Source organism: Pseudoalteromonas sp. SR43-5 (genome assembly GCF_014163835.1).
Classification (GTDB): domain Bacteria; phylum Pseudomonadota; class Gammaproteobacteria; order Enterobacterales; family Alteromonadaceae; genus Pseudoalteromonas; species Pseudoalteromonas distincta.
This window is the reverse complement of record NZ_JACJEA010000023.1, coordinates 1-57671: the sequence shown is the minus strand read 5'-3', so window position 1 is coordinate 57671 and position 57671 is coordinate 1. Positions and strand designations below refer to the sequence as shown.

Below are 57671 nucleotides of genomic sequence, written 5' to 3'. Positions count from 1 at the left end.
CCCTGCTGTGAAATTGATGGTCGACTTTGTTAAAAGCTCAGAGCGCGGCATTGTAAGATAATTCGCGCGTTTTGCTCTAAGCATAAAAAACCACCCTAGATGATAAATCGAAGGTGGTTTTTTATTGCCCACGGTTTAGACCTAATTCAGTTAATACTCAGCGAGCTCAAGTTAGTATGCATCTAATTTGTATAATAAAAGTCATCCTATGCGTTTACCTAAGTTAGTTGTCACTCTTTTTATTACTTCAGCGTTAGCCGCTTGTAGTAGCCAACCTATTGTTAAATCATCTACTGGAGAGGTTACTCAAGTTGGTAAAGCATCTTTTCATGCTGACAAATATCACGGGAGAACAACTGCCAACGGAGAGCGCTTTAGCCAACAAGCCGCCACAGCAGCCCATTTAGAGTTCGACTTTGGCACTAAGGTCGTTGTTACCAACCTCGCTAATAATAAATCAGTCACGGTAAGAATTAACGATAGAGGCCCGTATGTGCGAGGTCGTATTATTGATTTATCAAAGAGTATGTTTAAAAAGATAGCCGACCCTAAAGTCGGCGTTATTGATGTATCAGTAACGGTTTTAAAACCGGGTAGTTAGCGCAATATAGTCGGGATAAGTGCTACTGAGCTCTTTATGAGAGCCTTGTGCGACTACTTTACCGCCTTCTAACCATACAACATTATCCATTTGAGCAAGTAGAGCGGGATCGTGCGTAATTGTCAGCACGCTCGCGTTATTCATAACATGCATTATTGCTTGCATTACCCCTTGCTTAGATTGATTATCAAGACCCTCAGTTGGTTCATCAAGTACTAAAATAGCAGGGTTTTTAAGTAATGCTTGGGCAATGGCTATACGCCTAGATTGGCCTTGCGACACGTTACGCCCGCCAGTGCCTAAACGTGTTTTTAAACCTTCTTTTAGCTCATTAAACCATGGGCTCAATTGAGCTAATGCGAGCGCTTCAATCATTTGCTCTTTAGTTGCATTTGGCGCGGCATAACGTAAGTTTTCACTTAATGTGCCATCAAAAATATGGTGCTGCTGGGCGAGTATATTTATAACATTTGCGCGTATATCATTATTTAACGAATGTAAGTCAACAACGCTATTTTGATTGTTTAGCGTTATGCTGCCTTGTTGCAAAGGCCATAAACCAGTAAGTAAATTTACAAGCGTCGTTTTACCGCTGCCGCTTCTACCTACAATCGCTACTTTTTGTTGAGGCATTAGTTCAAAACTGATATTAGTTAGCGCTGTTTGTTCACCATATTGGTAGCTAATATTGTTAAGTACTAACTTGTGATTTTGCGCGCTAAAGTTTTCATCAATGTCTACATGTTTACTTTCAATTTGCGTACTAGCTGCTTTATCTTCAAGTGTAAACAATCGCTCTGCTGCTTTTAAAACATTTGGAAGCTCTATAAACGCGTTGGGTAGTAGTAATACGCTTTCAAAGCTTGCCAGTACAAATAAACTTAACATAGCAAGTTCTACATTTACCATACTGCTTGCGTAAACCAGCGGCACAATGGTTACTATGCTAGCAAGCATGGCTAATTGAACAACCAACAAGCTTAATCCATCTGAGTTTGCCAGTGCTTTGTGGCGAATAAATAATTGCTGATTGTACTGCTCGCTTAATTCGTCGCACTTATTAAGTTGCTGCGAACGGGCTTGATAAATACTAAGCTCTCTAAGGCCTGTAAGTGTATCTGAAAGCTCAGAGCGAAGTTGTGCACTAAGTTGTGTTTCTTTATGGCTGTTTTTAGTGAGCTTTATGCTGAGTAGGGCAGGTATAACCACACCAATAAGTATAATGCCAGTAAAGCAAATAAGGGCGACGTTGCCATTATAGGCCGACATAAACAGCATGATGATTGGCACACTTAAAAGAGCGACCAGCATAGGAAGTAAAACGTTTAAATAAAATTTGTCGAGTGCGTCTACATCGTTTTGTAATCGGTTAACTAGATCAGCGCTGCGGCTCATTGCTAAATCAACATTGTTAAGCTTGCTTAACGTTGCAAATACATTGGTACGTATTTCACTTAGTAATAAAAACGTGGCGTTATGAGTAACTAGGCGTTCGCCATAGCGCGATGCTGTTCGCACAATAGCTAAAAAACGAATCGTGCCGGCAGGAGTAAAATAATTCATTTGTACGCCCGCAATACCAGCAGCGGCCATTGATGCTAAAAACCAGCCAGATATAGCCAACAGGCCCACATTAGCTAATACCGTAATCGTCGCTAAAAATGTACCCAATAGCATAGCTTTGTAATGAGGAGCACAAAGCTTTAATAAACGAATAAAATTACGCATGCACCACCCCTTGTTCAGCCGTTTTTAGTAAGTCAGCAAATGCACTATTTTGCGCTGCAAGTGTTTCAAAGTGACCTTGCTCAGCTATTTTTCCATCGTGCATCACAATGATATTGCTGGCATGTTTAACGGTATTTAATCTATGGGCAATAACTAATACTAAGTTGTTTTTAGCATATTCATTAATAGCATCTTGAATAAGCAGCTCTGTTTGACTATCAAGGTGCGCAGTGGGCTCATCAAGCACTAAGACTGGTGCTTGTTTTATAAATGCGCGAGCCAGTGCAATACGTTGTTTTTGACCGCCAGAAAGCCCTTCACCTTGCTCACCTATCTGGGTGTTAAAACCATCGGGTAGGGTATTAATAAATTCAAGCACACCAGCTTGTTTTGCCGCGTGTTCAAGCTCTTGCTGTGTGGCAGTGGGTTTGGCCAATTTAATGTTGGCAGCAATGGTGTCGTAAAATAGCGTCGCTTGTTGTGGTATCCATGCAATATTATTTTGCAAGTAAGTAATATCGGTTGTACTTAAACTCTGATCATTAATAGATAGGTTGTTAATCACCTCAGGGTGAAACCCTAATAGACAATCAAACAACGTACTTTTACCTGAGCCACTACTGCCCACAACTGCAATTAAGCCTTTATTTGGCAATGTTAAATTTATATTTTTAACCCCTTCGTTACTACCAGGGTATATAAAATTAAGGTCGGTAATACTTATTGAATTAATTGTATTTAAAGTTAAATTGTTTTCAGGTGTGCTTGTAGTTACTGACGCATTTTCGTCACTTGGCAGTGGGGCATTTAAAATCGCAACCATATCGGCCGCCGCACTAATACCTTGTAAACGTGCATGGTAATGACTACCTAGTTGGCGCAGTGGTAAATAAAATTCAGGCGCTAAAAGTAGCACCACAAAGCCAGTGGCAAAATCAAGAGTGCCAAAAAATAGTCTAAAACCAATAATTACGGCAACGAGTGCCACGCTAATAGTGGCTAAAAACTCAAGTGCAAATGATGATAAAAACGCGATTTTTAAAACATCGAGTGTCGCGTGTCTAAAATCATCTGAAATTTTAGCTATTTGTTTAAGCTCGGTACATGTTGCATTAAATAGTTTTAGCTGAGTTAAACCTTGCACGCGGTCAAAAAAGTAATTGCCCAGTACAGCAAGTTGCTTCCAGCGTTTTTGGTTTAAAGCTTCGGCTTTAGTGCCTACTAAAATCATAAAAAAAGGAATGAGCGGGGCGGTTAATAAAAATATCAGCCCAGCTTTATAATCTGTCGGAAAAATAACTACCAATATTGCCAGCGGAATAAGCGCGCTGTAAGCAACACCTGGCAAGTATTTAGCATAATAGTCGTGAAGTGCTTCAACGCCATTATGCAGGGTATTTAATGTAGCGCCTTGACCGTGTTGTTCTATATAACTAGGCCCAAGTAAGCTGAGCTTATGGAGAAGTGTTTGGCGCATAGCTGATTTTATTTTAAGCGCAGCAAATGCACTTAAGCGCTCACTTAACGCTAAAAACACCGCGCGCAATAAAATAATGCCTGCTAAGGGCCATAATAAATGAGTGACTTGGGCTAAATTATTACCTTCAAACATTACATTATGAATAGCTTGAGCCAGTAAATAAGCACCTGCAATCATCAGTAATGCGTTAAAAGTACCCAGTGCAATGCTTAACTTCAACCACACTGCAGCGGGTTTACTTTGACGCTTTAAAAAAGCGCGCAGTGATTGCTGCTGCGCGCGATCTGGTCGGGGGTTAGTCGTCATCTTTTGTGTTGTTAGCATCATTTAATAAATCGTGCATGGCTTGTTCATCATCAGCAATGCTGTTTTTATTTTGATGAAATTCGTACCACATTACATTTATTACACCTAAGGTACAGGCCAAAAGTACACCTAAAATCCAAGCGAAATACCACATTGTTTAGTCTCCTTAGTAGCTACCATGAGTGTTGTTTTCAATTTCTTCTACCGTTACTCTGCGCCACATTTTTACGTAACACCAAGTGGTGTAGGACAATATTAGTGGTACAAAAATACACACTGCAACAAACATTATATTGAGCGTTTTATGGCTCGATACCGCATCCCAAATTGTTAAGCTAATATTAGGGTTGTTACTCGATGGCATAATAAATGGGAACAGAGAAACACCGGCCGTCATAATTACGCCAATTAACATTAAGCTTGTTGAAATAAGTCCAAGTGCAGGTTTATTTAATTTTGAAAACACAAGTGCACTTAATGCCATTGCAAAGGCTAAAATAGGGAAGGTCATTGTCCACGGACGAGTGCTGTAATTACTTAACCAAGCACCTTGCGCTGTAGTGACTACTTTAGCTAAAGGGTCTGCATGACTTTGTGTATCAGCCATAGATACAACTTGGTAACCCGTTAAGTTAGCCACCCAAAAACCAGCTGCAGCAAATAACACGATAAACACAATAAGAGAATAGCGACCATATTGACCCGAACGCTCTGCGACTACACTTGCTGTTCTAAGTTGTAACCACATACCCGCATGCGCAACTAACATGGTAATACTCACTAAACCTGCAAGTAATCCAAATGGGTTAAGCAAGCCAACAAATGATCCTTGGTAGCTTACACGCATAAGGTTATCAATATTAAACGGTACGCCTAAAAATAAATTACCAAACGCAACACCAAATACTAATGCTGGAATCGCGCTGCCTGCAAGCAAGCCCCAATCCCAGTTATTGCGCCAGCGTTTTGAGTCTACTTTACTGCGGTAATCAAATCCAAGTGGTCTAAAAAACAAAGCAAAGAGTACTAGCATCATGGCAAAGTAAAAGCCCGAAAATGCAGCTGCATAAACCATAGGCCACGCCGCAAATAACGCGCCGCCTGCAGTTATAAACCATACTTGGTTACCATCCCAATGCGGGCCAATTGTGTTTATTACTGTGCGGCGCTCTGAATCTGTTTTACCAACGAGGCGGAGCAACATAGCAACGCCCATATCCATACCATCGGTAATAGCAAAACCAATAAGCAGCACACCAATGATCAACCACCAAAGCATTTTTAATGTTTCATAATCAAAAATCATGATTGCTCTCCTTCAGTTTTATCAGCTTTGCTTGGTAATTCAAAATGATACTTACCAGTATGTAGCGAGCTTGGCCCTTGCTTAACAAAGCGGATCATCAGCCAGCCTTCCACAATGGCTAAACCAGTATAGAAAACAATAAACCCAGTTAAGCTAATTAAAATATCGTTTACTGTTAGTGACGACGTGGCTAAAAAGGTCGGCAGTATTTCAGATATAGCCCAAGGTTGACGACCATACTCGGCAACAATCCAGCCAAACTCAATCGCTATCCAAGGTAGTGGAATACTCAATACGGCAGCCCATAACAACCAGCGTTTTTGCTCAATAACGCGGTGTGCGTTGTAGTAAAATGCCAATATAAATACACCTAGCATGGCCACACCACAGGCAACCATAATCCTAAATGACCAAAACATAGGGCCTACTTTAGGAAAAGAGTCTTTAACAGCTTTTTGAATTTGTTCTTCAGTAGCATCTACAACATCAGGTGTGTAGCGCTTAAGTAGCAAGCCATAGCCTAAATCATCTTTTAGAGTATTAAATTTGGCGATATTATCTGGCGTATCTTCACCGTTTCTAAGTTTTGTAAGGTATTCATAAGCAATCATACCGTTGCGAATACGTACTTCATGTTGTTTTTCTAGGTCGTTAATACCCGTTACTTGCTCATCTAGTGAGCGCGTAGCAATTAACCCAAGTGCGTAAGGTATTTTAACCGCCGCATGTGTTACTTGCTCTTCTGAATCAGGAAAACCAAATGCGGTAAACGCAGCCGGAGCTTCTTCTGTGTGCCATTCGGCTTCAATTGTGGCAAGTTTTACTTTTTGGACTTCGCCTACTTCGTAGCCTGATTCGTCACCGAGTAAAATTACACATAAAATTGACGCTAAACCAAAGCCTGATGCGACTGAAAAAGAGCGTTTAGCAAATGCTAAATCACGACCCTTCAATATGTACCAGCTACTAATACCAAGCACAAACATAGACGCTGCTACATAACCTGCCGATACAGTATGAATAAACTTAACTTGGGCTACAGGGTTAAACACAAGCTCTGCAAAACTGGTCATTTCCATGCGCATGGTTTGATAGTTAAATTCAGCGCCTACTGGGTTTTGCATCCAACCGTTGGCAATTAAAATCCACAGCGCCGACATGTTAGTACCAATGGCCATTAAAAAGGTCGCGCCTAAATGTTGGCGTTTAGAAAGCCTGTCCCAGCCTAAAAAGAACATACCCACAAAGGTCGATTCTAAAAAGAATGCCATTAAACCTTCAATAGCCAGGGGAGCCCCAAAAACATCACCTACGTAATGGGAGTAATAAGACCAGTTAGTACCAAACTCAAATTCCATGGTAAGGCCTGTTGCCACACCAATAGCAAAGTTAATACCAAACAATTTTCCCCAAAACTTAGTCATATCACGATAAATTTCGCGACCGGTCATAACATAAACCGATTCCATAATAACTAAAATCCAGGTCATACCTATCGTTAACGGTACGAATAAGAAATGAAAGAGAGCGGTAACAGCAAACTGTAATCGCGATAGATCCACAAAGGTTTCATCTATCATTATTGGCTCCTTGAGAGTGACGGATTAACAGGGCAACATTTAATTGGCAAAGTTAAGGTTTAATGAACTTTCAGTAATTACTGAAAGTTTGTAATAGTATTTACTTTTGTGCAATTTTTGTCAACATACATATTAGTAAAACTTAATATATATTTCCTATGCTACATCAGTATTAAAAACAAACAACATAAAGCCTTAACTTACGTGATAAAAAACCAGTTATTTAAAGCGTTTAACCAAACAGTAAAACACGGTAAACTAACAAGCATGAACGCCTGGTTTACTTGTGAAATAAAATCAAATGAATAAAGATAAAAAACAACTACGAATTGGTATTGTGGCAGGTGAACTGTCGGGCGATATTTTAGGTGAAGGCTTAATTAAAGCCCTTAAAAAACACTTTCCGGACGCTATTTTTGAAGGAATAGCAGGACCTAAAATGCAAGCGCAGGGCTGTAAAACACTTTACGACATGGATGAGCTTTCGGTTATGGGGCTTGTTGAGGTGCTAGGGCGTTTACCACGTTTGCTTAAAATACGTAAACAACTCGTGCAGCATTTTGTAGATAACCCACCTGATGTATTTATAGGTATTGATGCACCGGATTTTAACTTACGTGTAGAAAAGCCACTTAAAGATGCGGGTATTAAAACCGTACAGTATGTAAGTCCGTCTGTTTGGGCGTGGCGCGAAAAGCGCATTCATACAATAAGTGCAGCCACTAACTTAGTGTTAGCATTATTACCATTTGAAAAAGAGTTCTACGATAAGCACCAAGTGCCATGTACATTTGTGGGGCATACCTTGGCAGACGACATAGCACTTGAGCACGACGATACTAAAGCACGAGAAGAACTTGGCTTAAGCCTTGATGACAAAGTACTGGCGCTGCTACCTGGTAGTCGAGGCTCTGAAGTTGGTTTGCTAAGCGAGACTTACATTAAAACAGCCGCAGAGCTGCAAGCTAAAAACCCCAATCTTAAAATTGTGGTGCCGTTGGTTAACGAAAAACGCAAAGCGCAGTTTAGTGATATATTAAACGCTACCGCACCAAACCTTAATGTTAACCTGCTTGATGGGCAGTCTAAATTAGCGATGCAAGCTGCTGATGCTATTTTATTAGCGTCGGGCACTGCAACACTCGAAGGCATGCTTTATAAAAAGCCAATGGTTGTGGGCTATAAAATAAAGCCTTTGAGCTATTGGATTTTTAAAACTTTATTTACGTTTAATATTAAGTACTTTTCGCTGCCTAATTTATTAGCCGACGAAGAGCTAGTGCCTGAGTTTTTACAAACCGAGTGTAATGTGACTAACTTAACAAACGCACTTACCCCTATGCTCAACACGGATAACAAAGAGCTAAAAGCACGCTTTTTAGCTATTCACGGAAAAATTAGATTAAATGCCAGTGAACAAGCAGCCAATGCTGTGGCGGAGTTAATAAATGCAAATTGATAGACCCAATGTATCCTTAATTGCTGGTGTAGATGAAGTAGGGCGCGGCCCGCTTGTTGGTGATGTAGTCACTGCCGCCGTCATTTTAGATCCCACTAAACCAATTGCAGGTTTAGCAGATTCTAAAAAATTAACGGATAAAAAACGCCAAGCACTTGCAGTTGAAATAAAAGAAAAAGCATTGTGCTACGCGTATGGACGCTGCAGTCCAACAGAAATTGATGAGTTAAATATTCTACACGCAACGATGCTTGCCATGACTCGCGCAGTAGAGGCATTAAGCACACAACCTGAATTTGTATTTATAGATGGTAATCGATTGCCAAAACTCACTATGCCAGCACAAGCTGTTGTTAAAGGTGATAGCTTAGTGGCCGAAATTTCAGCAGCGTCTATTTTAGCTAAAGTAGCGCGCGATGACGAAATGCTTGAACTTGATGCACGCCACCCAGAATATGGTTTTGCAGGGCACAAAGGGTATCCCACTAAAGCGCATTTTGCAGCGCTTGAACAGTACGGTGCAATTGACGAGCATCGTAAAAGCTTTAAACCTGTGCAGCGGGTTTTGGCGCAAGCCAATGGTGAGGGCTAAGCATGGCTGCTCCTGATTTTGTTCATTTAAGAGTTCATTCAGACTTTTCGATGGTTGATGGCCTTGCTAAAACAAAGCCAATCGTCGCAAAAGCGCAAGAGCTGCAAATGCCAGCCATTGCAATTACCGATCAAATGAACTTTTGTGGTTTAGTGCGTTTTTATGGCGCCACGCATAATGCAGGTATTAAACCTATAGTGGGTGCTGACTTTTGGGTTCGTAGCCCAGAGTTTCCTGATGAGCCAAGCCGCTTAACCATATTAGCCAAAGACAACGACGGCTATAAAAATATTACCTTACTGATATCTAAAGCGTATCAGCGTGGGCATGTATTTCATCGCCCTGTGATTGACCGCGAGTGGTTAGTTGAGCTAAAAGCAGGCTTAATTATTCTCTCAGGCGCTAAAGACGGTGACTTAGGTAAAGCATTATTAAAAAATAATCCGACTGTAATTGAATCGGTTGTTAGTTTTTATAAGCAGCATTTTAGCGATAACTACTACCTAGAGCTTGTTCGCACCAATCGACCGCTTGAAGAAGATTACTTGCACATGGCGGTAGAGCTTGCTGCTAAAGAGCAACTACCGGTTGTAGCGACCAACGAAGTGGTGTTTTTAAAGCCCGAAAACTTTGAAGCGCACGAAATTCGTGTTGCTATTTTTGACGGTTACACGCTCGATGATAAGCGCCGCCCTAAACGGTTCTCTGAAGAACAATATCTAAAAACACCTGAGCAAATGGCTGAGTTGTTTAGCGATATTCCAGAAGCCCTACAAAATACCGTAGAAATCGCTAAGCGTTGTAATGTAACTGTGCAATTAGGTACTTACTTTTTACCTGATTACCCAACCGGCTCGCTTAAAATTGAAGACTTTTTAGTTAAAGTGTCACAAGACGGCCTTGAAGAACGACTACAGTTTTTATTCCCAGACGAAGAAGATAGAAAAGTAAAACGTGTTGAATACGATGAGCGCCTTGATATAGAGCTTGGTGTAATCAACCAAATGGGATTCCCTGGTTACTTCTTAATCGTAATGGAGTTTATTCAGTGGAGTAAAGATAATAATATTCCAGTTGGGCCTGGTCGTGGTTCAGGTGCGGGTTCGTTAGTTGCGTACGCGCTTAAAATTACCGACCTTGATCCACTTGAGTTTGACTTACTCTTTGAGCGATTCTTGAACCCTGAACGTGTATCAATGCCCGATTTCGACGTCGATTTTTGTATGGATAGACGAGACGAAGTAATTGATCACGTGTCGGCTTTGTATGGTCGGGATGCGGTTTCGCAAATTATTACCTTTGGTACCATGGCTGCAAAGGCGGTAATACGCGATGTAGGGCGAGTGCTTGGGCATCCTTACGGGTTTGTTGATCGAATTTCAAAATTGATTCCGGGTGACCCCGGTATGACACTTGCCAAAGCGTTTGATGTAGAACCACGCTTGCAAGAAGCCTACGATGGCGACAATGAGGTAAAAGACTTAATCGACATGTGTCGCATCCTTGAAGGGTGTACACGTAATGCCGGTAAACATGCGGGTGGCGTAGTAATATCGCCAACCACTATTACCGACTTCGCTGCGCTTTATTGCGATGACGAAGGTAAGTTTCCAGTAACACAGTTTGATAAAAACGATGTAGAAACAGCCGGCTTAGTTAAGTTCGATTTCTTGGGTTTACGTACACTGACTATATTGCAGTGGGCGGTCGATATGACCAATGTGCGCATGAAGCGCCAAGGTAAAGACCCCGTTGATATAAACACCATTCCACTGGATGATAAAAAAAGTATTGAGTTGTTACTTCGCGCCGAAACGACCGCTGTATTCCAGCTAGAGTCGCGTGGTATGAAAGACTTAGTACGCCGCCTTAAGCCCGACTGCTTTGAAGATATGATTGCACTTGTGGCTTTGTTCCGACCAGGTCCACTGCAATCAGGCATGGTAGATAACTTTATCGACCGAAAACTGGGCCGCGAAGAAATCTCATACCCAGATGCGCAGTATCAGCACGAAAGCTTAAAACCAATACTTGATCCAACGTACGGCATTATTTTGTATCAAGAACAAGTAATGCAAATTGCGCAAGTACTGGCAGGTTACACGCTAGGTGGCGCCGACATGCTGCGTCGTGCAATGGGTAAGAAAAAACCCGAAGAAATGGCAAAGCAGCGTTCAACATTTGAAGATGGCGCAAGAAATAACGGCATTGACGGCGAGCTTGCGATAAAAATCTTCGACTTGGTAGAAAAGTTCGCAGGTTACGGTTTTAACAAATCTCACTCAGCAGCTTACGCACTCGTATCGTATCAAACATTGTGGATGAAAACGCATCATCCTGCAGAGTTTATGGCTGCTGTAATGTCGGCCGATATGGATAACACCGACAAAATAGTTATTTTGGTGGATGAATGTGAAAACATAAAGCTCACCTTATTACCACCAGACGTAAATGCAGGTGAGTTTAAGTTTACAGTAAACCTTGAAGGTGAAATTGTTTACGGCATTGGCGCGATAAAAGGCGTAGGTGAGGCTCCGGTTGAAGCAATTTTAGAAGCGCGTGCAAAAGGCGGCCCATTTAAAGATTTATTTGATTTTTGTGCCCGTGTTGATTTAAAACGCTTAAATAAACGTGTTACTGAAAAATTAATTTACGCAGGTGCTTTGGATCAATTAGGACCAGAGAAAACCCAATCTGGGCGTGCTACATTACTAGCCAGTTTAAAAGATGCTATGCGTGCGGCCGATCAACACAACAAAGCTGAGCAATTAGGACAAAGTGACTTATTTGGTTTATTAGCCACTGAGCCTGATGAAGTTGAACAAGCTTTTATTAAAGCCACAGGGCTTACTGATAACGAGTGGTTAGATGGCGAGAAAGAGACGCTAGGCCTTTATTTAACTGGGCATCCAATAAATCAGTACCGCCGTGAGCTTAGGCATTACACTAGCGGAAAAATAGTTGATTTACAGCCAACTAATCGTGATGTGTTTGCAACGGCCGCTGGTTTGGTTATTGCTTCTAGGGTATTAATTAATAAAAAAGGAAATCGTTGGGCCTTAGTAACTTTAGATGACAAGAGTGCACGGATTGATGTACGCTTGTATTCAGACGAGTTTGAAAAGTACCAAGATATGCTCCAAGTTAACAATATCTTGGTAATATCTGGACAGGTCAGCTTTGATAACTTCTCCGGTGGTATTACAATGACCGCCAGAGAAATAAACACCATTGCTCAAGCGCGTGAAAAGCGTATTAAAGCGATTAAAATGACGCTGAACATGGTGCAAATCGAGGCAGGTTTCTTCGATAAATTACAAAAAGTACTCGAACCCTATAAAATGGGAACGTGTCCGATCAAGGTTTATTACCAACGTCCAGATGCGTTGGCGCAATTAACTCTTGGGATCGAATGGTGTGTTACGCCAAGTGACGACTTAATCCATAAGTTATCACTAATGGCTGCGCAAGATGTAGAACTAGAATTTAACTAATTAGGTAGTTTAGAGCATGAGCCTCAATTATCTTGATTTTGAGCTTCCAATTGCAGAATTAGAAGCAAAAATTGAAGAATTACAAAGTATCAGCCGCGCTGGCGAATTAGACCTTGAGTTAGAAGAGGAAGTCAGCAAATTAAAAGAAAAAAGTGCCAAACAAAAACAGGAGATTTTTTCTAATTTAGGCGCTTGGCAAGTATCACAGTTAGCACGTCATCCGTTGCGTCCTTACACTCGAGATTATATCGAGCGCATTTTCACGGAATTTGACGAGTTTGCTGGCGATCGTACTTTTGCTAACGATCCAGCTATTTTAGGTGGCATTGCGCGTTTAGATGGCGAACCGGTAATGGTTATTGGCCAACAAAAAGGTCGTGATACTGCTGAAAAAATTAAACGCAACTTTGGTATGCCAAAGCCAGAAGGTTACCGTAAAGCATTACGCTTAATGGAAATGGCTGAGCGTTTTAAAATGCCAATCATGACCTTTATTGACACACCAGGTGCATACCCAGGTGTTGGCGCTGAAGAACGTGGTCAATCTGAAGCAATCGCACGTAACTTAAAAGTAATGGCGTCACTTAAAGTGCCGACAATATGTACGGTTATTGGTGAAGGCGGTTCAGGTGGTGCATTAGCGATTGGTGTTGGCGACAGAGTTAACATGTTGCAGTACAGCACTTATTCTGTAATTTCGCCTGAAGGTTGTGCGTCTATTCTTTGGAAAAGCGCTGACAAAGCACCGCTTGCAGCAGAAGCAATGGGTGTAACCGCAGAGCGCGTTAAAGAGCTAGACTTAATCAACAACTTAGTTGATGAGCCACTAGGTGGTGCACATCGTAATTACGATGCTATGGCACGTAACTTAAAAGTACGCCTTAAGCGTGACCTAGCAGACTTACAAGCACTTACGCTTGAAGAAATGCTTGATCAACGTTACAAACGTTTAATGTCGTTTGGTTATTGCTAAACACATTAATTGTTAAAAAAAAAGCCGCTTATGCGGCTTTTTTGCTTTAAAATGTTCAGAGTTTTTATATAAAAGTGCGGCCATATGCATACAACAGCAATTTATCAGCAATTAAAAAAATCACTAAATAGCTATATTGAGCAAGGTAACACTGTTTTTACTGTGGCGCTTTCTGGTGGTGTTGATTCTGTGGTGTTGCTGCATTTAATGCGTGCTTTAAGAGCCGATAACCCTGCAATTGATGTATCGGCTATTTATGTTCACCATGGCTTGAGCCAGTATGCCGATGACTGGCAACGCTTTTGCAAAAATGTATGTATTGAGCTTGATGTGCCTTTTAAAGTCGCAAAAGTTGTAATTGAGCAGCAGTCGCGAACGAGCCTTGAAGCCCAAGCTCGCGATGCACGTTACAAAGCACTTGATGAGCTAAGCCCACAAGGCAGCATTGTTTTATTGGGCCAACATTTAAACGACCAAGTAGAAACGTTTTTACTGCGCTTAAAGCGTGGCTCGGGTTTAAAAGGGCTTGGCGCCATGCACCAAGCGCGTTTGCTGCAAAGTAGCCGTGTATGTTTTAGGCCATTGTTAAACGTAAAGCGAAGCGATATAGAAGCGTTTGCAGCGCGCTTTAGTATTAACCACATAACTGATGACTCAAATACAGATGAAAGTTTTGACCGTAACTTTTTACGCTCAAAAATAGTCCCTGTTTTAGCTAAGCGCTTTACTGGGTTTGAACAATGTACAGCACGAAGTATTGAGCTACTACAACAGCAGCAAACACTACTTGATGAGTACACTCAGCTTGATTTAAATAAGTGTATTAACGAGCACCAAGCACTGTGCATTAGCCAAATAAGTGAATACAGCTCAGCGCGTATTGCAAATATAGTACGTGCGTGGCTTGCATTATTTACACAGGTCATGCCATCGCAAAAGCAGCTTGAGCAAATTATTAATCAAGCAATGTGCGCAAAAAACGACGCGCAAATGCGTATTGATTTGCTCTATGGGCAAATACGTCGTCATCAAGGTTATTTGTATTTTGTAACACCAAGTGAAGTATTAACAGATATTGAGCTAAATCATTCGCAGCTAAAACTTGCAGACGGGCGCTTATTAATTAAAAGCATTGGTTTTGGAGTAAGACCTCCACACTCAAATGAGCAAGTAATAGTGCGCTTTAATTGCAATAGCGCACGTATTAAACCACTTAAAAAGCCTGGTAGTAATACAGTTAAGCATTGGTTTAAAGATGCAAAAATAGCGCCGTGGCTACGCGCCAGTGTGCCACTTATTTTTTATAATGATGAATTAGTTCAAGTGGTTGGTTGTTTTATAAGCGCTAAGCATGTTGATGAAAATGGTATTTTTTGGGAGTGTAAATAAATGAGTAAACAGCCGCATGTTGGCTTATCGTTAGTAAAAAAAGCGCCAATGGGTATGCTAATAACAGCGCTTATTGCTGTTATCGCTAATGTTTTACTTGAGTTAAATATAGTTACGTTAGGTTATGCAGTCGCTGGTGGGATTGCATCTGCAGTACTTTTATTAGCTTATTGGTTAGGTAAAGGTGGATTGTTTTTTATTTTAGGCGTGAGTCTGCCACTGCTTTTAGTATTATTTACACCGCTTGCGACTATTACTGCATTACTTAATTTAATTAGCGGGTTCTTTTTTGGTTTTTGTGCTGCGTTGTTTATTTATAAATTGGTAAGTGCAAAGCCTAGCGGGGGAAGCTAGGCTTTTTTATTTAATGCAGTTAAGTAAAGGCTAATATGCTTTTGCGCAGTTTCTACCTGATGCCTTTGCTTTGTATAAACCTTTATCGGCTCGAGCAAATATCTCAGTTTCGCAATCTTGGCTGTTAGCTAAAGTAAAACCAATACTGGTTGTTACTTTATACTTAGACATTAATGGCGATTTTCTTACTAAGCACATTATACGCTCAGCAATCACTTTATTAGTTGTAAACTCAGGGTCTTCAATAAGTAAAGCAAACTCATCACCACCAAATCTAAATACCGAATCAGTGCCGCGTATACTGCTACACAGTACTTTTGAAAATTCTTTAAGTGTATCGTCACCAATTTTATGGCCGAAGTTGTCGTTAACTTGTTTAAAGTTATCTAAATCAAGCAACATTAAACTAAATGGGCGTTGATAACGGCGACAGTTTTCAAGCTTTTGAAGTAAAAAGTCATTAAATTGACTACGATTATTTAAACCGGTTAACGCATCCTTTGTGGCAAGCTTTAGTACGCGGCTATACATCATCGCATTACGAAGTGGATAAACCAGCGCACTATGTAATGTATGTAATTTTTTCTCAATTGCGTGACCAAGTGGGAATTTACTAAAATAAATTAGCTGCCCTAAGTGGTCTTTATTAATCGCTAAATCAAAAATATAGGGTGTACTATTTGTATCACTTTGTGATGTTTGAGCAGTACCTAAAGTTGATTGAAACTGCAATCCAGAAAAATTGAGCAATTGTTTTGCAAATTTAGCGTAAATAGCCAGAACATCCTCGATCACTAAGCTTGTTTGTAGCTCTGCGACGAGTTCATGCGTTTCAGTTATTTCATTTGTAGGTGAGTGTTCAGCCGAAAACGGCAAAAAATCACCGCGACCAGACACACGCTGCGTCAAAATATGGACGTTTTCCATTAAATTCTCCCCCGAGGGTGTTACTTTGCAATAACTAAGCTATTTTTGTGCCATATTTTAAAATTGCATGAAAAACATATGGTTGTTATATTTACTTACAAGCTACTAGTTTAATTTAAACGCGAGGCTGCATTTGCAAAGTATTAATGCTCAAATTTTTGGCTTATTAGTCGCGGCAGTTCTTTTTGTGTGGTTTTTTAAGCGCATTGGCTTGCCGCCTATTTTAGCGTACCTAGCAACGGGGGTTTTAGCCGGTAGTCATGGTATTGGCTGGCTTGCACAATCTCACGAAATAGAGTTTGTAGCTGAATTGGGTATTGTGTTTTTGTTATTTAGTTTAGGGCTAGAATTTTCTATTTCTCGACTAATGGCAATGCGAAACCTAGTATTTGGTTTGGGCTCATTACAAGTTGGTATAACCAGTTTACTCTTCATTATTATTCTATATTGCTTAAACTTTTCATTACTCACCAGTTTTACCATCGGCACAATTATGGCGCTTTCTTCAACCGCTGTAGTAGTTAAGCTATTAAAAGAAACGGGTGAGCTTAATCAGCGCCGTGGGCAATTAGCCGTTGGTGTTCTACTTTTTCAAGATATTGCTGTTGTTCCTCTATTAATAATACTTCCTTTATTTGCATCAAGTGACTCTCAAAGTATTGGCTGGGCTTTAGCGTTTGCCCTAAGTAAAGGCGCATTTGTATGTGTGCTTCTTTGGGCAATTGGTAAATGGGTATTGCCCATTGTGTTTAAAGAAATAGCGCAAGTACGAACCGATGAGTTATTTGTACTTACCACCATATTAGTCGCGTTGTTTGCAGGTTTTTTAACGTATATGTTTGGCTTGTCTATGGCGCTAGGTGCTTTTTTAGCCGGAATGATGTTAGGTGAGAGCCATTACAGGCATCAGTTAGAGGCCGATATACGCCCATTTCGCGATATTTTAATGGGGCTATTTTTTGTTACTGTAGGTATGCAGCTAGATATTTTATTTGTACTGGGGCATATCGTAATAATTATTGGTGCCTTGCTGGGTTTACTGGTATTAAAAATTGCAGTGGTAGCCTTTAGCGCGCGGCTAATGCATGAGCGAAACCAAGATTCACTCGCCTGTGGTATTATGCTGTGGCAAATGGGGGAGTTTGGCTTTGTACTTATTGCACTTGCTGGCCAGCATCAATTATTAAATTCAGAGCAAGCTTCATTTTTAATTGCCCTTGGTGTGCTTTCAATGGCATTTACCCCATTTTTGATTGATAAAACGCCATTTATTTTAAAGCGTTTAGGCATACTCGATCGCCCAAGTTTGGCGCTCGAGAGTGAGCCACAAAGTAGTACGCTTTATAGTGACCATGTTGTTATTTGTGGTTTTTCGCGAGTTGGGCAAACTATAGCGCGTTTTTTAAAGCCCGAAGCAATAGACTATGTTGCGATTGAAAGTAACCCAATTTTAGTACAAGAAGGCAAAGCGGCGGGTGAGCCTGTCATATTTGGCTATGTTAAACAAAAAGATATTTTAAAGTGCGCAGGAGTAGAGCGAGCTCGCTTGGTTATTATTACTTTTACAGAGTTTGATCATGCACAGGTTGTTATTGATGCCATAAAGCAAATAGCACCCAATGTTAAAATACTCATTCGTACCCGTGACGATAGCCAGCTAGATTATTTAAAAGAGCTAGGTGTAACCGAAGTAGTACCTGAGTCGTTAGAGGCAAGCTTAATGCTCGTGTCGCATGTGTTGTCTATGTCGGGCGTACCGATGACGCGTATTGTGCGAAGAGTAAGTAAAGAGCGTCGTAATCGTTATCCGTTAATGCAAAGCTTTTATGCAGGCTATTTTAAAGATAACGAAGATACATCAAGTGACCGGTTAGAGTACTTACATGTGGTTGCTCTGCCTGATAAAGCTTATGCAGTTAATAAAACAATCGAAAATCTAAATTTAGAAAAGCGTCGGGTACTGGTAAAAGCACTGCGCAGAGAAGGAGCCGAAATAGACACGCCATCAGCAAAAACAACCTTATTGGCTAATGACGTTTTAGTGTTACAAGGTAAACCAAGGCGTGTTGAGAGGGTAGAGCACTACCTGCTCGACGGCATAGAATAACGTTTCTGTTAGGGCTTAATCTAGTTCTAAAAACTTGCGTATCTCCGGTAATTTTTTCATACCGTCTTCATAACCAATTTGCATTAAATGCTGGGTGTAGCGTTTTTCAAACAATAGATAACTGGTTAAGCTCGATTGCGAATGTTTTTTAACACCTATGGTACGTAGCAATACTTTAATAGCCCAAGGCATATCGTCGTAATACTGCGCTGCAATAGCATTAAAGTTTTGCGATGGGTTAATTACAAAGGTATCTATTTGTTTAAGTTCTTGATGTTTGTCACGCGCGGGTAATAGCCCTAATGTTCGGTTAACACGAGCCAAACGCTCTAAATCCGATTGCATAGTGTCGGTAAATACACTGTCTAGTAAATGCCCCGCAACAGCAGAGAGTCCAGGATAATGTGGCGAATAACCCGGCGGGTGTAATTCTTTAGGTTGATCGACCCCAATAATAAATATTTTTTCAGCGCCTAAATGAATTGACGGACTCAGCGGAGAAAGTTGATGTATAGAGCCATCACCAAAGTAATGGTTATAAATATTTACACTTGGAAACACCATAGGAATGGCACTTGATGCCATTAAGTGCTCAACATTAATACGAGTTGCGCGGCCTTCGCGTTTAGCACGTTGCCACGATGTTTGCGTATTAGATTGAAAAAATGCAACCGAGTCACCCGTTGTATAACTTGAGGCTGTAATAGACAGCGCATCTAAATAATTACGGTGTAAATTGCGCTCAATGCGGTGTAAATCTAAAATCTCGTTTAATAAACTACGCAGAGGGCGGTTATTTAGTAAGCTCGCTGGTGGGTGGTTAATATGCTCTGACTGAAAGCTCGTTAAGATATTGCGAGCAATATGACCAAACACGCTTAAAAAGTCACTTTTATAGACCATAGAGGTTGAAAAGTTTTTCCAAACTGATTCGAGCTTTCGTACAGCCAAATGCGCACAAGAAGCGTAACATGCCAATGCAGCTGAGTTAATAGCGCCAGCGGAGGTGCCATTTATTACTCTAAATGGCAATGGAGCGGTACGAGGCATACTATGAGCTAGCGCTTTTAGCACACCCACTTGATAAGCAGCTCGTGCGCCACCACCTGTAAGTAATAAGGCAGTTTTAGGTTTTTGTGGATCAACTTGCTTGATTTTCATATTGGTGGTTAAACTGTTCTACGTCTTTACTTTATTTATTAACTGTAAGTCTTTAAGCTAGAAGAATCAAAGGATAACTGCCCTAATACTTATTACATTATTTAATCACCCAATTTAGTAGGTAACTTACTTTGCTATAATTGTCGTATTATAAAATGTCATAGTATTTGTGTAAGAATGAATTTAATCCACTTAGCGTACTCTAAGTGATATCGCATTTTAATTTTTATGGAGTTCGTATGTCAGATAAACCAGAAGCATCAGATGTTCAAAAACGTCCACCTAATAACAATATTCTTTTCGCCGTTATTATTTTAATAGTCGTAGCATGTGCGGCCGCCTTCGTATTGCTCACACCAAGTGACGAGCAAGAAACACGCACTGAGGTAGAGCCCGTAGTTAAAGAGCAACCTATGATGGAGTTTAAACCCGAGAACGACCCAGTGGTAGACGCGCCATCTGTAATGCCAGAAAAACCAGCCGAGCTTGAAGTACCAGCACAAAGCCCAAGTGAGCCGGAGCCTGAAGTGGAGCCACTACCAACACTTAACGAAAGTGATGCAGTTGTAGTTGCTAAAATGGATGAGTACCTAAGCGACTCAGTAATGAGCCTAATGGTAACCGATGATGTAATTCGCCGTGGTGTTGTATTTGTAGATAACCTAGCTAAAGGTAAGGTAGCTAAAAAGCACACGCCTGTTGTACAGCCAGAAGAGAAATTTAGCGTTAATGAAGGGGATATCCTCACAATTAACCCTAACAGCTACGAGCGTTATACCCCGTATGTGAAAATATTTACCAGTATGAGTGCAGCGCAAGCCGTTCGTATGTACGAAGAGTACAAGCCACTTATTAATAATGCATACAGTGAAATTGGTTATGGCGATGATGAGTTTAATCAAACGCTAACCGATGCAATCGATTTATTACTTGATACGCCAGAGCCTGAAGGTGACTTGCCGTTACTTCGCGATTCAGTGACGTATCAGTATGCGTTTTCGGAGTGGGAGCAATTACCTGCTGCGCAAAAACAGCTTTTACGTATGGGTCCAGAAAACATGAAAAAAGTAAAAGCAGCACTTCGTAATATAAAAGCGCAGTTAGAGAACAATTAATACGCACTAAAACAGCTAAATACGTCGCGATTGTATATGAAGTATGCAATCGCACTTTCTTTTTAGATTATCCCTTGAATAACAGAGCAAAAGTAGAGATAATCCTTCCCGCGCCAACCAAGGCCCTCAATGGTAGTCTTATTGGTCCTCTCGCAACACTAGCAGGCGAACCTGGTCAGGCCCGGAAGGGAGCAGCCACAGTTTGTGACGTGTGTGCCGAGATGTGGCTGGTAAGACTGCCACCCAAATTCCTCATTTGGGTGTTGTTTGAAGTATAAGTTGACATATTTGTACTAAAAGATGGCATAAACCAGAAGCATAAGATGACATAGTTTAGTATTAACCAAATTGTTAAATGGCTCACTCACATTTGCACTTCGGCTTTTTGCCTTTTCCAATAACTTGATAAAGGCTACCACTGACTGTTTTGATTAGCTGGTTCTGAGGTGATATTTCCACTATTCTTGATGTGCTAATATAATCGTTTGTTGCGAATCGGTACGTCATGTCATCGACATAGATATCCCATAAAATTTATCCAATCATTTTCTTCACCATCAAAAATTGAAACTTAAGGGTGTTTAAGTCTTAATGAGAAATATCTATTTCTACTAAATTAATCGGAATTTTTTAGCATTAAAAAACTGGCTTTGGTATCAGGAGCTTTTAATTTAAGAAAACCAGTCACTTTATACCATTTTATGATTCAACTCTATGCCAACTTATACTTCAAGCAACATTGGGTGTATATCGCTAACTCCTTAATATTTATATTTTTTCACTAAATTAATCCATAATACCTAATAGTTTCCAGCTCCTTTTCTCGCTAGACAACTTTTAACTTGTACGCAATAATGTAGCAATTATATTAATTTAACACTGCGTGTTAACAAAGTACTCTAGGGTTGAAGTAATGCCTCAAAGAAGTAAGTGGACACTCGCTGTTTTATTAGGGTTGCTAGGGGGTTTAGTTAACCTCTCGCCGTTATATTTTTTCGACAGTTCTGAGTTTTTATTTGGGCAAGTATTTGTATTATGTAGCTTAGTGTTTATTGGGCTGCGTTATGCGTGCTTAAGCCTTGCGATCGTATCTGGCTTTTTACTTTATAGGTGGGGGCATTGCTGGCCGAGTATTGTTTATTTACTCGAGCTTTTTTGGCTTTACACTTTTTGTTTACGCCGCTCTAAACCCATACTCCCTCTTGGTACTGTTTTTTGGCTGTTAGTTGGTTTACCTATAATTTGGGGAATAGGGCAGTTTCTTATTGGTCTGCCATGGTTAACGCTAGTTGTTGCAATATCAAAGTACCTCATAAATGCGTTAATTAGCTTAGCTTTAGTTGATTTATTTAGTGTATTTGTACCCCACGCCAGCCGTGCCTATCAGGGCAGGCCTCTCGCTCGCATTCTTAGCTATGTTGTAAGCGTTATTATTATATTGGTTATACTGCTTACCAGTGTAATTTTAGTGAACGATCACCACTCTCGGTTAGAGTATGAGGTAGACGCCCAGCTTGAAGAAAAAGCCAAATATATAAGCACTCAATTAAGTGATTATTTAACGTTTCATAAAAATGCCATTGTAATGAGTAGCGACGCCATAAGCGCGGGCACAGATAGTGAGCAGCAGTTAAAAAGGCTAATGAATCTATTTCCTGGGTTTGCTACAAGCTTGTATGCAAACCCTAGCGGCTACGTCGAAATAACGTCGCCTAATAACCTTATAGCGGGGTTAACTAAGGCGCAGCGTAATGTCACTGATCGCGAGTACTTTAATCAGGCTAAGCAATATCCTCTCGGTTATAGCGGTGGTGTGTTTCAAGGACGAGGGCTTGGCAATGAAGCCATTGTTGCGCTGTCGGCACCTATTTATCGTGATGGTGAGTTTTTCGGCGTAGTAGAGGGGTCGTTAAAGCTTGGACGATTAGAGCAGTTTATTCCTAATTTATTTGAAAATACTGGCGAGTTAGTTGTACTGGATGATAAACAAAAAGTGGTTTTTAGCTCGCTTGAGCAGTTTAAAATATTAACCGACTTTAACGAAGATGGTTTTAATACGCCTAATATGGGCGATAAAAATTTATTTCGCTCCAATAATAATGAGGTTTACCATAGTTCTAGATATGTTAATCCGCAGAGCAAATGGCAAGTAATCACTTTTTATAATCGTAAACATTTGAGTATGGCTGTAGCCAAAGCATGGCTGCCAAGTATCTTGCTAGGCGCTATGCTAATTATTATGGTGGTGCTGTTTGTACGCCAACTTGCAAACTTATTAGTGCAGCCAATTAGTGGTTTAACTAATTTAATGCAAAGCTTTAATAAATCAAAAAAACATACTTTTAATACAGATTCAAGTTGGCAAGAAGTATTGCAACTACAACAGCAGTTTGAAATGCTAGCCACTGCGCTGCAGCATTCAATAGAAAACCTGCAAGCGTCAAATATAAAAAACCAAGACCTAAACAAACAACTCAGTGAGTTTAACCAGCAGCTAGAAAAACAAGTTGCTGAGCAAACTAACAAGCTTAAGCAAGCAGTAGAGCGTGCTAATTTAGCTAATGTGGCTAAATCGCAGTTTTTAGCAAATATGAGTCATGAACTACGCACCCCAATGAACGGTATTTTGGGCATGGGTGAAGTATTGCTACGTGATAGTTCGTTAACCGACGAGCAAAGAGATCTTTTAGATACGCAACAAAAAAGTGCTCAAAACTTATTAAAAATCTTAAACGATATTTTAGATTTTTCTAAAATTGAGGCTAATGCAATGCAAATTAGCCCGCGCCCAACAAACTTAGCGCCGTTTATCGAAAATATTAAATCGTTGTTTTCACCCATTGTAAGCTCTGACGATGTGCAGTTTATAGTTCAGTGTAGTAACACCTTGCCAGATTGTATTAACGTAGATGATTTACGCTTAAGCCAAGTTATTATTAATTTATTATCTAACGCGTATAAGTTTACTGAGCGCGGGTTTGTGCGTTTATCGTTTGATTACAGTGGCCAGCAATTATTTGTGAGTGTGTCTGATAGCGGCATAGGCATAGAAAAAGATCAGCAATCGTTATTGTTTAGTGAGTTTACTCAAGCTGATGTAGGTGTTGCGCGTAAATATGGCGGTACTGGGCTAGGTTTGGCCATTAGCCAAGGGTTAATTAAAAAAATGCAGGGTGAAATATCTTTAAATAGTGAACCCGGTAAAGGCAGCATGCTCAAGTTTTACATTAATGCGCCTAAAGCTGAGTTTATAGAGCCCACAGACGCAGTAAAGTCGCAATCAGTACCTGATCTTGGTAGCAAAAAATTACTATTGGTAGAAGACAACCCCATAAACCGCCAAGTAATTGCAAAAATGTTAGAGCCAACTCATATACAACTTACAATGGCTAACGATGGAATTGAAGCGTTAAAAGTGCTTAAGGGTAACACCTTTGACTTAATTTTAATGGATTGCCAAATGCCAAATATGGATGGTTACGAATGTACACAAACAATACGTGCTAACGAAGCAAACACTAAGGCACATGTGCCCATTATTGCAATTACCGCTAATGCCTACGAAGACGATAAACAGCGCTGTTTAAGTGTGGGCATGGACGATTTTGTATCTAAACCTGTAAATACACAAGGTTTGTACGAAGTAATCGCTAGGGTGATAAACGCGCACTAGCTTAGCGTTTATCACCACAACAAATTTTAGATAAAATCGAGCGTAAGTAATAAGCGTTGCTCGTTTGCAGCCACCGCTGGTGAGCGATGTACAAGCCCTGCACCTTCGTTTTCATCCCAGTACTCGCCTTTAAGCAGGGCAACATCACCTTGCTTGAGTTGATTAATATTATTTAGGCTTTTAAATAAGCCAGACTCTTCATCGGGTTTACCTAAATTACCAGTACCTAGCTTTGAGCGGTTTACATCGCTGTGATTTAACCACTGCGTAGCAACACCTTGATAGGTAGTAACTAGCCGGCACGGAATTTTGTCTACATGAAAACGCGGGCACATGGGTTTATCTAATATTTTTAGCCTTAAACCGGCGCGTTTTAAATCAAACAGGCAGCAAAACATTTCAACCAACAGTGCAATATCTTCACACAGCGCTTTAACTTCATCGCGGTTATTATCTTCTGGCTTAAGCGTTTTTATTAATTGATCAAACGCATCATCGGGCGATACCGCAAGCTCTAGTGGCTTTAAAGCATTTGCGCTAATGAGAGTATTAACTGCATTTGTTAATGTTTGCTCAAGGTCTCTTTGCCAAATAACAATGTTAGTGTCTTGGTTATAAATTTGTGGCAATACATCGGCGTCACACTCTTTAGCTGCTTTTCGGTACAGCGGTTCCGCAGGCTTTATTTGCGCAGTTATTGGGGCTAGGGCATTCATTACTCTTCCTCCCAAATAGGAAACGGGTCGTTATAGGTTCTCCAAAAGTCTTTACCTTTAAGTACGGCATCTTCTGGTAGTAGGCAGTCATCAAGCGCTTTAATCATCGCTTGTTTATTTAATGATTGACCAATAAACACAAGCTCTTGGCGCATGTCACCAAAGGGTTCTACCCATTTATTATTTATGTCAGCAAGCAGTTCAGGCTCTGTAGGCCAGTCTTTTTGGGGGATGGCTTTAAAAAACATACCAGCAAATCCGTAATGAGCTATACCGCCTGCTTGGCTCCACTGCGCGCAAAATAAAGGGCGTGTTGCTAACCAAAAATACCCTTTTGAGCGAATAAGTTTGCCAAATTGTTCGGTGCTATGAAGAAAGTTATAAAACTTTTCTGGGTCAAATGGGCGGCGCGCAGTGTAATTAAAGCTGCTAATACCATACTCTTCAGTCTCGGGAATATGTTCACCACGCATTTCTTTAAGCCACCCCGGTGCTTGTTGGGCACGTTCAAAATTAAATAAACCCGTGTTTAGCACTTCGTTAATATTAATATGGCCGTCTGAAATAGGAATAATGTTAGCTTGAGTATTAAGCGTATTTAAAATGGCAGTGAGTTTATTTAATTCATCGTTTGTAATTAAATCAGTTTTACTAATTAAGATTACATCGGCAAATTCAACTTGGTCAACAAGTAGGTCGGCTACGCTTCGCTCGTCGTCTTCTCCTAACGATTCGCCAGTATCTTGTACATCATTTGCTTGTTCGTAGTCGTTTAAAAAGTTAACGGCATCAACCACCGTTACCATAGTATCAAGGGTGGCAATATCACCCAGTGATACGCCATTTTCATCGGCAAATGTGAAGGTTTCGGCTACAGGTAATGGCTCAGAAATACCGGTTGATTCAATAACGAGGTAATTAAAACGCCCATCTTTGGCAAGTTTGCCCACTTCAACAAGTAAGTCTTCTCGTAGGGTGCAGCAAATACAACCGTTGCTCATTTCAACGAGCTTTTCGTTACTGTGATTGAGCGATACATCGTTTTTAATAGTGGCTGCATCGATATTTATATCGCTCATATCGTTAACTATAACAGCCACTTTTTTACCTTGCCTGTTATTAAGAATATGGCTAAGTACAGTGGTTTTACCAGCCCCCAAAAAACCTGATAACACTGTGACGGGCAGTTTATTTATCATTTAATAATCTTACTAAATTACAATCAAAGGTATGTTATATTATATCAATTTCGTATTCCAGTAATGCTAATTAATTTTTTTAATGCTGAGCTGCAAATTTAGTGTGTTACTCAAAAACTCTTCATTCGAAAAATAAGGATGAATATGAAATTATTTACATTGCACACGTTAATGATAGTCGTTATCATTCGCAACGTTTTATAAACCTCTTCTCTGGATCAATATGTTTAACCAAAAATATTTGGCGCTCAGTATTGCTGCGTCTTTTTCTGCTTTTTCTAATGTGGCATTTGCCGAGCAAAATAACGATATTGAAAAAATAGAAGTAACTGGCCGTGCCCAGCAATTTTACCTAGAAACCGAAAGTAAAATTGGTACCAAAACTAATTTAGATCTTATTAAGCTTCCGCAATCGGCTCAGGTGTTAACCGAGCAACTTATTATTGACCAAGCCGCGCGCGACATTACCGATTTATACCGCTCTATTGCGGGTGTCAGTGAATACAGCTACTCAGGCGTAACTTTTCGTGGTTTTAGAGACGATGCCAATGTATTTTATGATGGTGTGCGTGGCGACCCATATTCGGGCTTTGGTGTACCGCAGTTATTTAATGTTGAACGTGTTGAAGTATTAAAAGGGCCTGCCTCTGCTTTGTATGGCGGTGGCGAACCTGGTGGGATGATTAATTACGTAACCAAAAAGCCAAGCTACACACAAAAACGCGAACTAAAGCTTACTTTGGGTAACTACAACACCCGTGGTGCATCACTTGATATGACCGGCGGTTTAAGCGATACAATGGCTTATAGATTGGGTGGTTACTATGAAGAGCAAGACAGCTTTCGTAACAATGCAGACTCAAAAAACACCGAGCTGACAGGCGGATTGTTATTTGATTTAACAGATTCAACAACCTTAACCACAAGTGTTGACTACATTAAACAAGACCTAGGCGGAAACCGCTTACGTGGCGTACCGGTAGATGACAACGGTAACTTTTTAGTTGACCCAAGTTATAACGCCAATGAGTCGTTTGATTATCAAAATATGGAAGCTTTGGTGCTTCAAGCAGAACTTAGCCATTATTTTAATGATGATTTTTCGTTAAGTACTACGTTTCGTTACATGGATAACGAGCGAGACCAAGCCTACCATGAGTCGCAAAGCTGGGTAGATGTAAACGGTGATGGCGTTGCCAATATTGACGATGAAACGATTAAGCGTGAATACCGTAAGCAATTTCGTGCCAATAAAGAGGCAAGTGTAACCACCGACTTTGTTTATAACTTTGGACAAGGACAATTAACCCATCAGTTTTTATTTGGTGGTGATTACCACACCGTTGATACCGAATATGACTACTTTCGCGCCCGATATGAGGCCGATGGCGTCGCTAATTTAAATATTTTTAATTTAAACTACGGTGAAACCGATCCAAGTACTTATAACCTTACCGACATGAACCGCGATGGCGTAGATACCGACCGATTTGGTGTATACGCGCAAGACGTAATTAGCATAGGCGAGCAGTGGACAATAATTGCAGGTTTGCGCTATGACCATTTTAAAGAGTTTAATCAAGAAACAGGTTTTAGTTACTCAGATAACGATATAACGCCGCGCGTTGCTGTTACTTATCAGCCAGTAGAAAACACATCGGTATATATTAATTACTCAGAGAGCTTTAACCCTACATCATCAGCCGACCAAGAAGATGTAGAAGGCGAAGGTAATTTAGAACCAGAAACCGGTAAGCAAACCGAGCTGGGTATGAAAAACCAATGGCTCGACGGCAAAATAATGAGCACCTTTGCAATTTACCAAATTAATAAAGAAAACGTGGTAATGAGCAACCCTGACGATACGGGAGCGGGGGATGGCATTGCTGCACTTTTAAATATAGGTGAAGTAGAAAGCCGAGGATTTGAAACAACTTTAGTCGGCGATTTATCAGCGCACTGGACCGTAACGGCTAACTACGCTTACAACGATACGCAAGTGGTAGACGGCGTAACGGGTGATACGCTTTCAAATACATTTGGAGACGGTTCGCGCTTTGCTAATGCACCACGCCACCAGGCAGGTTTATGGACTCGCTACGCTATCGATTCAATTGACTCATCAATTGCATTTGGTGCAAATTACGTAAGTGAGCAACTGAGTACCAGTGGTCAAAAAGTAAAACCATTTACTGTATTTGACATGAGCTGGACGAGTCGCTTTGACGACGTATTGCTGAGTGTAAATATTAATAACCTATTTGATAAAGAATACGCGGTTAGTGGATTTAGTGAACGAAACGGCCACTTTCCTGGCAGCCCTCGTGAAATTATTGGGCAAATAACCTACAAGTTTTAATACTTATTAGCGCGAGAGTTACTCGCGCTTTGTTTTACGTATCGCCTTGCACCTTTTTATCACTATTAAATTTAGCGGCTTCTTGAGTCGTGTTAATAGCCGTAATAGGGAAGGGGATTACAATACCTTCTTTTTTATAGCGTTTATGCAGGGCTTTTATAAAAGCAGATTTAACCCAAAAGCGATTAAAGTATTCTTTAGCTCTAAGCATTACCGTAAAGTTAATGCTTGATCTATCAAAGGTATGAAAAACCACAAAGGTATTGTAATCATCAACGCCCCATTCGTGTGAAATAAGTATTTCACGAGCTACTTCAAGTGTTACTTGTTCAACAAATTCTAAATCTGAATCGTAATGCACGCTTATATCAACAGGCACGCTTAGCTCTTTTTCAGGGTAAAAGTAATTAATAATACGCGATTTAGATAATTGGCTATTAGGTATAATAATCATATTGTTAGGTAGCATTTTAACCCATGTAGATCGCCAGCCAATATGATCAACAAAGCCTTGCTCCTTAGATTCAAGCTCAATAAAATCACCCACCCTTATAGGTTTATCTATTACTAGCTGCACGCCAGAAAAAAAGTTTTCAAGGGTAGGTTGCAAAGCAAGGGCAACAGCTAGTGATGTAATACCTAACGAGGCAATAATGGGCGTAATAGAAATACCTAACGTGCCCATTAATACCAGTAATCCCACTGACGATAATGTAACGCGTATCACGCCTTTAATTATGCTTTTTGAATTAAAAACCACGGCAGATTGTTTACCATAGTAATTAATAGTGCCAATAATAAAGCGGTCTAAAAACATAATAAGTGCAAGCAGAGCTAATACAATATTAATGCTATTAAAAGGAATCTGTTGAGAAATAGAAGTACCAATAATGAAAGTGTCGTGCTCTAAAATGGTGAGTAGCACAATAATTGTGCACAGTGTTAGCGGCTTAGATATTGACTCTATTAGTAAAGTATCGAATATAAATTTGGTTTTTGAAGTCCATTTTTTTAGCCAGTACATTACAAAAAAACGAATTAAAAACAGTAGTATAGCTATAAGTAAAAGGGAGGACGCTGCGCCTAACCAAGGTGTGTTGTTAGAAAATTCCAGCGCTTTATTTAGCATAACTTAAACCTGTTCAATATAGTTTTATATATTGCAGCAAGTTATGTACCTTTGTTTGGGTAAAAGTAGCTGCCGAGTTTAGTCGGCAGCAAATATTATACTTTTTTGGCTAACCACATACCGCCTAGCACGGCTGCAAAAAACAATAAAAACTCCATTTTAAGAGATACTAATTGAACCAAGCCCGGGCCTGGGCATATACCACTTAAACCCCAGCCTAAACCAAAAAGTACCGAGCCGATAATTAAGCGCGCATCAATTTTTTTTAAATCACTTAAATTAAACGTTCCTGAAAGAAGTGGCTTCTCTTTTTTTGCAACCCATAACCATGTAAGCATCATTATTAGCATGGCAACAGCCATCACTATAATTAAGCTTGCGTCCCATTGGTTTCCATACGTAAGAAAGTTAATCACTTTAGCAGGGTTTGTCATCCCGCTAATAATAAGTCCTAAGCCAAATATAAAGCCTATAACAACCATCATAATTGCTTTCATTATTTATCCTACAAGGTTTGCTGTAATGAAGGCGACAAGCATAAATGTGCATGTTGCAACCCAAGAGCGAGTAGAAAAGCGCGACATGCCGCACACACCATGGCCACTTGTGCACCCATTAGCTAACGTTGTACCAGCGCCAACTAAAAGCCCTGCAACAACAATAAGCCAAGGCGGTAATTGCAATTCGCCTTCTAATAAAGATGGCGCAAATACCCTTACAGCCACTCCTGCCAACAACAACCCTAAAATAAAGTATAACTGCCAACGAGAGTCTGAATTTGCTTTAGCGAATACAGACTTAACAATGCCTGATATGCCCGCAACTTTTCCGTATAAAACCAGTAATAACGTACACGCTATACCTATTAATGCCCCGCCTATTGCAGCCGATACTGGGGTGAATTCTGTTATCATTTTTAAATTTCCCAAACAATAGAAACGCCTAAACCGGTTTGTTTCATTTCGATTGATAATTGTTGATTAGGCGCTAAGTAGTTAGCACCCGTTACTTTTTTTGCTGGCGAATAAAAAGCCATAGCGTTTAATTGTACCTTGTTGGTAAAAGAATGGCTAAAGCCAGTAGTAAAATGCCACTCTTGAACGCCCGGGGCTAAAATATTAAGCAAAACGTTTGATGAAGGAATAGGTTGCTCGGTATAAGATACCCCAAAACGAATTTTTTGTTGCGATGTACGTTGCCACTGATAGCCAAGCTTATAAATAGTCATATCGTTCCAGCCAAACCCAGCGCCGGCGTTAGCCCCTAAAGGTGCTGACACCAAGTTACTGATTGGATTTGCAATACTTTTTACTTCGCTGTAATTTATTTTTTGCCAATCAAATACAACCTGATTACTTGGGGTAAGCTTGTAGGCTGCGCCAAGTTGAAACGAACTTGGTAGATCAAATCCGCCTTGCTCTGCAAACAAACCTTTATAGCTATCAAACTCTTGCATAGAAACTGATGAGCGGTAACTCGCCCCCCAGCTTAATGACGAATTTATATCTTGGCTAATACCTAGTTGAATGCCTAAGCCTGTGCTTGTATCGGTGCCATTATTTGTAAGCGCTTGGGGTGATTGCGAAAAAGGAGCAAAGTTTCCAAGCCCTTGCGCTTCAAACTGTTGCACCACGTAAATAGGGGATACACCAAGGCGTGTTTGTTCATTCAACTCATAGCTTACTGTTGGGCTAATAAAGAGTTGTTTTAAATCAACGCCCGTTGTACCAGCGTAAAAAGTCCCCTCAGGAGAGGATTCTGCGCCGTACTCGGTATTCATACCGCCGTTGCCATACACTAATAAGCCAATATTTACTTTTTCATTTAATTGATGGCCAATAGCAAACTCTGGAATTGCAAATACAGTGTTGTCGCTTTTTTGTGTTTTTGCTTCAAGATAAAATGCGCCAGGGTAAAAAGTATCTACTTTTGATGCAGTATATTTTCGTTCAGGTGAAAAAAGCTCTAAGCCCAGAGATAGCTCTGTTCCGTTAGGTAAAAAGGTTGCTGGATTATTAGCGCCAGACATTAACTCTTCTGACAGCGCTACACCTGCGCCAGCCATGCCTTTGTGGGTCATGCCATAGCCGTGAGTAAAATAACCATTAGTAGCAAATGCACTGAACGAACCTAACGCACACGTTAAAGCTAAGCCTGAAATTAACTGTTTTTTCATTTTAGTAAATACATAAAGTTGGAATGGGCGGACAATAGCTAATTTTTGATATTCTAAAAAGGAATTTAAATAAATTAGTTATAATAAAAGGTAATACGGCAATGGTTATAAAGTTAAAATAAATGAGCGTAGATTGCTATTCAACCTTAACTTAAGTTAAAAGTTTCGCTAACGTATTGAGCTATAGTGATATTTAAGTATGCAATCGGTAGCTATAAACTTTGGTAGTAAAAGCTTGCTGGTAAAAGGAGCGTTTACGTATTAACAGCAGTTTAAAATATATTTATTAATTAACGTTGAGCTCATCCAAACAATCACTCTTAAATAACGCCATTGTATGTAAAAGCAAAGCGGTGATTAATATCACCGCTTTTAAAAATTACATAGATTCGAGCGTTTTACCGCGTGTTTCTTTTATGTATTTAACAACAAAAAATATGCTTATAAGTGCCGATAACGCATAAAAGCCATAAGCACCGGCAAGGCCAATGTTAGCCAGCATAATAGGGAAGGTCATGGTAATGGCAAAGTTAGCAATCCATTGTGCGCTAGCTGCAACAGCAAGGGCTGCACCACGAATACGATTATTAAACATTTCGCCTAATAATACCCATACAACAGGGCCCCAACTTAAGCCAAAAAATACCACAAATAAGTTAGCCATAATCAGTGCAAACGTACCCATGTTATCGCTAAGGGCAAGTTTGCCTGCTTCATCAAGGCCTGCACTACCAAATATATAAGTAAGCGCGCTTAAGCTAATAAACATACCAATACTGCCTACTAAGAGCAGTGGTTTACGGCCAATTTTGTCAACTAGGGCAATGGCAATAAAGGTTGATACAATATTAGTAGTACCTGCGAGTACATTTATAAATAGCGATTGCGACTCGTCAAACCCAGCGGCTTGCCAAAGCTCAGAGCCGTAATAAAACACCACGTTAATACCCACAAATTGCTGAAATACACTAAGCGCAACACCCACCCAAACAATTGGGTGTACTTTTTTACTGTTATCAATAAATAAATCACGAATACTTGGCTTTTTATCGCTATGCAAAGAGCCTTTAACATCGCTTATTTGCGCATCAAGGTTGTCGTTCGAAATTTTACTAAATACCGCTTTAGCATCGTCTACTTTACCTTGCGCCACTAAATAACGAGGCGACTCAGGAATAAACAACACACCGACTAAAAACAACACAGCAGGCACAAGCTCAGCCCAAAACATCCAGCGCCAAGCGGCTGTATCAAGCATTAAAATATTTTGCGCGCTGCCTGCTGCATCAGCAATTAAGTAGTTACTTAAAAAAGCAGCAAATAAACCCAATACAATAGCGAGTTGTTGTAATGTAGCCAAACGACCACGTAGTGCTGGTGGCGCAACTTCTGCAATGTAAGCTGGCGCTAATACCGATGCCGCACCAATACCTAAACCACCAAATAAACGGTAAAAAATAAACTCCGCAGAGCTTTCGCTAATGCCCGACCCAAATGCACTAATGGCAAAAATAATCGCGGTGATGATCATAATTGCACGGCGACCAAACTTATCAGCCAGCGGCCCCGCAGCAAGCGCACCTAGGGCGCACCCTAATAACACAGACGCTACATTAAAGCCCGTAGCTACACTGCTAGAATTAAATGCATTACCGAGTGCCGACACTGTGCCGTTAATAACGCCCGAGTCAAAACCAAATAAAAAGCCACCAATAGCAGCCACAGCCGATATAAATATTACGTAAAAAAGAGAGGTGTGTTCAACTGTGTTGGCTGAGTGGGAAGGCGGTGTGTGCGTTGTCATTATATGCCCTGAAAGTTAATTTAAATTTAAAAGAGCATGATATCGTAAAGCGCTATGGCTGAATACGCTTGTGCGGGTGTAAATTGAGCCATTTTTAAAGGCTTTAAAATTAAGTAACCGCCTTTTTTGAATAACACCGATTGATTTTCAAAAAAATAATATGTTTTGTATGGGGAGTATTTGTTGGACCAATATTACTGTTCTCACCCATTTGGGTGTGTTTTTGCAATTGCGTAGCCTGTTCTGAAGTTAGGTAATTGTTTACAAGTGATTATTTGGTGGTTAAGGTAAATGCATTGAATATAGGAACATTGTCGGTTTACAAAACGACAAATGTCGTCGATTAAATTGTCATATTTATAGAGATACCATGTCTGTAATTCGTAGCTCAGTTTTTCAAATCATTTTTAAATCAATTTTTTTACTATCATTTAACTGTATCGGATTCTTTGCAATATATGCTGGCGCTATTTTATTCCTTAGCGAGAGCAATACTTCGTTATCGCCAAATGAACAACTTTTGGCGTTAATTCTCGCTTTGGTTACAACATCTATTTTTGCTTGGTGGATGGTACTCAGCTTTCGGCAATATGAAATCAAAATAGACAGTGAAGTAATCCTACTTAAAGGATTATCTGGCTGGAAAAAAATTGACAAAACTTTTCCACTCTCCGATCTTGATGGTGCAGAATTAGGAACGGATTTAGCTCTATTTAAGGGGGAAAAATTGGTGGCGAAACTTTCAATGGTTTCTATAGCATTTGACAATCATTCGCTAAATAAAAGTATTACAAAAACTTTACCCGCTCCTGAATTGGTTAAATAAATATAACAAGCCAATCCAGCAGCGGCTGATTGAGGCATTATACAACCGAGTGTTATGTACTTATGAAATTTTCATTAGTTGACGGATTTAAGCAAGCTCCTCTGCCTAAGATGAAAGGAGTTTGTATATATTGTGGTAGCCCAACCGTAGCAAAGTGTGGTTCAAAAATTAGATGGCATTGGGCGCACAAGGTAAAATGTAGTTGTGATCCTTGGTGGGATAATGAATCCCAATGGCATCGAGATTGGAAAAATCATTGGGAAGATCATAATCAAGAAATAGTATACTTTGATAAAAGTGGTGAAAAGCATATTGCAGATGTTGTTAATGAGCAGAATATTGTAATTGAATTTCAAAACTCCCCAATGTCTGAAGCTGAGTTGAAATCAAGAGAGGATTTCTACGGAGATATGATTTGGGTAATAAATGGTCGTAATCTAGCGAAAAACATAAAATTAAGTGCGATGCTTCCTGATCCTCTGCATGAATCAATGGAAGATATATCTATTCATTCAAGTAATCATAAAACTCATTTCGTTTATTCTTTTATTTCTGAGTATCGAGGTCCGAATGAGTTAGTAGAAATACATAGCTCAGATAAAATAGATGGAATAATTAAATCCACGCATGTAGGACACTTCCTCTTTGAGTGGAAAAGGCCTAGATATGTTTGGTTTAAAGCAACAAAACCAGTTTATTTGGACTTTGGACAAGGTGTCATCTGGCAATTAATGCGTTTTAACAATTATAGTAGTTTCTGTATTAAGGCATGTATTAAAAATGATTTCTTGGCAAAGTTTAAATGAGTTGCATAACAAGTGATCAATCTTATCAGTGCTAATTCATTACAGGCTATAAATAGAATTATTGGCACTATTTATAGTGCTAAATCCTCCCCAATTTCTGTCTTACACCTCAAAATTCTCAAAGTACTCTTTTTGCAATTCTATAGTGAGTGCTTTAGGGCGAATGCCTTGTACTAGGCTGTATACTTCTTCTTTTGTGTAACCTGCCGAATTTAAAATAAGCGCAGCGACCAACCCTGTGCGGCCAGTGCCGCCTTTACAATGTATGGCAATGGTTTGTTTGTGTTGTATGGCCTGTAATATGTCGGTTTTGTGGGTGTTCCAGCTTGATGTAAAAGGCTGTTTGGGTGCTTTGTCGTCATTTATTGGTAAATGAAACCAGGTTATATCGTGCTTACTGCACTCACTATTAATTGTTTGTACGTTGTTTTTTTCAAGTTCTTTTTGCGGCATAAGTGAAAGCAGCATGTGAGTGCCAGCCGCCTTTAATGTGGTGATTGAATCCGCTAGGTTTTGCGTTTTTGTGCCAGGGCAGGGCGTAAAAATAATATTTGCGCCGTTATTAAGTGATAAAACATTGTATGGGTGCGCGCTCATGGTAAGTCCTTTATTTTTAATAAATTTGCTTTAATACGCTCACTATAGCGTGTTTTAGTTACAAGTTTAAGATTGAATAATAAGCACAAATGCTAGATACTGTTTTTATATACAGTTATGGCGATATTATGAAAAAAGAATTACCAGCAAAATACTATTTAGCGCATTTTAGAGAGCTTATTGAGTTTGTAACTAGTAAATGTATGCATTTACTTGAGCCCAAACACAGCGAATTTATTAGTAAAATTAACCAGCTAGATGAGCAAAGCCAATGCATGTTGGCGCGTGTGTACTCGCGAAAGCCTTATTTAGTGCAGGCGCAATCGCTTAATTATGAAGAAATAACCTCGCCGCATCAGGCTATTTATGCGCTAAAAACAGCGGGTATTTTATATGAGCCAAACGCACAGCATTACAAGCAGCTTATAGCGCATTTAACCAAGCCCATGCTGGTGGAGTTACTCAGTAATTACAGTGAGCAAGTAAGCTTTAAGAAAAGCGCAGCTAAAGGGGAGTTGGTCACTATTGCGTGCCAACTTTTTAGTGAGCGCGCAGATGATTTAGCCCCTTTATATAGCCAGTATGTGATAAATAACCGTGAAGATTATTACGAGTATTTTGAGTTTTTATTTGCAGGGCGCTTAAGTAGTGGCGATGTAAACCATCAAAACCGCTTTGTTATGCGCGATTTAGGGTTAACCGCTACCCGCGAAGGGCACAGCGAGAGCTTGTCGCGCTTTAATACACTCGCTGAGGCGCAATCTAATTACGTTTTAAATCGTTACCGTTTAGCGTTTAAAAACATTGGTAAAACAGCCGGTAATATAAAAGATGAAACCTTTGATGACAAAGCCCCTTACACCGAGATTGCGTATTTAGTATTGGCGCAACCGGCGCATGGCGCACAAGCGCACGACATTAAAAACAAACTGCTGGTTAGGCTGTACAAACAAGTTAAAAATACCGATAGCGAACTTGCTTTTAGCTTACTTGAAGGCTGCACCGATTACGCCGAAGCACAAGAAATTCAAATAAGAGAGCAATACCGCCTAGGTAATAAAGCGTGGGTTAAAGCGCAGCTAGAGCAAATTATAGAAAACCCGCTCACCGACGATTTACTGTACTTTGCTGATGACTTTTTAATGCGTAAGTTTAATAAACAAACGCGTTCGCGCTTAAGTACTATGCTGGCCGACACCCAGTGTGTGCTGGAAATTGACGAAATTTACCGAGGCGATGTAGAGCAAGGCGTAAATGAGTATTACAGTGCAAAAGGGTTAACGGTTTTTAATACCGAAAACACCTTATGGCAAAGCTTGTTTGGCTTAGTATTTTGGCACGAGTTATTTATTGAATCGCCATACCCGCCGTGTAATGAATTTGATATTTACCCGCAAGTTTTACAGCTTGGTAATTTTTATGAAGCACAAAGCACGCAAATTGATGCACGTTTAAAAAGCTGTAGCACTAATCAGGCGCTGCTTAATTTGGTATGTAAGCATGCCGCGCAGTATTTTGAGCAGCCCAATGGTTTATTTAGATGGCGCAGCAATTTATTAGAGCCACTAGAGGCACTTATTTTAAACAGCCCGCTTGAAGCGTTAATTGCGCACTTAACGGCTATGAGCAAACACTATTTACAGTTAAAAGATGGTTACCCCGACTTAATGGTTATTAATAATGGCCAAGTACATTTTGAAGAGGTAAAAGCCCCAGGCGATAAGCTTAGGCGCAACCAACTTACCACTATTGATAATTTAAAAAATGTAGGCTTTACAGTACATATTGCTGCAGTTAAGTGGTTTGTAGATCCTAACCGTATTTACAGCGTGGTTGATATAGAAACCACGGGCGGCTTAAAAGGCGGTAACCGCATTACCGAAATTGGCATTGTTAAAGTGCAGCACGGTAAAGTAATTGATACCTGGACGACTCTTATTTATCCGCAGCGCCATATCCCAAGCTTTATTACTAAATTGACCGGCATAAGCGATGGCATGGTTTACAACGCGCCTGTATTTGCCGATATAGCACAGCCACTACTAGATAAACTTGCAGGCAGTATTTTTGTAGCCCATAACGTAAACTTTGATTACGGTTTTATAAAAAAAGAATGCGAGGTTGCAGGGCACTTTTTTAAAATGCCAAAAATGTGCACCGTGGTTGAATCGCGCAGAGCGTTTAAAGGCTTAAAGTCGTATTCGCTTGGTAACCTCAGCGCGCATTTTAATTTAAATTTAACCAGCCATCACCGCGCATTGGCCGATGCTACCGCCACTGCCGAGCTGTTATTGCTGATCCAAAACAGTGAAACGCTAACGCAGTAAACGAGTAATTTATATTTAAGAGTATGAAACTTAAATAATTAAGTAACGTTATTATAATTTTTTATTTATTTTTGGAATAAAGTGTTTTTGTAAATCGTCTTCTTTATGTCAATCCGACAAACTAGAGGACAAAACAATGACTAAATTAAATAAAATTGTAAGCGTAATGATGTTAAGCGGTGTGTGTACTTTTACAGGTGCAGTGCACGCCGCTGATATTGAACTATCTCAGTCAACGTCGGCGCAGCAACAAACATCTACATCTATTGCGCTTTCACAAAATGGTTTAACAGCCAGTGGTAGCAACGAGTCAAACGTATCTAACGATACACAAGTAACGGCTGATGATTCGCAAAACACTGATTCAACGGCGAATAACACGCAAACTCCAACGCAAGAAAGCAGTGAGGCCGCAGAGCCTGCAAATACATTAGTTGCATCTGCCAGCTCATCTTTAAATAATGCATTAAATGCATCGGCCTCGTCTTTAAATGCCACAGGCAATTCCACAAGCAATACCACAGCCAATACAGCGCTCGATGCAACAACGCAGTTAACTTCATCGGCGGGTAATTTAACAACCGCTGTGAGCCAATCGTCATTACTTTCTGTTAGCTCTGAGCAAGGCGCTCAGCCTGATACTACTGATACACTAACAAGTGCCTCTTTACTTTCAAATGTGAGTAGCGCAACCGATTCAGTTACACAAGCTGATGCAACTAATGCAACTAATGCGCTTAATACCGGTGAGCTTACAAACCAATTAGCAATTACTAATACGGCTGCAAACTCAGTGAGCTCTGCACTGCAAATGAGTGATGCAATTAATACCAGTAATGAAGTAGTAAGCAATGTTCAGCAATCTTTAATTGCCAGTGTGCAAGATAGTACGGTTAGCAGTTTACAAAGCACGGTACAACAAAGTGTTAGCGGGCAGGTGAGTGCAGCGGTTACTGATCAAATTAGTAACGATGTAGCACTTAGCACCGCAAGTGAAGTAGTAACCAACATTACTAACGACTTAGACCTAGGCCTTTAATACGCCGCGTGTTTGCACAAATGCCGAATAGGGAAACCTATTCGGCCTGTTGGAGAATAAATATGAAAGCAGTTATAACCGCCACATTGTGTGTTTTTAGTGCCCAAGCGGTGCTTGCACAAACCAACCACGTTAAAACACCTGAGCAAAATAAACCCTTTAAAAGTAGCTTTGAGCTAAATGCAGATGCAGAAGTTGGGGTATTAAGTAACTCGGCGCTCTCTGTTCAGGAGCTTGACGATATTTCGTCACAAAGCGACAGCGGCATAAAAACCGCAGCAGGTGTTAATGCAAAATGGCAATTAACCAAAGGCGCTAAATTAACCTCAAGCTATAAGTTTGAGCAACAAGACTACGATGAATTTGATCAATACGATTTAGACCTTCATCAATATGGTTTAGATGGCAGTTATAGCTTTAATAGCCATGAGGTAGGAGTTCGTTACGATGGTGCAAAAGCAAATGTAGATGGCGATACATTTTTACATTTTAATCAAGCTAGTGCTTACTATGGCCATTTTTTAAACCCGTATACGTATTTACGTATGAGCATAAAAACCAAAGCTAAACGTTTCGCTACTGCAAAAGCACGTAATGCCGACGGCGTAGGCGGCGATGTAGCGCTGTATCATTTTTTAAATAATGGCCAAACCATGCTAATGGCAGCGCTAAGTGCCGATAAAGAAAACGCCGACGACAACCAATACGACTTTAACGGCTTCGGCTTTACTGCTAAAGTTACCCACAAATTTACGGCCTTTAATGTGGCTAACAAAGTAGGGGCTGGCTGGCGTTATCAAAAAAAAGATTACGATGAGCAAAAAACGGATGATTTTTTTGAGCAAATACCGTCGCGAGATGAGCACCGAAATGTAGTCAATGCGTTTTATAACCTAGCTGTGTTTGATCACGTAACACTAATAGCCGAGGCTGAATATGGCGATTATCAATCAAAGCTTAGTAGTAATACCTATACGCAATCGGTTTTATCGGCGTCAGTTAAAGTGCACTTTTAGGTGGGTAAATGGCGCCATAACCAAAGGTGGTGTCTTTGCCTTGCTCGCCTAAATCGACGGCCAGCGAAGTAAGCTCGTTAAGTGCTTTAGTTTTATTATTACCATGCTTTAACAATAAACAACTTAATGCCGCGCTTACATGCGGCGCCGCCATTGACGTACCCGACTCTCTCCCAAATTTCCCATTACCTTGGCTTGTAACAACATTTACACCAAAGGCTGTAAAGTCTATGTAATCGCCTTTATTTGACCATCTATAAATTTGGTTTTTTGAATCAATAGCACTTACCGCTATCACGCTTTTATATGCACCTGGGTATAACGGCTGCGACGCCGGCCCTTGGTTACCCGCAGCGGCTACAATTAATACGTTTTGTTTTATTGCAGCAGTAATACTTGCTTCTAAAACTGCGTTATTTGGCCCCGTTAGGCTCATATTTATTACGGGCATTTTATTACTAACTAGCCAGTTAAGTGCTTCTACTATGGCAAATAATGTAGCCCCTTGTGCATATTCAGATTGCCTATAAAACACCTCGGCACTGTAAAGTGTGGCATTGCCTAAAAGCGGGCTGAGCGATGCTCCTTTACCTGTAATTAACCCCGCTATGGCGGTGCCGTGTAAATTTGGCGAGCTTAACCCTTTAGGTAAAAAGCTTTGCGTGGTGATATTCGCGCCTTTAAAAGCACTGTGTTTGGTATTAATGGCGCTGTCGATCATGCCAATTTTTACGCTTTGTGTGCAGTAGGGCGCAATAGACTCATTTTGCGTTACTTTTACAGCGGGCTCGTCTGTTTGCGCTTGGTAAATGTGGTTTCGGTCAAGTATTGCAGACTCATCTAAGTTAAGCGCTTTTAATAACTCACTCTTAGAATTAATACCTTGGGGGGCGTTAAAGCGCACTAAGCTCATGTTAAGTGCGTTGTAATTTTTTACTGATACAATGGTTACATTTTGCTGCTTTAGGGTATTAAGTTGTTGGCTATTTGCCATTAATAACCATTGGCGCTCTATTGCTCTAAAGCCGTTTTCTAGCTCTACTTCAACAAATGCAGTGTTTTGGCTATTTATATTAATGTTAAGCACATTGGGTAAGCTGCTAATTGGCTCACTAATTTGCGCTTTTAGTTCATCAATCGAAACTTGTGGTACAGGCACCGGAAGCGGAAGGCGTTGTGCACGCTCTATAGTTTGCTCAATACGCTGCTCTATTGGGTTTAGCTGCCCAAGCACCTGATCGACTCTTACTATATTGGCTGAACTCGTTGCGCTAAATATACAAAACGAAGCGGCTATTATGTGTTTAACGCGTGTGTTTTTAATATTCATAGTGGGTTACTCTATTAAATTTATCATACTGGTTAGTTAACGTTTAACACATAGAAATATTTCATTATTTAAATTATTTGGGAATAAATGTTTTTTTGAATCGTCTTCTTTATAAAAGGGGTAAAAATTAATGAACGAAACTATAAAAACCTTATTGCCCATACTTAGGCGTTTTGCCTATTCGCTAACGGGTAGTAAAGCAGATGCAGACGATGTAGTGCAAATAACTATTGAAAAACTATTAGTAAAAGGCATTCCGGATGACGTTGAGCCTGCTAAATGGGCATTTAAAATTTGCCGTAATGTGTGGATAGACGAATACCGCTCACGCAAGGTAAGGCAAAATACGGCTCATGCCGATATTTTACCAGAGCCAATATCAAGTAATGAGCACCAAACACTCGAAAACAAACAAATGCTTAAAAATGTAAATACAGCACTTGGGCAATTACCCGAAGAGCAACGCGCCATAGTATCGCTGGTGGCAGTGCAGGGCATGGCTTATAAAGAGGTAGCACATACACTCGATATACCTATAGGCAGTGTAATGAGTAAATTATCGCGCGCACGCAGTACACTTTATAATTTAATAAAACCCGACTTTAAAAAGGAGCAAGTATGAACATTAACGACGAAACACTTAGCGCCTTTTTAGACTCAGAACTAAGCGAGCACGAAATGGAGCAAGTGCGTAAAGCCCTTGAAACCGATGATGAGCTAGTAATGCGACTTGCAGAGCTAAGCGAAGTAGACATGTTAGTAAAAGAGCACGCAGCAAGTATTGACGACGCACCACTTAGTGACTCATTAGCTAAAACGGTTGTAAAGCTTGATACAGCAACGACAAAAAACACGTTAAACAGTAATGTAGTAACCTTAACGCCTTGGCAAAAGGTTAAGCAATCGGCTAATAAAAGTTTAGCAATAGCTGCAAGCGTTGCCGTGGTATTTGGTGTTGCAATGACGAGCTATTTACAACCCAGTGAGGCGCAAAACTTAGTAGCCAGCAATACAGCTTCAGCCCTTAATACGCAGCTAAGTAGTGGTGTGTTTGAGCAAAGTGATGGCTCAGTATTTAGCGCACAGCTAAGTTTTAAAAATCAGCAAGGTGAGCTTTGTAGGCAGTATGCACTAAGCTCAAATAATACAACGCAAACAAGCATTGCTTGTAAAACGCAAAGCGGTTGGCAAATTAAAGCGCAAACAGCCGTGCAGCAAAGTAACAGTGGCGCGCAATATCAAACGGCGTCTAATAACAGTGACTTAGATGCTGTTATAGATAGCATGATCAGCGGCGCACCACTCGATAGAGCGCAAGAGCAGCAAGCAATTAGCGCAAAGTGGCAGTTAAACAAATAATAATGTGTATAAAACGAGGTGAACTATGAAAACATCTATTTTAATTATCAGTATTTTACTTATGGCGGGCTGTGCATCTAAACCTGATTATCGCGCCGCAAATAATGGCTCACAAGGTTACAGCGAGCAAAAAATTAGCGACGATCAATACCGAGTAGAGTTTAAAAGCGTATCAAATAATGTAGCCGATGCCGGTGACTATGCATTATTGCGCGCGGCTGAGCTTACACAAGCACAAGGCTACGACTGGTTTGTTGTAACCAACAAAGAAACCTTTGTTGAGTCTAAATCGCAAGCTCCCGCGTCATCTATTAGTGCATCACAAAGCCAGCAATATGAGCGAAACTGTGGTTTATTAACCTGCGAAACTCGTGCACGCCCAACAAGCAGCGTAGGCGTACAGGTAAGTAACAATGATAAACGCAAAGAAGTGCACACCTTAATTGATATTAAAATGGGCAAAGGGATAAAACCAAGCGACAATAGTTTTAGCGCCCAAGACTTAATTGAAAACTTAAGCAAAAAGGCGAAAAAGTAAGCTTTTTTGGTAAAAGTGCTTGATATAAGCACTTAGCTTGTTTTAGCTAAGTGCTTTTTTCGTGGTAAAAATCCAGTAACCAGCATAGTGCCCACAATGACAAATAATGCGCCTAATAATGTATTTGGCCCAACTTGCTCATCTAAAATTAAATGCCCCCAAAAAATGCCAAATAGCGGAATTAAAAAAGTGACTGTTAACGCCGAGGTAGGGCCTATATCTTCGATTAATTTAAAAAATAAAATATAAGCAAGTGCGGTGCACATTACTCCTAATACGAGTACACCTAGCATAACGTTGGTGCTTGGTATTTCTCGTATTGGCATAAATAAGATAAGCGGTAATACCATAAAGCTTGAAGCCCACATTGAGCCATGGGCGTTATCGAATGGGGGCAGTTTAGGCGCGTTTTTAGTGTAATGCGATGCAATGGCATAGCAAAGTGATGCGCTTAATGCTGCTACTATGGCTAAAATTGATTGGCTATTTAACACAAAATGATTTTGCCCAACCAAAATAACTACGCCAATTAAACCCAGTAGTAAACCAATCACCATACTTTTATTGGGCTTTGTTTTTGTCCATAAAATTCCAACAACAACACCCCATATTGGTGTTGTAGAATTTAAAATTGAGAGTGTGGATGCGCTAATAGTTTGGGCTGCGTAAGCAAAAAATAAAAACGGCAGAGCAGAGTTAAACGCGCCTATTATAAAAAAGTGTTTTGTGTGCTCAGTAAACGCCAAGCGGCGTTTTAAGTACAGCGCCACAATAAAGAGGGTGAGTGCGGCAAAGCCAACTCTAAATTCTATTAACACCGCTGGGCCTAAGCTGTTAGCTGCCATTCGCATAAATAAAAATGACGCGCCCCAAATTGCAGCCAGAAAAAATAACCGAAGTAAACTTGCTAAGCCCATGATAGTATTTTAATTATACAAACAGGATTACACAATAGCAGGCTTTGCAAAGAGTGTAAGCCAGATTCGGTACTCGCATATAGAAATAATAAAGGACTAGTTATGGCTAAATGTATATCGGTTGCAGCAATTTTGGCTGTAGGTTTATTAGGTGGGTGTGGGTCGACCCCTGTTAGCCTATACAGCGACAATACAATGAAGAAAAAAGAATACAATGGTATTAATACCAATCCGCAATAATACTTAATCATTTTGCGGGGCTAAACGTGTCGCTACCTGCGTTAAAAAATTTTCATTTAGAACAACTAAATAGCGAATTTTTTGCCTAGCTATCAACAAGTTTCTCCATCCTCAAAATAGATTACTTAATTAAGCGAATTGGTATAAAGCGTATAAAAAGGGGCTGTACGAGCAAGCTTTTTATGATTTAAAAGAGCCGGCAGCACTTGGCTATAAAAGTGCACAATATACGTTGGCATTCATGTTTTTAAAAGGCCAATACTTGGAGCAATCTACTAAACTCGGAATGGGCTGGCTAGGTGTTGCAAAAGAAGCGGGGGTTGAGAATTGGTCTGCGCAATACGATGCATTTTACAGTGCAGCGACTACGCAGCAAAAACAACAAATAGACGAAACAGTTGAGTTGTATATAACGCAATTTGGCGTTAAAGCACAAAATATGACCTGTCGGCGTTCAGCTTCGCCTAGGCGTACATTTGGTGAAGTTAAAATTGATTGTACTAAGCACGAAGGTAGCGTTACCGAGCACGACATACAAATAATAGAATAGAGTTATGACTTTTCTAGCTTCTTTTCAAAGTCGCTTTTAACTATTTCAAGTGCTTTAAGTACTTCTTCTGGAGCAACATCGTGTTGCTCTAGTATCATAATTAAATCTACTGCAAGTTTCATATGTGTAGGGGCTTGATCAAGTGGACTTGTCATTTAACTCTTTCTTTTTTGATATTTGGCTAATGGCAACATTTATTGCTGTTTGTACACGTTGTTCCATATGTATGCGTTCTGATTGCGGTAAATAAAACGCCATATCTACATCGTAGCGAATATATCGTGGCGGGAGCTGATTTAGTACCGTACAACAAAAGTCAGCCATTACATCTTCATCATATTTTTCATCAAGTTTAAGTTTGATAACTTCCTCGACTACAATCTTTTCGTAATAGTTGTGTATGTCTTCGTGTAATCGCATATTCCCACCGCTTTAAAATAATCCGTTTAACTGAGTCTATACTATGGCTTGCTATAAATCGATAGCGGCTTTAAATAGTTGTTTATGAACATTAATTAGTGAACTCAAATTACGCTGATAACCTCCGCCTAGGCCGCACATTAGTGGGATTTGGTGTTGCTTACAAAAGTTGAGAGTAAAAAAGTCGCGTTTATATACGCCATCTAGTGATACTTCAAACAAGCCTAACTCGTCTTTTGTGTAAATATCAGCACCTGCATTATACAAAATAATATCGGGGTTATGAATACGCACGCAAAAATCGAGTGCTTGCTCTAATGTAGCAAGGTACTCAACGTCGGTTGTTTTAGCGGGCAATGCAAAATCGTAGGTGGACTCTTGCTTATTACGAGGAAAATTTTGTTCACAATGAATTGAGCAGGTAATAATTTGGTCATGGTTTTGAGTGATTTGTGCTGTGCCATCGCCTTGGTGTACGTCGCAATCAAAAATTAAAACAGTGTCGGCTTGCTCTGTATTTATTAAATGTGCTGCTGCAATAGCTAGATCGTTAAAAATACAAAAACCGCTGCCGTAATCACTGTATGCATGATGATAGCCACCACTTAAATTAGCCGAAAAACCATGTTTTAGCGCGTGTTCACTACTTTGGATACTTGCCCCAACTGATAGTAATGTGCGCTCTACCAATTCATTTGAATAAGGAAAGCCCATTTTTTTTATGGCTTTATTGCTAAGAGTCCCATTTAAAAAGTCATCTATATAACGTTGGCTATGACATAGCGAAAGTTGAGATTTGGTTGCTTTTTTAGGCTCTTGAAAGTGAATAGCCGAAACACCTAGGTTTTCTATTTCTGTTTTAAGTAACTTATACTTTTGAATAGGGAATCGATGACGTTCTGGGAGTATAAGGTCTGAATACAATGGATGATAATAAAGCTGCATAGTAAAGTGCGCCTTAACGCAGCTGCTGTTTTTCTACTTGTTGAATTTTATCTTCGGTGGCAGAAATTGCTTTTCTGCAGCGGCCTAATCGAGCGTGTGTGCTTAATATTTCAAGGTTAAGCTTTTGTGCTTTAGCAGGCGAGGCTTTATCCATTTGCATTTTTCGCTCTTCAATCATGAGCACTAAACGGCGTTCAAACTCATGGTTTTGTTTTAATTCGTCGTAAAGCTCATGGGATGATTGCATTATTTTTTGCACAGCTTGCTTATAAACGGTTTGCTTAGGGCGTGGTTTATAATGGCTTTTGTTTTCTTTAACCCAAATAGGCGTTGATTTAATAACATTGAATACAGCTTGTATTTGAGCTGCAATACGTTCAAGCGCGTAGGTATAAGCATGGCGATGCTCGCTTGGCGGTAACCTTGAAACTTCGTCTTCTATTTCTATTACGTAATCGGCTAGGTTCATGCTTTTGGTACTAAAAACTGCGCGGTCAAACAAGCTAGGTTGTGCTTGCATGTAACGATTTTTAGAAAAAAGTTTAGCTTTATCAAATTGCTCAGCTTGTTGTTTTAGCGTTGCAACTTGTTGGCGTAGTTTATCTAAAGCCATTGAATGCATATTAAAAGTAAGCCTCGTAAATTAGTTTTAATGCTAAAAGTATAACCATAGTATTAAATACTGGGCGAATAAATTTGCTACCAAAACGTATTGCTGAATGCGCCCCAAACCATGCGCCTAGCATAATAAAAAAGCCCATTGTTATGCCAAGTAAAAAGTTTACATGGCCGAGTGCAACAAAGGTAATTAAAGATATAAAGTTAGACACAAAATTCATTGAACGCGCTAAACCACAGTTGAGTAGCAGGTTCATTTTGTAAAGCATGCCATTAGAAGCAGTCCAAAATGTACCCGTACCTGGGCCTGCTAAACCATCAAAAAAGCCTAATGCTAAACCTTGTAGCCATTGTTTTATTTTCATCGCTTTGTTTAGTTTAGGAAGTTCATCGCCTTCGGTGGTGCTTAAATTACCAAATAAGCTATAGCCAGCAACTAAAATAATAATAATGGGGAGTAGTTTGTTTAAAAAATCGATACTTAAATGATCAACAATAATAGTACCTATCAATGCACCTATTGCGGTTGCAATAATGGAGGCTGCCCAAAACTTAGGACTAAATAAGTTCTTTTTATAGTATGTATAGCTTGCCGTTAACGAGCCAAAGCTAGCCGCTAATTTATTGGTGCCTAATGTTAAATGTGGAGGTAAGCCAGCAGTTAATAAAGCGGGTACAGTTAACATGCCACCGCCACCGGCGATAGCGTCTATAAAACCTGCGGCAAGTGCAACAGCACATAAAACAGCCCAGGTTGTTGGATCGAGTGCGAGTTCAAACATTAATAATCTATTTGTCTTTTAAAAGGTGGTAGGGTGTCGAGCATGGCTTTACCGTATCGCTTAGTAACTAAGCGCCTATCGAGAATAGTAATACAGCCTTCATCACTCTCTTTTCGCAGCAGTCTACCACAGCTTTGTACCAATTTCTTTGCGGCATCTGGCACGGTAATCGTTAAAAACGGGTTACCACCTTTGCTTTGTACAAATTCTGCTTGCGCTTCTTCTATTGGCGAAGTAGGTACAGCAAACGGAATTTTAGTAATTATTAGGTTCTCTAAATATTTACCTGGTAAATCAAGACCTTCCGAAAGGCTCTGGGTTCCAAATAAAATACTGCCTTTGCCTTCGTCTACATTTTTAGTGTGTAATTTAAGCAATGCTTCTCGCGACATCTCACCTTGTACTAATAAGTTAAAACCTTTTGTTCTAAGAAACTTTGTTACGTGGTCCATTTGCCAGTAAGAAGCGAATAGTACAAGGTTCGCTTTTTTATCATTTAGGTACTCTGGTAAAGTTTTAGCTAGGTGATCACTAAAGTCTTTATCGGTAGGTTCTACTTTAGATACCGGAATACGTAAAGTGGCTTGTTTTGGGTAATCAAAAGGAGAAGGTACTTTAATAAATTTAACGCCTTCTTCTTTAGCAAGTCCTGTTTCGTAAGCAAAGTGATCAAACGAGCCCAGTGCACTTAATGTCGCAGAGCACAAAACAGCGCCCGCGCATTCTCGCCACAATTTATCTTTTAGGTAATAACCGACCTCGATAGGGCAGTCGCTTAATAAGTGGTCGTGATGGCTTTTATATTCAAGACGTTTTATCCACCGTGCATGGGGAGCACCTTCGCCTTTTTTTGCGTAACTAAACCATAGTTTGTTTAGTTGCTCTAAGCGGTTTATGTATTGACCGCTTTCGCCTAGTATTGGGTCGGCAACGTAAGGTTTTATGTCGCCGTCGCTTACATCTTGGGTAAGGGTGTCGTGCATTTTGTTTAAACAGCGCAGCGCATCTTGCGTGGCTTCGCTTATGTCTTTTGCTTTACTGTGCAGCGATTGTGGAATTTCACCGTGCTCAAAGCGATAAGTATCGTCTTTCGAATATTCAAAGTCGGCATTATCAAGGATATCGCGAACTACTTTTAAATCTTTATTCGCGTCATTAATGCTGTCGCAAAGTTTAAAGTTTTGGCCAATGGCTCTTTGCCCTACTAAAACCTTCGCCATTTTCCCGCTAAACTTGGTGAGCTTATCAAGCCATTCTATTGTGCCTTTAATTGTTGCTGCGGCCGATGAAAAATCGCGTGTTATATGTGCTAAATGGTGCGCTTCATCAATTACATAAATGGTGTTGTCGGGCTCTGGTAAAATTTTACCACCGCCTAGGTCTAAATCGGCAAGTAATAAAGAGTGATTAATTACCAGTACGTCCATTTGCATTAATTGATTACGAGCAAGCTGAAACGGACATGTTTGATGGGCCTTCATTTGGCGTTGGCATGAATGTTTATCGCACGCTATTAAGTTCCATACTCTGTCGGGTACGGTATCGGCCCAACTGTCTCTATCGCCTTGCCATTTTTTATTCACATAGGCGTTATATAGCTCATTTAAACACTTGGTTTCCATTGCGCTCAATGGTGAAGTAAGTGTTGGCATAAAGTCCATTTGTGTTTGGCTATCGCCGTTTACAGCATTATGTAATTTGTGAGCGCAAATATAACGATGGCGACCTTTTACCAAATCAAATTTAAAGTCGAGGCCTGAATGCTTTTTAAAAAATGGTAGCTCTTTTGCTATTAATTGTTCTTGCAGTGCAACGGTTGCGGTAGAAATAACTAGCTTCTTTTTTTGCGCTAAGGCAAGAGGCAACGCGCCTAAACAATAGGCAAGAGACTTACCGGTACCGGTGCCTGCTTCAATTACGCAAATGCGCTGCTTTTTATGGTATTCGCCAGCAAGTGTTTTTGCTATTTCGGCTACAAGATAATTTTGACTGCTACGAGGGCGATAATCTTTTAGGTTACTAGCCACATGCTGGTGTACTTGCCTAATTGTTTTTTTTAGTGAGTCAGAAAGCATGGGATGATTTACCTAAAGTATGTATATAATTACAGTGCTATGGATTTTAGAGTTATAAGAGTGTAACTACAAGAAGTGATGAGATTAATTTAGCAAATAAAGTATCTGAGTGTTTATTTGGGTTGGATGTATGGCTTTAAAGCATTTTGAATTAAGTAAAAACTTACATATATATGTATAAGGTTTAGTAATAGTGTACTTAACAGACGGTTTTATTGTTTCTTCTCATGCGTATGATACTGCAAGCGGCATATGCTACGAAGCATGGTTTTGCAGTGACAAAGGGCCTATAAAAACAGTATCAGCTAACGAGAATGCGCTGTTTTTTATTAAAAGCAAAGATGCTGAAATAGCGCATAAAATATTAGCCGCTGAATCACTTACCTTTATTGTTAAAAGTCTTAGACTAAAAAACTTTCAGCAAGAAGAAATGTCGGCTTGTTATTTCAACTCACTAAAATATTTTTATTCTGCTGCTAAAGCTTTAAAGCAACGTGGAGTTGTATTATTTGAAGAAGATATTCGACCAATAGAGCGTTATTTAATGGAGCGCTTTATAAAAGGAGGAGCTTGGATAACGGGTAATGTTTTTTATCAAAATGGTTATACATTAGTAACAGAGGCAAAATTAAAAGCAAATGACGAGTATTCCCCAGCCCTTAATAAGCTCTCTTTAGACATTGAATGTAACGAAAGTGGCGTTTTGTTTTCTGTTGGACTTGTGGGCTGCAATCTAGACTGTGTTTTAATGATTGGCGAACCAGATAGGGAAACTGAAAACCTTGAGTTTGATATTATTTGGTGTGTAGATGAGGCTGAGCTGTTAAGGGGGGTAGAGCATTTTATTAAGCTTAGCGATCCTGATGTCATAATTGGGTGGAATGTAATTGAGTTCGATTTTTCGGTTATTCATGAAAGAGCTGAAGCACTAGGCATTAAGTTATTACTGGGTAGGGGAGATCAACCTTTATATGTTCGCAAAGGACACTTTACTCGAGTATCGATCCCTGGGCGATGTGTGGTTGATGGAATAGACACTTTAAAAAATGCTACATATAGCTTTGAGAGTTTTTCTTTAGCTAATGTTTCAAATCAAGTGTTGGGTGAGTCCAAATTAATCGACACGGCTAATAGTCTGCAGGAAATTATTAGGCAATTTAATGAAGATAAGCTTTCTTTAGCAAAATATAATCGACAAGACTGTATTTTGGTAAATAAAATTTTTGATAAATTAAAGCTACTCGATTTTTCTATTATAAGAACAAAACTCACAGGATTAGAGCTTGAAAAAAAGGGCGGCTCTGTCGCTGCTTTTATCAATATGTATTTACCAATGCTGCATCGCAGCGGTTATGTTGCTCCTAATATGGGCGATCATGGGCTTACATTTGAAAGCCCTGGTGGTTATGTAATGGAGTCTATTCCTGGGCTTTATAAAAATGTCATTGTTTTAGATTTTAAAAGCTTGTACCCCAGTATTATGCAAACTTTCTACATTGATCCACTCGGACTGATAGAAGGTTTAAAAAATTCAAACCATAGTGTGCAGGGTTTTAATGAAGCCCTATTCTCGCGCGATAAACATCACTTACCTTTATTAATTAAAAGCTTAGCCTCACAAAGACAGCTCGCCAAAGACAATCAAGATCAAATGCTTTCTCAAGCAATTAAAATAATAATGAATAGCTTATATGGTGTTTTAGGCTCAAAAGGATGCAGGTTTTACGATCCCAGGTTATCTAGCTCTATTACATTAAGAGGGCACGAAATAATGCTACAAACTAAAAAATGGATAGAAGAGCTTGGCTATAGTGTTATTTATGGTGATACCGATTCTACATTTATTAAGCTGGACGATGATTTAACTCACGACGAGTGTAATGAGATTGGCGTGTTTTTAGCTAAAAAGATAACTACAGATTGGGTTAACGAGATTAAACAAACGCACAACTTAACAAGTCATTTAGAAATAGAATTTGAATCTCTTTATAGCCCTTTCTTTTTGCCAACCATAAGGGGGAAGCTGGTTGGCTCTAAAAAGCGCTATGTCGGTAAATTAATTAAACCAAACGAATCAAAACTAGTATTTAAAGGATTAGAAACAGTAAGAAGTGACTGGACTAAACTTGCTCAACAGTTCCAGTTCGAACTATTTACTAATCTTTTTGATGGAAAATTGAGCATAAATGACCTTGTTAAAGACTATACAACAAAGTTATACCAAGGTGATTTTGATCATTTACTCGTTTTTAAGAAGAGACTAGGTCAAAACTTAATCGATTATAAGAAAAATATCCCCCCCCATGTTCAAGCAGTTAAAAAACACCAGAAAAAAAATAGCGAATTTACGGTCAATAGAGGTGAACTTGTTACATTTGTTTACACAACCGCTGGAGTAGAGCTGTATCAAGGCTTTCATAGCTATGACTATGCAACTTATTTAGAAAAGCAGATTGTACCGCTAATTGAAATGGTCGATCTTATTTCGAACTACAATGTTTATTTTGGGTTAAATTATCAGGATGAGCTTTTTTAATAATACCCAAAATAGCAACACTGTGGTGTTTTTATCTTCTAAATCTTCTTAAACTTCCTTTTTATTGCGTTATTTATTCTTTTCTGCAAAATCCTGTTAACTTTTGTTGGCTTTTCAATGTTTTTTGTTTATTATTTGCCTTAGTTACTGTTAAAAATCTGTAACAATAAAATAAATAATGATTGCTACTATTAAGTAGTGACACCAGGGAGAATCAAATGTTAAATAATCAAGTAGCTAAAGCGGTGCGTATCGCACTTGCTTTTAGCGCAGCCTCAACAGCTGCTTTTTCAGCAAGCTCTTTTGCAGCTGAAGATGAAATCGAAAAAGTAGAACGTATTCAAGTCACCGGTTCTAGAATTAAAAGAACTGACTTAGAAACATCTAGCCCTGTAACAGTAATGACTGCAGAAGAAATCAAGCTAAGTGGTTTTACTCGTGTTGAAGATGTTTTAAACCAACTTCCACAAATAGAAGCCGCTCAAAGCTCATTCTTAGCTAATGGCGCAACAGGTACTGCAACTGTTGATTTACGTGGTTTAGGCTCAAACAGAACTCTAGTGTTAATAAATGGTCGCAGAATGCAGGCTGGTAGTATTACCTCTCAAGTTGCTGACATTAACCAAATTCCAGCCTCTTTAATCAAACGCGTTGATGTACTAACAGGTGGCGCAGCTGCAGTATACGGTGCAGATGCCGTTGCTGGTGTTGTTAACTTTGTTATGGATGATGAGTTTGATGGTATTTCACTAAATGTGGGCTCATCAGGCTTTCAGCACAACAACGATAACAAGTACATGCAAGGTTTGATGGATGACAAAGGTTATGACTACGATACAGGTAATACTGGAATCGATGGTAAAGCTTATAGCATCGATTTTACTGTTGGTGGTGGATTTGATGGTGGTAAAGGTCATGCCGTAGGTTATGTTACTTATAACCGTCAAAACGAATTAGTACAAGGTACTCGAGACTATTCATCGTGTGCTTTAGGTGGCAATGGCCAGTCATGTAGTGGTTCTGCTACTACTCCAAATCCTCATTTTGATATTTACCCGGTTGTAGACGGTGAAGTTGATTACGATCAGAATCTTTTTGGTTATTTGAACCCAAATGGCCAAGGTTTTATGGAAGATGATGGCTACCGTTATAACTTTGCACCGGTAAACCATTTTTTACGTCCAAATGAGCGCTTTACGTTTGGTACATTTATTGATTATGAAATAAATGAACACTTTAGACCATATTTAGAATTTTCATTTATGCACAACAGAACAGCAGGCCAAATCGCTGAATCTGGTACTTTTTATAACGAAGAAATTCTATTCGATTATAACAACCCGTTATTATCTGATCTTCAAAAAGAACAACTACAAACGTTATTTGGCCAAGGCAGCGATGATCAATTCGTTGCATACATTGGTAAACGTAACGTTGAAGGTGGTCCGCGAGAGGATAACCTTGAGCATACGTCATACAGAATATTGACAGGTATGGAAGGTGAGATTAACGATAGCTGGTCTTACGATATTAGCTATAACTACTCTGCAACAACGTCAAGCTCAGTTTATAAAAATGACTTACTTTCGCCAAAAATTGCTCCACGCGTTGGCGCTGTAGGTACAGAGTGTGATACTGAAGATGGTTGTTTGTTATATAACGTATTTGAATTAGATGGTGTTACCGCAGAGCAAGCTGCACAATTAGCTGGTGTTGGAACCCAAACCGGTTTAGTAACACAGATTATTTACAGTGGTTACGTTACCGGTGAATTTGATTGGAGCCTACCTTCTGCATCAGCTCCTATCGCTGCAGTATTCGGTTTTGAACGTCGTGAGCAAGATTACGAACGTGTTTCAGATACGGTATACGAAGAAGGTCAACTGTTAGGTCAAGGTGGTCCATCTCCAAGTTTGTACGGTGCTATTGATGTAAATGAAGTTTATGGTGAATTGCAAATTCCTGTACTTGACGAGTTAAATGTATCAGCCGCTGCTCGCTGGTCTGATTATTCAACAACAGGTTCAGACACTACATACTCAATTGGTACAGATTATACGATTGCAGATGCATATAAACTAAGAGCAAGTTATGCAAAAGTTGTACGTGCACCAAATGTTGGTGAGTTATTTTCTGCACAAAGCATTAGCTTGTGGAGTGGTGATGACCCTTGTGCTGGTGATCCAAATGCTGCTGCTGTAGGTGACCGTCCAACTTATTCTGCTAGCCAATGTGCTAATACAGGTGTAAGTGCTTCACAATACGGCGGTATTGGTGAGTCTCCAGCGGGTCAGTATAACCAGTTCGCGGGTGGTAATCAGTTACTAGAACCAGAAGAAGGCGATACAATTACTATCGGTTTAGTTGCAAATCCATTAGATGGATTTAACTTCTCAATTGATTACTTCAAGATTGAAATTGAAAAAGTAATTGGTGTTGTAGGTGCAGAAAGAATTATCAATAACTGTGCTGAAACAGGCGATGCATTCTTCTGTGACAATGTTACTCGTAGCCCATCTGGTAGCTTATGGTTAGGTCAAGCTGGTTTTGTTACAAACTTGAGCGATAACATTGGCGGCCAAACATGGGAAGGTGTTGACTTTACAGCAGCTTACAAAATGGATTTAGAAGAAGGCGCATTAAACTTTGATATTAATGGTTACTACAGCATTCAAAAAGAAGTTGAACCTATTTTAGGTGATGCGGATTTAGCTTATGACTGTTCAGGAACTATTAGTACTGACTGTTTCGCATCTCCAAAATGGCGTCACACAGCTAATGTAAATTACTTACGTGATGATTGGCGTGTAGGTGTTAAATGGCGTTACTACGGTACTGTAGACTATGAAGGAACTGCAGATACGTTGTTAATTGATGATGGTGGTATTGAAGCATATAACTTTATTGATGTTTCTGGCAGCTACTCATACAACGAGCACTTAACCTTTACTGGCGGTATGAATAATATCTTCGATAAAGAGCCACCGTTAGTTGGTAATACTGTATCTTCTAATGCAAACACAGTTGCAGGTTTTTATGACACGCTAGGTCGCTTTGTTCATGTAAGCTTTAATCTGAAGTTCTAACTTTAAGTTACAGCTAAATAAAACCCATAGTGAATTTCACTATGGGTTTTTTAATTTAAAGCTATTAACTGTATTAGTGTGATTAATAAGAAATCAATCACCCATCGAATTTGCTCTAAATGAGATACTCACCAGTTATTAAATGTACTAGATCAGACTCGATCTGACAGTTACCCGTTTATTAATCGGTGACTGTCAGTTTAGATTTGAGCTAAACTTTTCTCAGCCTAAATCGATTTTCCGTCTAATAATTTTTCTAATGTTGTTCTACACAGCACATTTTCCCCTGATGAGTTCAGTCATTATTTTAGTAAACCATCCATTCGTCTAGATCCTTCTGTAATTCATCCAGTGAACTATATAGTTTTTTACGGAATGTCACCTGATAAAACTCTTGCAATATCGTTTTATGAAAGCGTTCGCAGATACCGTTCGTCTGCGGTGATATGGCTTTAGTTTTCGTATGGTCGATATCGTTGATAGCTAAATAGAGCTGATAATCATTTCAAATTTACTATTTCTATCTGGTTGTAGTTCACTGAGTGAAGACTCTCTAAGCAGTAATGAAAATATGGTATGCGAAAAAATAGCGGTGACAGGTAGTAATATTAAAAAGCGTACATGCATGTCAAAAGAGTTGGCAGAAGAAAGACGCAAAAAAAACCAAGAGGCAATGAGAGAAATTAACAAAAGAGGAAATATTTACCAAGATAGGAACTAATTTTACTACTAAGTTTAATTGCAATATTTTAACTTATTTTTGAAATCTTGATGTGTTAGTACTAATAATAATACGGACAGGTTATCTATATTAAGTAAACTATTTGCTATTAAACTTACCCCTCCTCCAGGCTACATTATTTCATTGATTTTCGACTATCTGCCAAACGTTGTTAACGTGGTAACTTTGTATTTAGTTGGTGTTTTATCGTATTTCAATAACGTATGTTTTACAAAATTATTATATATGATTTATCTCTTGGTTCAGTTAAGTGGTTGATTTTAATTGTAATAAGTTTTTTAAGTGTTTGTCGTGATTTATAATTTATAGCTTATTTATTCTGAGTAATTATAAACTTTAGTTGTTCTATTTCTAGCGATAATCATTGTAGAGGCTCCCGGCAAAAGTATCTGTAAATATGAATATAGAGGGTATCCCGCATTACACTTAATAGGGAGTAACTCTTCTTAAGTACATTCAATATTAACAGTTAAGGCCGTATCAAATACATGTAGCTTATCTGATAATTTTGGATGTTTTAACTTTGATTTACCGGTTAATGTGATACTCAGATGAATGTTACCAAATTAGTAAATAAAGAGATGGTTTCAATATTATTAGAACAAGTATTAAGGAATAATATTGGCCAGTTAATAACCAAATGTTCAAGCACTACCTTCACAATTGAGTTCATAATTTCCTCTCATTAAACAAACACTCATCAGTCTATGCTCTTTTCGAGTATAAAAATGATAATGAACATTTTTACGACATATCAAAGAAAGTTTATTTATGATTTGCAGCTGGCTAGCTCAATAAATCAGGTTAAACACGATGTAGGCCAAATTACAAAATAATATAACCAAACTTATAATCTGACATGTGTACCAATAGTTCTAAACTGAATTTTTCAAACAAATTAAATGCAGGCAGTAGTAGGTATTTACATAAAAGCTACACAGGTAGCTTGGTTATAATCTGCCTATCCTAAAAAGATCAGGATAAAATTTAAGTGATTACTTCAAAAGGTTTTTCCACATATCTAAGTTAAAAAACATAAAATTTACAACTCAGATTGCAAAATAAGGAAGGAGTAAGTAATTATGTATGTTTACACATTAATTGGGTCCATTCCTATAATAAATTTTACAAGCATACTATAAGTCATATACATCTTATTGTTAAGGTATGAAAGTGAGGTTATCTAATTGATAGTAAGGTTATTTTTTATTTCACCTTAAATAAAAGAGACACTTTTTTAAACCTGCAGCTTTAGATAAGTCTACTAAATATGAATGTTTTTATATATTTTAAT

At 39.5% G+C, this 57671-nt stretch carries 46 protein-coding genes, 1 other RNA gene and 2 pseudogenes (1 of these 49 running past the window's edge); 25 read left to right on the top strand and 24 right to left on the bottom strand.

The window, feature by feature from the left end; translation table 11 throughout:
- Together lpxA and H5090_RS14380 are read left to right on the top strand one after the other, a co-directional pair.
- Positions 1-61, top strand: partial view of an acyl-ACP--UDP-N-acetylglucosamine O-acyltransferase gene (lpxA, locus tag H5090_RS14385; protein WP_182692561.1) — the 3' end only. It extends 710 nt beyond the left edge of the window; only the last 61 of its 771 coding nucleotides appear in the window; its start codon lies off the left edge, out of view; the stop codon is at positions 59-61.
- A gap of 147 nt (positions 62-208) precedes the next feature.
- The gene (locus tag H5090_RS14380; protein ID WP_182696044.1) at positions 209-601 is read left to right on the top strand and encodes a septal ring lytic transglycosylase RlpA family protein; all 393 of its coding nucleotides are present in this window, start codon (positions 209-211) and stop codon (positions 599-601) included.
- Here H5090_RS14380 and cydC read toward each other — a convergent pair.
- From cydC to H5090_RS14355, 5 genes are read right to left on the bottom strand one after another with little or no spacing between them, the layout of a single operon-like run.
- Entirely contained in the window at positions 584-2329 is a 1746-nt protein-coding gene (cydC, locus tag H5090_RS14375) for a thiol reductant ABC exporter subunit CydC (RefSeq protein WP_182696043.1), read from the bottom strand. The two genes, H5090_RS14380 and cydC, sit on opposite strands and share 18 nt — an antisense overlap.
- Positions 2322-4115, bottom strand: a complete 1794-nt coding sequence (cydD, locus tag H5090_RS14370; RefSeq protein ID WP_182696050.1) for a thiol reductant ABC exporter subunit CydD — start codon at positions 4113-4115, stop codon at positions 2322-2324. The genes cydC and cydD overlap by 8 nt, the downstream gene beginning before the upstream one ends.
- Entirely contained in the window at positions 4105-4269 is a 165-nt protein-coding gene (gene cydX, locus H5090_RS14365) for a cytochrome bd-I oxidase subunit CydX (RefSeq protein ID WP_002958303.1), read from the bottom strand. The genes cydD and cydX overlap by 11 nt, the downstream gene beginning before the upstream one ends.
- 12 nt (positions 4270-4281) lie before the next feature.
- The gene (cydB, locus tag H5090_RS14360) at positions 4282-5421 is read right to left on the bottom strand and encodes a cytochrome d ubiquinol oxidase subunit II (RefSeq protein ID WP_220490780.1); all 1140 of its coding nucleotides are present in this window, start codon (positions 5419-5421) and stop codon (positions 4282-4284) included.
- On the bottom strand, positions 5418-7001 hold the full coding sequence (locus H5090_RS14355) for a cytochrome ubiquinol oxidase subunit I (RefSeq protein ID WP_182696042.1): 1584 nt from the start codon (positions 6999-7001) through the stop codon (positions 5418-5420). The genes cydB and H5090_RS14355 overlap by 4 nt, the downstream gene beginning before the upstream one ends.
- Before the next feature lie 301 nt (positions 7002-7302).
- On the opposite strand from H5090_RS14355, the gene lpxB reads away from it, so the two are divergent.
- The 6 genes from lpxB to H5090_RS14325 all read left to right on the top strand — a co-directional run bounded on the left by lpxB (position 7303) and on the right by H5090_RS14325 (position 15262).
- Positions 7303-8460, top strand: a complete 1158-nt coding sequence (gene lpxB, locus H5090_RS14350; protein ID WP_182696041.1) for a lipid-A-disaccharide synthase — start codon at positions 7303-7305, stop codon at positions 8458-8460.
- Positions 8450-9052, top strand: a complete 603-nt coding sequence (gene rnhB, locus H5090_RS14345; RefSeq protein WP_165723758.1) for a ribonuclease HII — start codon at positions 8450-8452, stop codon at positions 9050-9052. The genes lpxB and rnhB overlap by 11 nt, the downstream gene beginning before the upstream one ends.
- 2 nt (positions 9053-9054) lie before the next feature.
- Entirely contained in the window at positions 9055-12546 is a 3492-nt protein-coding gene (gene dnaE, locus H5090_RS14340; protein ID WP_182696040.1) for a DNA polymerase III subunit alpha, read from the top strand.
- Between the two features lie 16 nt (positions 12547-12562).
- Entirely contained in the window at positions 12563-13519 is a 957-nt protein-coding gene (gene accA, locus H5090_RS14335; RefSeq protein ID WP_002958297.1) for an acetyl-CoA carboxylase carboxyl transferase subunit alpha, read from the top strand.
- A gap of 84 nt (positions 13520-13603) precedes the next feature.
- A complete protein-coding gene (gene tilS, locus H5090_RS14330; RefSeq protein WP_182696039.1) occupies positions 13604-14908 on the top strand; it encodes a tRNA lysidine(34) synthetase TilS in 1305 nt (434 codons plus the stop codon).
- Positions 14909-15262 (top strand): hypothetical protein, encoded by a 354-nt coding sequence (locus tag H5090_RS14325; protein WP_002958295.1) that lies wholly within the window; start codon positions 14909-14911, stop codon positions 15260-15262.
- A gap of 30 nt (positions 15263-15292) precedes the next feature.
- Here the strand turns inward: H5090_RS14325 and H5090_RS14320 are convergent, their stop codons facing one another.
- A complete protein-coding gene (locus tag H5090_RS14320) occupies positions 15293-16189 on the bottom strand; it encodes a GGDEF domain-containing protein (protein WP_182696038.1) in 897 nt (298 codons plus the stop codon).
- Between the two features lie 133 nt (positions 16190-16322).
- On the opposite strand from H5090_RS14320, the gene H5090_RS14315 reads away from it, so the two are divergent.
- Positions 16323-18296 (top strand): monovalent cation:proton antiporter-2 (CPA2) family protein, encoded by a 1974-nt coding sequence (locus H5090_RS14315; RefSeq protein ID WP_182696037.1) that lies wholly within the window; start codon positions 16323-16325, stop codon positions 18294-18296.
- Positions 18297-18311: 15 nt separating this feature from the next.
- Here H5090_RS14315 and H5090_RS14310 read toward each other — a convergent pair whose 3' ends face one another.
- Positions 18312-19457: a patatin-like phospholipase family protein gene (locus tag H5090_RS14310; RefSeq protein ID WP_002958292.1), complete on the bottom strand. Its 1146-nt coding sequence runs from the start codon at positions 19455-19457 to the stop codon at positions 18312-18314.
- 239 nt (positions 19458-19696) lie between these two features.
- Here H5090_RS14310 and H5090_RS14305 point away from each other — a divergent pair, with 239 nt between their 5' ends.
- The 3 genes from H5090_RS14305 (at position 19697) to H5090_RS14295 (ending at position 24245) form a co-directional block, all read left to right on the top strand.
- The gene (locus H5090_RS14305) at positions 19697-20572 is read left to right on the top strand and encodes a DUF3014 domain-containing protein (RefSeq protein WP_182696036.1); all 876 of its coding nucleotides are present in this window, start codon (positions 19697-19699) and stop codon (positions 20570-20572) included.
- Between the two features lie 139 nt (positions 20573-20711).
- Positions 20712-20808, top strand: an RNA gene (gene ffs / locus H5090_RS14300) — signal recognition particle sRNA small type.
- Between the two features lie 677 nt (positions 20809-21485).
- Positions 21486-24245, top strand: a complete 2760-nt coding sequence (locus H5090_RS14295) for a response regulator (protein WP_165723759.1) — start codon at positions 21486-21488, stop codon at positions 24243-24245.
- Positions 24246-24271: 26 nt separating this feature from the next.
- Here the strand turns inward: H5090_RS14295 and H5090_RS14290 are convergent, their stop codons facing one another.
- Both H5090_RS14290 and zigA read right to left on the bottom strand, forming a co-directional pair.
- Complete coding sequence (locus H5090_RS14290; RefSeq protein ID WP_024594779.1) at positions 24272-24961, bottom strand: DUF1826 domain-containing protein; 690 nt, start codon at positions 24959-24961, stop codon at positions 24272-24274.
- The gene (gene zigA / locus H5090_RS14285; RefSeq protein ID WP_182696035.1) at positions 24961-26160 is read right to left on the bottom strand and encodes a zinc metallochaperone GTPase ZigA; all 1200 of its coding nucleotides are present in this window, start codon (positions 26158-26160) and stop codon (positions 24961-24963) included. The genes H5090_RS14290 and zigA overlap by 1 nt, the downstream gene beginning before the upstream one ends.
- A 223-nt stretch (positions 26161-26383) precedes the next feature.
- Between zigA and H5090_RS14280 the strand changes: the two genes are divergently transcribed.
- The gene (locus H5090_RS14280) at positions 26384-28519 is read left to right on the top strand and encodes a TonB-dependent siderophore receptor (protein ID WP_024595619.1); all 2136 of its coding nucleotides are present in this window, start codon (positions 26384-26386) and stop codon (positions 28517-28519) included.
- Positions 28520-28553: 34 nt separating this feature from the next.
- On the opposite strand, the gene H5090_RS14275 is transcribed toward H5090_RS14280, so the two are convergent.
- From H5090_RS14275 to H5090_RS14255, 5 genes are all read right to left on the bottom strand, one after another.
- Positions 28554-29648 carry a mechanosensitive ion channel family protein gene (locus tag H5090_RS14275; RefSeq protein ID WP_182696034.1) on the bottom strand — a complete coding sequence of 365 codons (1095 nt, stop codon included), beginning with the start codon at positions 29646-29648 and terminating at the stop codon, positions 28554-28556.
- A 95-nt stretch (positions 29649-29743) separates the two neighbouring features.
- Positions 29744-30145: a DUF6691 family protein gene (locus tag H5090_RS14270; protein WP_002958285.1), complete on the bottom strand. Its 402-nt coding sequence runs from the start codon at positions 30143-30145 to the stop codon at positions 29744-29746.
- Positions 30146-30148: 3 nt separating this feature from the next.
- Positions 30149-30562 (bottom strand): YeeE/YedE family protein, encoded by a 414-nt coding sequence (locus tag H5090_RS14265; protein WP_076914943.1) that lies wholly within the window; start codon positions 30560-30562, stop codon positions 30149-30151.
- 2 nt (positions 30563-30564) lie between these two features.
- The gene (locus H5090_RS14260) at positions 30565-31824 is read right to left on the bottom strand and encodes an OmpP1/FadL family transporter (RefSeq protein WP_182696033.1); all 1260 of its coding nucleotides are present in this window, start codon (positions 31822-31824) and stop codon (positions 30565-30567) included.
- A 379-nt stretch (positions 31825-32203) separates the two neighbouring features.
- Positions 32204-33628, bottom strand: coding sequence for a sugar porter family MFS transporter (locus H5090_RS14255; protein ID WP_182696032.1), 1425 nt, complete (start codon positions 33626-33628; stop codon positions 32204-32206).
- Positions 33629-33998: 370 nt separating this feature from the next.
- Here H5090_RS14255 and H5090_RS14250 point away from each other — a divergent pair, with 370 nt between their 5' ends.
- Together H5090_RS14250 and H5090_RS14245 are read left to right on the top strand one after the other, a co-directional pair.
- Complete coding sequence (locus H5090_RS14250; RefSeq protein ID WP_182696031.1) at positions 33999-34454, top strand: hypothetical protein; 456 nt, start codon at positions 33999-34001, stop codon at positions 34452-34454.
- Between the two features lie 62 nt (positions 34455-34516).
- Entirely contained in the window at positions 34517-35260 is a 744-nt protein-coding gene (locus H5090_RS14245) for a competence protein CoiA (protein ID WP_076924434.1), read from the top strand.
- Positions 35261-35362: 102 nt separating this feature from the next.
- Here H5090_RS14245 and H5090_RS14240 read toward each other — a convergent pair whose 3' ends face one another.
- Positions 35363-35857, bottom strand: coding sequence for a dual specificity protein phosphatase family protein (locus H5090_RS14240; RefSeq protein ID WP_182696030.1), 495 nt, complete (start codon positions 35855-35857; stop codon positions 35363-35365).
- Between the two features lie 89 nt (positions 35858-35946).
- Here H5090_RS14240 and H5090_RS14235 point away from each other — a divergent pair, with 89 nt between their 5' ends.
- The 3 genes from H5090_RS14235 to H5090_RS14225 all read left to right on the top strand — a co-directional run bounded on the left by H5090_RS14235 (position 35947) and on the right by H5090_RS14225 (position 40239).
- Positions 35947-38184 carry an exonuclease domain-containing protein gene (locus H5090_RS14235; protein ID WP_182696029.1) on the top strand — a complete coding sequence of 746 codons (2238 nt, stop codon included), beginning with the start codon at positions 35947-35949 and terminating at the stop codon, positions 38182-38184.
- Positions 38185-38320: 136 nt separating this feature from the next.
- Positions 38321-39223: a hypothetical protein gene (locus H5090_RS14230; RefSeq protein ID WP_182696028.1), complete on the top strand. Its 903-nt coding sequence runs from the start codon at positions 38321-38323 to the stop codon at positions 39221-39223.
- Positions 39224-39285: 62 nt separating this feature from the next.
- Entirely contained in the window at positions 39286-40239 is a 954-nt protein-coding gene (locus tag H5090_RS14225; protein ID WP_182696027.1) for a hypothetical protein, read from the top strand.
- Here the strand turns inward: H5090_RS14225 and H5090_RS14220 are convergent.
- Positions 40223-41569 carry a S8 family serine peptidase gene (locus H5090_RS14220; RefSeq protein ID WP_182696026.1) on the bottom strand — a complete coding sequence of 449 codons (1347 nt, stop codon included), beginning with the start codon at positions 41567-41569 and terminating at the stop codon, positions 40223-40225. The two genes, H5090_RS14225 and H5090_RS14220, sit on opposite strands and share 17 nt — an antisense overlap.
- A 130-nt stretch (positions 41570-41699) precedes the next feature.
- Between H5090_RS14220 and H5090_RS14215 the strand changes: the two genes are divergently transcribed.
- From H5090_RS14215 to H5090_RS14205, 3 genes are read left to right on the top strand one after another with little or no spacing between them, the layout of a single operon-like run.
- Entirely contained in the window at positions 41700-42191 is a 492-nt protein-coding gene (locus tag H5090_RS14215) for an RNA polymerase sigma factor (protein WP_182696025.1), read from the top strand.
- The gene (locus H5090_RS14210; RefSeq protein ID WP_182696024.1) at positions 42188-42928 is read left to right on the top strand and encodes a hypothetical protein; all 741 of its coding nucleotides are present in this window, start codon (positions 42188-42190) and stop codon (positions 42926-42928) included. Before H5090_RS14215 ends, H5090_RS14210 begins: the two co-directional genes overlap by 4 nt.
- Before the next feature lie 25 nt (positions 42929-42953).
- The gene (locus H5090_RS14205) at positions 42954-43466 is read left to right on the top strand and encodes a CC0125/CC1285 family lipoprotein (RefSeq protein WP_182696023.1); all 513 of its coding nucleotides are present in this window, start codon (positions 42954-42956) and stop codon (positions 43464-43466) included.
- Between the two features lie 32 nt (positions 43467-43498).
- On the opposite strand, the gene H5090_RS14200 is transcribed toward H5090_RS14205, so the two are convergent.
- Positions 43499-44383, bottom strand: coding sequence for a DMT family transporter (locus H5090_RS14200; protein ID WP_182696022.1), 885 nt, complete (start codon positions 44381-44383; stop codon positions 43499-43501).
- A gap of 102 nt (positions 44384-44485) precedes the next feature.
- On the opposite strand from H5090_RS14200, the gene H5090_RS14195 reads away from it, so the two are divergent.
- Positions 44486-44623, top strand: coding sequence for a hypothetical protein (locus tag H5090_RS14195; protein WP_002958262.1), 138 nt, complete (start codon positions 44486-44488; stop codon positions 44621-44623).
- A gap of 136 nt (positions 44624-44759) precedes the next feature.
- Positions 44760-45173: pseudogene (locus H5090_RS14190) on the top strand (sel1 repeat family protein); the annotation flags it as partial.
- Between the two features lie 2 nt (positions 45174-45175).
- On the opposite strand, the gene H5090_RS14185 reads toward H5090_RS14190, so the two are convergent.
- Genes H5090_RS14185 through dinG form a run of 6 tightly spaced genes read right to left on the bottom strand, consistent with a single transcriptional unit; the run spans position 45176 to position 50013 of the window.
- Entirely contained in the window at positions 45176-45328 is a 153-nt protein-coding gene (locus tag H5090_RS14185; protein ID WP_076914928.1) for a DUF2496 domain-containing protein, read from the bottom strand.
- On the bottom strand, positions 45312-45593 hold the full coding sequence (locus H5090_RS14180; protein ID WP_002958257.1) for a late competence development ComFB family protein: 282 nt from the start codon (positions 45591-45593) through the stop codon (positions 45312-45314). Before H5090_RS14180 ends, H5090_RS14185 begins: the two co-directional genes overlap by 17 nt.
- A 51-nt stretch (positions 45594-45644) precedes the next feature.
- A complete protein-coding gene (locus H5090_RS14175; protein WP_182696021.1) occupies positions 45645-46538 on the bottom strand; it encodes a histone deacetylase in 894 nt (297 codons plus the stop codon).
- Positions 46539-46551: 13 nt separating this feature from the next.
- Positions 46552-47160 carry a primosomal replication protein gene (locus H5090_RS14170; protein ID WP_182696020.1) on the bottom strand — a complete coding sequence of 203 codons (609 nt, stop codon included), beginning with the start codon at positions 47158-47160 and terminating at the stop codon, positions 46552-46554.
- 1 nt (position 47161) lies between these two features.
- Entirely contained in the window at positions 47162-47938 is a 777-nt protein-coding gene (locus H5090_RS14165) for a TSUP family transporter (protein WP_182696019.1), read from the bottom strand.
- Positions 47938-50013 (bottom strand): ATP-dependent DNA helicase DinG, encoded by a 2076-nt coding sequence (gene dinG, locus H5090_RS14160; protein ID WP_039484246.1) that lies wholly within the window; start codon positions 50011-50013, stop codon positions 47938-47940. The genes H5090_RS14165 and dinG overlap by 1 nt, the downstream gene beginning before the upstream one ends.
- A gap of 193 nt (positions 50014-50206) precedes the next feature.
- Between dinG and H5090_RS14155 the strand changes: the two genes are divergently transcribed.
- On the top strand, positions 50207-52549 hold the full coding sequence (locus H5090_RS14155; protein WP_182696018.1) for a DNA polymerase II: 2343 nt from the start codon (positions 50207-50209) through the stop codon (positions 52547-52549).
- Between the two features lie 218 nt (positions 52550-52767).
- A complete protein-coding gene (locus H5090_RS14150) occupies positions 52768-55635 on the top strand; it encodes a TonB-dependent receptor domain-containing protein (RefSeq protein ID WP_182696017.1) in 2868 nt (955 codons plus the stop codon).
- 227 nt (positions 55636-55862) lie between these two features.
- On the opposite strand, the pseudogene H5090_RS14145 reads toward H5090_RS14150, so the two are convergent.
- Positions 55863-56140: pseudogene (locus H5090_RS14145) on the bottom strand (integrase core domain-containing protein); the annotation flags it as partial.
- Between the last annotated feature and the right edge of the window lie 1531 nt (positions 56141-57671).

Coding starts and splice junctions, on each gene's coding strand:
- H5090_RS14380 (WP_182696044.1), top strand. CDS start 209: ATGCGTTTACCTAAGTTAGTTGTCACTCTTTTTATTACTTCAGCGTTA.
- cydC (WP_182696043.1), bottom strand. CDS start 2,329: ATGCGTAATTTTATTCGTTTATTAAAGCTTTGTGCTCCTCATTACAAA.
- cydD (WP_182696050.1), bottom strand. CDS start 4,115: ATGACGACTAACCCCCGACCAGATCGCGCGCAGCAGCAATCACTGCGC.
- cydX (WP_002958303.1), bottom strand. CDS start 4,269: ATGTGGTATTTCGCTTGGATTTTAGGTGTACTTTTGGCCTGTACCTTA.
- cydB (WP_220490780.1), bottom strand. CDS start 5,421: ATGATTTTTGATTATGAAACATTAAAAATGCTTTGGTGGTTGATCATT.
- H5090_RS14355 (WP_182696042.1), bottom strand. CDS start 7,001: ATGATAGATGAAACCTTTGTGGATCTATCGCGATTACAGTTTGCTGTT.
- lpxB (WP_182696041.1), top strand. CDS start 7,303: ATGAATAAAGATAAAAAACAACTACGAATTGGTATTGTGGCAGGTGAA.
- rnhB (WP_165723758.1), top strand. CDS start 8,450: ATGCAAATTGATAGACCCAATGTATCCTTAATTGCTGGTGTAGATGAA.
- dnaE (WP_182696040.1), top strand. CDS start 9,055: ATGGCTGCTCCTGATTTTGTTCATTTAAGAGTTCATTCAGACTTTTCG.
- accA (WP_002958297.1), top strand. CDS start 12,563: ATGAGCCTCAATTATCTTGATTTTGAGCTTCCAATTGCAGAATTAGAA.
- tilS (WP_182696039.1), top strand. CDS start 13,604: ATGCATACAACAGCAATTTATCAGCAATTAAAAAAATCACTAAATAGC.
- H5090_RS14325 (WP_002958295.1), top strand. CDS start 14,909: ATGAGTAAACAGCCGCATGTTGGCTTATCGTTAGTAAAAAAAGCGCCA.
- H5090_RS14320 (WP_182696038.1), bottom strand. CDS start 16,189: ATGGAAAACGTCCATATTTTGACGCAGCGTGTGTCTGGTCGCGGTGAT.
- H5090_RS14310 (WP_002958292.1), bottom strand. CDS start 19,457: ATGAAAATCAAGCAAGTTGATCCACAAAAACCTAAAACTGCCTTATTA.
- H5090_RS14305 (WP_182696036.1), top strand. CDS start 19,697: ATGTCAGATAAACCAGAAGCATCAGATGTTCAAAAACGTCCACCTAAT.
- H5090_RS14295 (WP_165723759.1), top strand. CDS start 21,486: ATGCCTCAAAGAAGTAAGTGGACACTCGCTGTTTTATTAGGGTTGCTA.
- H5090_RS14290 (WP_024594779.1), bottom strand. CDS start 24,961: ATGAATGCCCTAGCCCCAATAACTGCGCAAATAAAGCCTGCGGAACCG.
- zigA (WP_182696035.1), bottom strand. CDS start 26,160: ATGATAAATAAACTGCCCGTCACAGTGTTATCAGGTTTTTTGGGGGCT.
- H5090_RS14280 (WP_024595619.1), top strand. CDS start 26,384: ATGTTTAACCAAAAATATTTGGCGCTCAGTATTGCTGCGTCTTTTTCT.
- H5090_RS14275 (WP_182696034.1), bottom strand. CDS start 29,648: ATGCTAAATAAAGCGCTGGAATTTTCTAACAACACACCTTGGTTAGGC.
- H5090_RS14270 (WP_002958285.1), bottom strand. CDS start 30,145: ATGAAAGCAATTATGATGGTTGTTATAGGCTTTATATTTGGCTTAGGA.
- H5090_RS14265 (WP_076914943.1), bottom strand. CDS start 30,562: ATGATAACAGAATTCACCCCAGTATCGGCTGCAATAGGCGGGGCATTA.
- H5090_RS14260 (WP_182696033.1), bottom strand. CDS start 31,824: ATGAAAAAACAGTTAATTTCAGGCTTAGCTTTAACGTGTGCGTTAGGT.
- H5090_RS14255 (WP_182696032.1), bottom strand. CDS start 33,628: ATGACAACGCACACACCGCCTTCCCACTCAGCCAACACAGTTGAACAC.
- H5090_RS14250 (WP_182696031.1), top strand. CDS start 33,999: ATGTCTGTAATTCGTAGCTCAGTTTTTCAAATCATTTTTAAATCAATT.
- H5090_RS14245 (WP_076924434.1), top strand. CDS start 34,517: ATGAAATTTTCATTAGTTGACGGATTTAAGCAAGCTCCTCTGCCTAAG.
- H5090_RS14240 (WP_182696030.1), bottom strand. CDS start 35,857: ATGAGCGCGCACCCATACAATGTTTTATCACTTAATAACGGCGCAAAT.
- H5090_RS14235 (WP_182696029.1), top strand. CDS start 35,947: ATGCTAGATACTGTTTTTATATACAGTTATGGCGATATTATGAAAAAA.
- H5090_RS14230 (WP_182696028.1), top strand. CDS start 38,321: ATGACTAAATTAAATAAAATTGTAAGCGTAATGATGTTAAGCGGTGTG.
- H5090_RS14225 (WP_182696027.1), top strand. CDS start 39,286: ATGAAAGCAGTTATAACCGCCACATTGTGTGTTTTTAGTGCCCAAGCG.
- H5090_RS14220 (WP_182696026.1), bottom strand. CDS start 41,569: ATGAATATTAAAAACACACGCGTTAAACACATAATAGCCGCTTCGTTT.
- H5090_RS14215 (WP_182696025.1), top strand. CDS start 41,700: ATGAACGAAACTATAAAAACCTTATTGCCCATACTTAGGCGTTTTGCC.
- H5090_RS14210 (WP_182696024.1), top strand. CDS start 42,188: ATGAACATTAACGACGAAACACTTAGCGCCTTTTTAGACTCAGAACTA.
- H5090_RS14205 (WP_182696023.1), top strand. CDS start 42,954: ATGAAAACATCTATTTTAATTATCAGTATTTTACTTATGGCGGGCTGT.
- H5090_RS14200 (WP_182696022.1), bottom strand. CDS start 44,383: ATGGGCTTAGCAAGTTTACTTCGGTTATTTTTTCTGGCTGCAATTTGG.
- H5090_RS14195 (WP_002958262.1), top strand. CDS start 44,486: ATGGCTAAATGTATATCGGTTGCAGCAATTTTGGCTGTAGGTTTATTA.
- H5090_RS14185 (WP_076914928.1), bottom strand. CDS start 45,328: ATGACAAGTCCACTTGATCAAGCCCCTACACATATGAAACTTGCAGTA.
- H5090_RS14180 (WP_002958257.1), bottom strand. CDS start 45,593: ATGCGATTACACGAAGACATACACAACTATTACGAAAAGATTGTAGTC.
- H5090_RS14175 (WP_182696021.1), bottom strand. CDS start 46,538: ATGCAGCTTTATTATCATCCATTGTATTCAGACCTTATACTCCCAGAA.
- H5090_RS14170 (WP_182696020.1), bottom strand. CDS start 47,160: ATGCATTCAATGGCTTTAGATAAACTACGCCAACAAGTTGCAACGCTA.
- H5090_RS14165 (WP_182696019.1), bottom strand. CDS start 47,938: ATGTTTGAACTCGCACTCGATCCAACAACCTGGGCTGTTTTATGTGCT.
- dinG (WP_039484246.1), bottom strand. CDS start 50,013: ATGCTTTCTGACTCACTAAAAAAAACAATTAGGCAAGTACACCAGCAT.
- H5090_RS14150 (WP_182696017.1), top strand. CDS start 52,768: ATGTTAAATAATCAAGTAGCTAAAGCGGTGCGTATCGCACTTGCTTTT.